Here is a 57,671-nt window from a genome sequence, read left to right on the forward strand (position 1 = left end):
TCCAGGGTCACCCTGAAGCGAGCCCGGGCCCGAACGATGTCGCGCCACTGTTCGACCGCTTCATCAACGAGATGGCCAAGCGACGCTAAGCGTTCGCCTTGAGACTGTAGAGAGAAGCCCCTCGAGGGCGGCCCCGACACCGGTGGCCCCCTCGAGACTTCAGAAATCGATCAAGACGGCTTGCCGACTGACCTGCGGATTTGAGTGACAAACCCATGCCAAAACGTACAGACATTAAAAGCATCCTGATTCTCGGCGCTGGCCCGATCGTTATCGGCCAGGCCTGCGAATTCGACTACTCCGGCGCCCAGGCCTGTAAAGCCCTGCGCGAAGAGGGTTACCGCGTCATCCTGGTGAACTCCAACCCGGCCACCATCATGACCGACCCGGACATGGCCGACGCGACCTACATCGAGCCGATCAAGTGGCAGACCGTTGCCAAGATCATCGAGAAAGAGCGTCCGGACGCGGTACTGCCAACCATGGGCGGCCAGACGGCTCTGAACTGCGCCCTGGACCTGGAGCGCGAAGGCGTTCTGGAGAAGTTCGGCGTAGAAATGATCGGCGCCAACGCCGACACCATCGACAAGGCTGAAGACCGTTCGCGTTTCGACAAGGCGATGAAGTCCATCGGCCTGGCGTGCCCGCGTTCCGGTATCGCCCACAGCATGGAAGAGGCTAACGCGGTTCTCGAAACCCTGGGCTTCCCGTGCATCATCCGTCCGTCCTTCACCATGGGCGGCACCGGTGGCGGTATCGCGTACAATCGTGAAGAGTTCGAAGAAATCTGCGCCCGTGGTCTGGACCTGTCGCCGACCAAAGAGCTGCTGATCGACGAATCGCTGATCGGCTGGAAAGAATATGAGATGGAAGTTGTCCGCGACAAAAAGGACAACTGCATCATCGTCTGCTCGATCGAAAACTTCGACCCGATGGGCGTGCACACCGGTGACTCGATCACCGTGGCTCCAGCGCAAACCCTGACTGACAAGGAATACCAGATCCTGCGTAACGCCTCCCTGGCGGTACTGCGCGAGATCGGCGTCGAGACTGGCGGTTCCAACGTTCAATTCGGTATCTGCCCGAACACTGGCCGCATGGTCGTGATCGAAATGAACCCGCGTGTATCGCGTTCCTCGGCACTGGCCTCGAAAGCCACCGGTTTCCCGATCGCCAAAGTCGCGGCCAAACTGGCTGTGGGCTACACCCTCGACGAACTGTCGAACGACATCACCGGCGGCAAGACCCCGGCGTCCTTCGAACCATCGATCGACTACGTCGTCACCAAGTTGCCACGCTTTGCCTTCGAGAAATTCGCCAAGGCTGACGCACGCCTGACCACTCAGATGAAGTCGGTCGGTGAAGTCATGGCCATCGGCCGTACCTTCCAGGAATCCCTGCAGAAAGCTCTGCGCGGTCTGGAAGTGGGCGTTTGCGGTCTGGACGAGAAGCTCGACCTGAGCAACCCGGAAAGCATGAGCGTGCTCAAGCGCGAACTGACCGTGCCGGGCGCCGAGCGTATCTGGTACGTGGCGGACGCTTTCCGCGCCGGCCTGACAGTCGAAGACATCTTCGGCATGAACATGATCGATCCGTGGTTCCTGGTGCAGATCGAAGATCTGATCAAGGAAGAAGAGAAGGTCAAGACCCTTGGTCTGTCCGCTATCGACCGCGACCTGATGTTCAAGCTCAAGCGCAAAGGCTTCTCCGATCAGCGTCTGGCCAAACTGTTGGGCGTGACCGAGAAAAACCTGCGTACGCACCGTCAGAAGCTGGAAGTGTTCCCGGTCTACAAGCGCGTTGACACCTGCGCCGCCGAGTTCGCCACCGACACCGCATACCTCTACTCGACGTACGAAGAAGAGTGCGAAGCCGCGCCGTCGGGCCGCGACAAGATCATGATTCTGGGTGGCGGTCCGAACCGTATCGGCCAGGGTATCGAGTTCGACTACTGCTGCGTTCACGCCGCCCTCGCTCTGCGCGAAGACGGCTACGAAACCATCATGGTCAACTGCAACCCGGAAACCGTTTCCACCGACTACGACACTTCCGACCGTCTGTACTTCGAGCCGGTAACCCTGGAAGACGTGCTGGAAATCTGCCGTGTCGAGAAGCCGAAAGGTGTGATCGTCCAGTACGGCGGCCAGACTCCGCTGAAACTGGCCCGTGCTCTGGAAGCCGCTGGCGTGCCGATCATCGGCACCAGCCCGGACGCCATCGACCGTGCTGAAGACCGTGAGCGCTTCCAGCAAATGGTTGAGCGTCTGAACCTGCGTCAGCCGCCAAACGCCACCGTGCGCAGCGAAGACGAAGCTGTTCGTGCTGCCGCGAAAATCGGTTATCCGCTGGTAGTGCGCCCGTCCTATGTACTGGGCGGCCGCGCGATGGAGATCGTTTACAAGGAAGACGAACTCAAGCGTTACCTGCGTGACGCGGTGCAAGTGTCCAACGACAGCCCAGTGCTGCTCGACCACTTCCTCAACTGCGCCATCGAAATGGACGTGGATGCGGTCTGCGACGGCAAAGACGTGGTGATCGGCGCGATCATGCAGCACATCGAACAGGCTGGCGTTCACTCCGGTGACTCCGCGTGCTCGCTGCCGCCGTACTCGCTGCCGGCGCACATCCAGGACGAGATGCGCGAACAGGTCAAGAAAATGGCCCTGGAACTGGGCGTTGTCGGCCTGATGAACGTGCAGTTGGCGCTGCAAGGCGAAGACATCTACGTCATCGAAGTCAACCCGCGTGCTTCGCGTACCGTACCGTTCGTGTCGAAGTGCATCGGTGTTTCCCTGGCCATGATCGCTGCCCGCGTGATGGCCGGTAAGACCCTGAAAGAAATCGGCTTCACCAAAGAAATCATCCCGAACTTCTACAGCGTGAAAGAGGCGGTGTTCCCGTTCGCCAAATTCCCTGGCGTTGACCCGATCCTCGGCCCAGAAATGAAGTCGACCGGTGAAGTGATGGGCGTCGGCGACACCTTTGGTGAAGCATTCGCCAAAGCCCAGATGGGCGCCAGCGAAGTGCTGCCAACTGGCGGTACTGCTTTCATCAGCGTGCGTGACGACGACAAGCCGCTGGTTGCAGGCGTTGCCCGTGATCTGATCAACTTGGGCTTCGAAGTGGTTGCTACTGCCGGTACTGCCAAGCTGATCGAAGCCGCAGGCCTGAAAGTGCGCCGTGTGAACAAGGTGACCGAGGGTCGTCCGCACGTGGTCGATATGATCAAGAATGACGAAGTCACCCTGATCATCAACACCACCGAAGGTCGTCAGTCGATCGCTGATTCGTACTCCATTCGTCGTAATGCCTTGCAGCACAAGATCTATTGCACCACCACCATTGCTGCTGGCGAAGCTATCTGTGAAGCGCTGAAGTTCGGTCCGGAAAAGACCGTGCGCCGCTTGCAGGATCTACACGCAGGATTGAAGGCATGATCAAATACCCAATGACCGTCCAGGGCGCTAAAGCCCTGGAAGAAGAACACGCTCACCTGACCAAGGTCGTCCGTCCGAAGCTCAGCCAGGACATCGGTACGGCCCGCGAGTTGGGTGACTTGAAGGAAAACGCTGAATACCATGCCGCCCGCGAACAGCAAGGCATGGTCGAGGCGCGGATTCGTGACATCGAAGGCCGGATTCAGAATCAGGTCATCATCGACGTCACGACCATTCCTCATACCGGCAAGGTGATTTTCGGCACTACCGTCGAAATCGCCAACGTCGAGACCGATGAAAGCGTCACTTACCACATCGTGGGTGAGGATGAGGCTGACTTCAAACTCGGCAAGATTTCGGTCGGCTCGCCTTTGGCCCGTGCCTTGATCGGCAAGGAAGAGGGCGATGTGGTCGCCGTGAAAACGCCGAGCGGCGTGATCGAGTACGAGATTGTCGAAGTCCGCCACATCTGAAAACAGGCGCCCGCTGCATGCGGGCGCCATGCTTTGGCAGCTGACCCAGATGCTTTGGGTCGGCGGTCTATGGCTGATACATCTCGGTTTGCAGCCGGCGCTGGGCAGGATTGGCCTGGCGCCACTGCTGATCGATGAAGTGGCCAGTGCATTTGAAGTGCTGGTGGTGGGATTTTCCGCCGCATGCGTTGCTTTTCAGGCTTTGGTGCTGGTAGAGGCCGAGGGCCTTGGCAGTCTATGGCGGGATTTTCGTGGGCAGGTGCTGTTGATGGCGTTGTATGCGTGTGCGATGTATGTCGCAGTGCGTGTCGGCTGGCCGGATGCGCAGCGCTGGCAGGTGTTCAGTTATCTGGTTCTGGGGTTTTCCGGGCTGGTGCTGGTGATGCAGCCGGTGCCGGGATGGAGTGGCAGGGTGCGCGAAGCACACCCTTGACCCTTTTCATCACTTGAAGCGATGAACGTTCGACAGCTGCTTGTTGACGCTGAAGTTCTTGCGGTAAACCAGTGCCATCTTGCCGATGACCTGTACCAGGTCTGCTTTGCCAACCTTGCACAGCTCTGCGATGTGCGCCAGGCGCGACTCGCGATCGAGGATGTTGAGCTTGATCTTGATCAGCTCGTGATCCGCCAGGGCGCGTTCAAGTTCGGCTAAAACACCTTCAGTCAAACCGTTGTCAGCCACCGTCAAAACCGGCTTCAGGTGGTGGCCAATGGATTTGTACTGTTTCTTCTGCTCTGGAGTGAGCGGCATAATCTGACCCTTTCGTCTGGATTCTGTAAAATGGCGGCCATTTTACCCGAGGGTTCGTGGATCCGCCCAATTAATCACGACCCTTATCATCGAGGTGCCCAATGGCGCGTTCCAAGACAAGCCTTGGTTGGCTGAAACGACATGTCAACGATCCCTATGTGAAGCAAGCGCAGAAGGATGGCTACCGCTCGCGTGCGAGTTACAAGCTTCTGGAAGTCCAGGAGAAATACAAGCTGATCCGTCCTGGCATGAGCGTTGTCGACCTGGGTGCTGCGCCCGGTGGCTGGTCGCAGGTGACTAGCCGGCTGATCGGTGGTCAGGGGCGCTTGATCGCTTCGGACATCCTTGAAATGGACAGCATCCCTGACGTCACCTTCATCCAGGGCGACTTCACCGAGGACGCGGTGCTCGCGCAGATCCTGGAAGCCGTCGGTAATTCGCAGGTAGACCTTGTGATTTCCGATATGGCCCCCAATATGAGTGGTACGCCTGAAGTGGATATGCCGAAAGCCATGTTCCTTTGCGAGCTGGCACTTGATCTGGCAGAGCGGATCCTCAAGCCGGGTGGCAATTTCGTGATCAAGATTTTTCAGGGCGAAGGCTTTGATGTTTATCTGAAGGATGCCCGCAAGAAGTTCGACAAGATCCAGATGATCAAGCCGGACTCCTCTCGTGGCAGCTCTCGCGAGCAATACATGCTGGCTTGGGGTTATCGCGGGCGTAGTGAGTAAAACGAGGTTTTTGTGCGGGGTGATAGGTTTTTAGTATTTCGCCCGGCTAGCATTAACGAATATTGTGTAGAAAGTGTTTCACAAAGGGTTACAGACGGCGCCTGCCAGAGTCGTAGGTAATGTAGTAAGTTAGGCCGGTGAATATCATGCGAAGCGCGCGCCAGTAGCGGAGCTTGCTTCAGAGGGTAGTTAATTGAACGATATGGCAAAGAATCTGATCCTGTGGTTGATCATCGCGGCTGTCCTGGTGACGGTGATGAACAACTTCTCCAGCCCTAACGAGCCGCAGACCCTCAACTATTCCGACTTCATCCAGCAGGTCAAGGATGGCAAGGTCGAGCGCGTAGCGGTTGATGGCTATGTAATCACCGGCAAGCGCAACGATGGCGACAGCTTCAAGACCATTCGTCCGGCAATCCAGGACAATGGCCTGATTGGCGATCTGGTCGACAACCACGTTGTGGTTGAAGGCAAGCAGCCTGAACAGCAAAGCATCTGGACCCAGCTTCTGGTGGCCAGTTTCCCGATCCTGGTGATCATCGCGGTGTTCATGTTCTTCATGCGCCAGATGCAGGGCGGTGCCGGTGGCAAGGGCGGGCCGATGAGCTTTGGCAAGAGCAAGGCACGCCTGCTCTCCGAAGATCAGGTGAAAACCACATTGGCTGACGTTGCCGGTTGCGACGAAGCCAAGGAAGAAGTGGGCGAGTTGGTTGAATTCCTCCGTGATCCGGGCAAATTCCAGCGCCTGGGCGGTCGTATTCCTCGCGGTGTGCTGATGGTCGGTCCTCCGGGTACCGGTAAAACCTTGCTGGCCAAGGCGATTGCCGGCGAAGCCAAGGTGCCTTTCTTCACTATTTCCGGTTCTGACTTCGTCGAAATGTTCGTCGGTGTCGGTGCCAGCCGTGTTCGCGACATGTTCGAGCAGGCGAAGAAGCACGCGCCGTGCATTATCTTCATTGACGAAATCGACGCCGTCGGTCGCCATCGTGGCGCCGGCATGGGTGGCGGTCACGATGAGCGTGAGCAGACTCTCAACCAGTTGCTGGTTGAGATGGACGGCTTCGAAATGAACGACGGCATCATTGTTATCGCTGCAACCAACCGTCCAGACGTACTCGACCCAGCGCTGCTGCGTCCGGGCCGTTTCGACCGTCAGGTTGTCGTCGGTCTGCCGGATATCCGTGGTCGCGAGCAGATTCTCAAGGTTCACATGCGTAAAGTGCCAATGGGTGACGACGTCGCTCCGGCCGTTATCGCGCGTGGTACTCCAGGCTTCTCCGGTGCTGACCTGGCTAACCTGGTCAACGAAGCGTCGCTGTTCGCTGCGCGCAGCGGCAAGCGCATCGTTGAAATGAAAGAATTCGAACTGGCCAAAGACAAGATCATGATGGGCGCCGAGCGCAAATCGATGGTCATGTCCGAAAAAGAGAAGCAGAACACCGCTTATCACGAAGCAGGCCACGCCATCGTTGGCCGCGTCGTGCCTGAGCATGATCCGGTGTACAAGGTGTCGATCATTCCGCGCGGTCGTGCGCTGGGTGTGACCATGTTCCTGCCGGAAGAAGATCGTTACAGTCTGTCCAAGCGTGCACTGATCAGTCAGATATGCTCGCTGTACGGTGGCCGTATTGCGGAAGAAATGACTCTGGGCTTCGACGGTGTGACTACCGGCGCCTCTAACGACATCATGCGTGCCAGCCAGATTGCGCGGAACATGGTGACCAAGTGGGGCCTGTCGGAAAAACTCGGTCCGTTGATGTATGCCGAAGAAGAGGGTGAAGTATTCCTCGGTCGCGGCGGTGGCGGTCAGGCTGCCAGCTTCTCTGGTGAGACAGCCAAGCTGATCGACTCCGAAGTACGCAGCATCATTGACCAGTGCTACGGCACGGCCAAGCAGATCCTCACGGATAACCGTGACAAGCTCGATGCGATGGCTGACGCTCTGATGAAGTACGAGACGATCGATGCCGAGCAAATCGACGACATCATGGCAGGTCGCACGCCTCGCGAACCTCGCGACTGGTCGGGCGGCACTGGTACGCCACCGCCTCCTGTCGTTCGTGATGAGCGTCCGGAAACACCGATTGGCGGTCCGGCTGCTGACGTTTAAGGTTTGAAATGACTTCTGTACAGTCCCTGACCCGGTTGCCTTGCGGCAACCGGGTTCTTGATTTGGCCCAGACGCATGTCATGGGTATTCTCAATGTAACTCCTGATTCTTTCTCCGATGGCGGCCAATACAGCCAGCTCGACGCGGCCTTGCGCCACGCTGCAGCCATGGTGGCAGCCGGTGCGACGCTGATCGATGTTGGCGGTGAGTCCACTCGACCCGGTGCGCGGGCGGTATCGCCGCTGGAAGAGCTGGAGCGTGTAGCGCCCATCGTGGAGCTGATCAATCGCGAGCTCGATGTCATTATTTCGGTCGATACCTCCACGCCAGCCGTGATGCGCGAAACTGCGCGGCTGGGGGCTGGCTTGATCAATGATGTGCGATCGTTGCAACGTGATGGCGCGCTGGATGCTGCTGCGGCGACGGGTTTGCCGGTGTGTTTGATGCATATGCTGGGTGAGCCAGGTGATATGCAGGATAATCCGCAGTATCAGGATGTCACTCTTGAGGTGGGCGAGTTTCTCACCGAGCGGATGTCGGTGTGTGCTTCGGCGGGTATTCCTGCCGAGCGAATCATTCTCGACCCTGGCTTCGGCTTCGCCAAAACCCTGCAGCACAATCTAAGCTTGTTCAAGCATATGGAAGCCCTGCATGCGTTGGGTCGACCGTTGTTGGTCGGTGTTTCGCGAAAAAGCATGATTGGACACGCCTTGAATCGTCCGGTAGGCGAGCGCCTTTTTGGTGGGCTGGCCCTGGCAGCGCTGGCGTCGGTAAAGGGTGCGCGTATATTGCGCGTCCATGATGTAGCGGAAACGGTAGATGTTGTGCGGATGATCGCGGCCGTGGAATCAGCCGAATAAGAATGATGGAGCGCTTATGAGCAAGAAATATTTTGGTACTGACGGCATTCGTGGTCGCGTCGGTGAATACCCGATTACTCCTGACTTCATGCTCAAGCTCGGCTGGGCTGCCGGCATGGCGTTCCGCAAGATGGGCGCCTGCAAGGTGCTGGTCGGCAAGGACACGCGAATTTCCGGTTATATGTTCGAGTCGGCTCTTGAAGCCGGTCTGACATCGGCTGGTGCTGATGTAATGCTGCTTGGTCCGATGCCAACGCCGGCCATCGCTTATCTGGCGCGCACGTTTCAGGCTGAGGCCGGTATTGTGATTAGTGCGTCGCACAATCCGCATGATGATAACGGCATCAAATTCTTCTCCGGCAAAGGCACCAAGCTGCCCGATGAACTGGAGTTGATGATCGAAGAGTTGCTCGATGCTCCAATGACCGTGGTCGAGTCGAGCAAGATCGGCAAAGTTTCACGAATCAACGATGCATCTGGTCGCTACATTGAGTTCTGCAAGAGCAGTGTGCCCACCGGCACCAACTTCTCTGGTCTCAAGATTGTCATCGATTGTGCCCATGGCGCGACCTATAAAGTTGCCCCAAGTGTTTTCCGCGAGCTCGGTGCCGAGGTTGTCGTGCTGTCGGCCCAGCCCAATGGTCTGAATATCAACGAAAACTGCGGCTCGACCCATATGGACCAGTTGCAGGCAGCGGTACTGGCTGAGCACGCCGATCTGGGGATCGCTTTTGACGGCGATGGTGATCGGGTCTTGATGGTCGATCACACGGGGGCCATCGTTGATGGTGATGAACTGCTGTTCATCATTGCCCGCGATCTGCATGAACGTGGCAAATTACAGGGTGGGGTGGTGGGTACTCTGATGAGTAACCTCGGTCTGGAGTTGGCCCTTGCCGATCTTTCGATCCCATTCATTCGTGCCAATGTTGGCGACCGCTATGTGATCGCTGAACTGCTGGAGCGCAATTGGCTGGTCGGTGGTGAAAACTCGGGGCATATCGTTTGCTTCAATCACACCACCACCGGCGACGCGATCATCGCAGCGTTGCAAGTGCTGATGGCGCTCAAGGCGCGCAATGAAGGTCTCGCACAGACCCGGCAGGCCTTGCGCAAGTGCCCTCAGGTTCTGATCAATGTGCGTTTTGGTGGTGGCGAAAGCCCGCTGGAACACCCGGCTGTCAAGGAGGCCAGTGCGCGTGTTACTCAGGCAATGGCTGGCCGCGGTCGCGTGCTTTTGCGCAAGTCCGGGACAGAGCCTCTGGTGCGCGTAATGGTCGAAGGCGAGGATGAAACCCTGGTTCGCAACTACGCCGAAGAGCTGGCAAAACTGGTAACTGAAGTTTCTGCCTGATACGGCTTGCAAGCCATGATTGTGTTGGGTAACATCTGCGCCCACTTTGACCGACGAGGTACAGCATGCGTCGCCCTATGGTAGCTGGTAACTGGAAGATGCACGGTACCCGCGCCAGCGTCGCTGAGCTGATCAACGGCCTTCGTCATCTGGCCTTGCCAAGCGGTGTTGACGTCGCGGTATTCCCGCCTTGCTTGTATATCAATCAAGTGATTGATGGCTTGAAAGGCAAGTCGATTTCGGTCGGCGCGCAGAACTCTGCGGTGGAATCCATGCAAGGTGCATTGACCGGTGAAATTGCTCCGAGTCAGTTGGTGGATGCAGGTTGTTCCCTGGTACTTGTCGGGCACTCCGAACGCCGTCAGATAATGGGCGAGCGAGACGGAATGCTGAATCGCAAGTTCGCAGCGGCACAGGCATGTGGCTTGACTCCGGTGTTGTGTATAGGGGAAACCCTTGAGCAGCGCGAAGCCGGAAAAACTCTTGAGGTTGTCGGGCGTCAGCTGGGCAGCATCATCGAGGAGCTGGGTGTCGGTGCCTTTGCCAAGGCAGTCATTGCTTACGAGCCGGTCTGGGCTATTGGTACCGGACTGACTGCAACGCCGCAGCAAGCTCAGGATGTGCATAAAGCCATTCGCGAGCAGCTGGCGGCAGAGAATTCTGAAGTCGCACGAGGTGTGCGGCTTCTATACGGCGGCAGCGTGAAGGCGGCCAATGCGGTCGAACTGTTCGGCATGCCGGATATCGATGGGGGGCTCATTGGTGGAGCTTCCCTGAATGCAGATGAGTTCGGTGCGATTTGTCGCGCCGCGGGAAACTGAAAAAATGCTGGAAACAGTCGTAGTCGTTTTTCATCTGCTGGGTGCATTGGGCGTAGTTGCTCTGGTTTTGCTGCAGCAGGGTAAGGGTGCGGACGCTGGCGCGTCTTTCGGAGCAGGTGCTTCAAATACTGTGTTCGGAAGCCAAGGTTCCTCTACCTTTCTTAGTAAGTTTACTGCTATACTTGCCGCCGGTTTCTTCATAACCAGCTTGGGGTTAGGTTACTTTGCTAAAGAGAAGGCTCATCAGCTGACTCAAGCAGGTTTACCAGATCCAGCAGTGTTGGAAGTGCCTAAGCAACAACAACCGGCTTCTGATGATGTTCCGGTGCTTCAAGAGCAAAAGTCGGCTACTCCAGCGACTGACGTACCTCCAGCTCAAGAGCAGAAGTAAGAAGAGTTTCAAACGTAGTTTTGCCGAGGTGGTGGAATTGGTAGACACGCAACCTTGAGGTGGTTGTGCCCATAGGGTGTAGGGGTTCGAGTCCCCTTCTCGGTACCAATTAGTCAGGAAAGCCCGCTGTTGCGGGCTTTCTTGCAGGTGGAAGGTTACATTGACCCAATAAGGGATCGGTCGTATACTTCCGCCCCAGCTTTGTCGCGGGGTGGAGCAGTCTGGTAGCTCGTCGGGCTCATAACCCGAAGGTCGTCGGTTCAAATCCGGCCCCCGCAACCAGTTTAAGGAGCCCCTTTTAAGGGGCTTTTTGTTAGCTGGACACTTTCAACGCCGCTGTTCGACGGCGTTTCAAGGATGGGCGTTAAGCCCATTTTTTTATTTTGCAAAGCATGCACATATCATGCACTAGGGGGTTCAGGTGTCGAGCAAGCTAGAAGAGTTGCAGGCCTTGCTGGCCCCGGTGGTCGTGGCCCTGGGCTATGAATGCTGGGGTATCGAGTTTTCGGCTCAGGGTCGTCACTCGATGTTGCGCGTTTATATCGATAAAGAGGGCGGCGTGCTGGTGGACGATTGCGCCATTGTCAGCCGTCAGATCAGCGGTGTGCTGGATGTTGAAGATCCAATCTCCGTTGAATACACCCTCGAAGTTTCCTCGCCTGGCATGGAGCGCCCACTGTTCACTCTTGAGCAGTTTGCAAAGTTTGCCGGTGAACAAGTGAAGATCAAGCTGCGTTCGCCTTTTGAAGGGCGCCGCAACTTTCAGGGCCTTCTGCGCGGTGTAGAAGAGCAGGATGTCGTGGTGCAGGTAGACGACCATGAGTTCCTGTTGCCGATCGATATGATCGACAAGGCCAACATTATTCCCAGTTTTGACTGAGACGCGGATCCCGCGGATCCAATGGCTTGCGAAAGGCGAGGCGTACGATGAGCAAAGAAGTACTGCTGGTTGTTGAGTCGGTATCCAATGAAAAGGGCGTACCGGCAAGCGTAATTTTTGAAGCGCTGGAGCTGGCTTTGGCCACTGCTACCAAAAAGCGTTTTGAGGACGAAGTTGACCTGCGTGTGGAAATTAACCGCCACACCGGGGCATACGAAACTTTCCGTCGCTGGACGGTCGTCGAAGAGAACGATCTTGACGATCCGGCTATCGAAACCTGGCCAAGCAAGGTTGCCGAAACGCATCCAGGTGCTCAGGTAGGTGACGTCGTCGAAGAGAAGATCGAATCCATCGAGTTCGGGCGTATTGCTGCACAGACTGCCAAGCAAGTCATCGTGCAAAAAGTACGTGAAGCCGAGCGCGCTCAAGTGGTTGACGCTTATCGCGAGCGCCTTGGTGAGATCATCTCCGGCACCGTGAAAAAAGTCACTCGCGACAACGTGATCGTCGATCTGGGTAACAACGCTGAAGCGTTGCTGGCTCGTGAAGACATCATTTCTCGCGAAACCTTCCGTGTCGGCGTGCGTCTGCGCGCGCTGCTCAAGGAAATCCGCACCGAGAACCGCGGCCCGCAGCTGATCCTGTCGCGTACCGCGCCGGAAATGCTGATCGAGCTGTTCCGCATCGAAGTGCCGGAAATTGCCGAAGGCCTGATCGAAGTAATGGCAGCGTCCCGTGATCCGGGTTCGCGCGCCAAGATCGCCGTCCGCTCCAAGGACAAACGCATCGACCCGCAGGGCGCTTGCATTGGTATGCGCGGTTCGCGCGTCCAGGCAGTGTCGGGCGAGTTGGGTGGTGAGCGTGTGGATATCGTCCTGTGGGACGACAACCCGGCCCAGTTCGTGATCAACGCCATGTCCCCGGCCGAGGTTGCGGCAATTATCGTTGACGAGGATGCCCACGCAATGGACATCGCCGTTGGCGCAGACAATCTGGCTCAGGCCATCGGTCGTGGTGGTCAGAACGTGCGTCTGGCGAGCCAGTTGACTGGCTGGACCCTGAACGTGATGACCGAATCGGACATCCAGGCTAAGCAGCAAGCAGAAACCGGCGACATCCTGCGCAACTTCATCGACGAGCTGGAAGTCGACGAAGAACTGGCTCAGGTGCTGGTAGATGAAGGCTTCACCAGCCTGGAAGAGATTGCCTACGTACCGTTGGAAGAAATGCTCAACATCGACGGCTTTGACGAGGACATCGTCAACGAGCTTCGCGCTCGTGCCAAGGATCGTTTGTTGACCAAAGCCATCGCTACTGAGGAAAAGCTGGCAGACGCCCATCCGGCCGAAGACCTGCTCTCGCTTGAGGGTATGGACAAGGATTTGGCGATGGAACTGGCGGTGCGCGGCGTAATTACCCGCGAAGACCTGGCCGAGCAGTCTATTGACGACCTGCTCGACATCGACGGCATTGACGATGATCGTGCCGGCAAGTTGATCATGGCCGCCCGAGCCCACTGGTTCGAGTAATTAGGCGCGGCCTGAGGAGAGAAGTGCATGACGCAAGTCACGGTGAAACAACTGGCCGATGAGGTCAAAACACCGGTAGAGCGCCTGTTGCAGCAGATGCGTGAGGCAGGTCTGCCGCACACCGCCGCCGAAGAAAATGTGACTGACAGTGAGAAGCAGTCCCTGCTGACTCACTTGAAAAGCAGCCACAAGGCGAAAGTGGAAGAACCACGCAAGATCACGCTGCAGCGTAAAACCACCAGCACCCTGCGTGTGGCTGGTAGCAAGAGCATCAGCGTAGAAGTTCGCAAAAAGAAAGTTTTCGTACAGCGTAGCCCGGAAGAAATCGAAGCCGAGCGCAAGCGTGAACTGGATGAGCGTCGCGCAGTAGAAAATGCTGCCCGTCAGAAGGCTGAAGAAGAAGCCAAGCAACGCGCCGAAGTAGAAGCGCGTAATCAGCCTGCTGCTGCGCAGAACGCTACCAGCGACGCCGTTGCGGCGCCGGCTGCAGCTGCCGAACCTGTTCGCGAAAGCGCGCCGGTGGTTGCCGCTGCTCCAGCTCCGTCTGCTGACGTTCGCAACAAGCAGAACGAACAGCGCCGTCCGGACAAACCACGTGCTGACGATAACAATCGTCGCAGCGGTGGTGGTGATGGCGAGCGCAAAAACGCTCCGCATCGCGCCTCGGTCAAAGAAAAAGCGCCGGCTCCACGTGTGGCGCCACGCACTACCGACGAAGAAAGCGATGGCTTCCGTCGTGGTGGTCGCGGCAAGGCCAAGCTGAAGAAGCGCAACGCCCACGGTTTCCAGAGCCCAACCGGCCCTGTCGTGCGTGATGTGCAGATCGGCGAGACCATCACTGTTGGCGATCTCGCCAATCAGATGTCGGTCAAAGCTGCTGAAATCATCAAGTTCATGTTCAAACTGGGTACTCCAGCGACCATCAACCAGGTGCTTGATCAGGAAACTGCTCAGCTGGTAGCCGAAGAACTGGGCCACAAAGTGACCCTGGTCAGCGACACCGCCCTGGAAGATTCCCTGGCCGAGTCCCTGAAGTTTGAAGGTGAGTCGTTCTCCCGTGCTCCAGTCGTGACCGTAATGGGCCACGTTGACCACGGTAAAACGTCCCTGCTCGACTACATCCGTCGTGCCAAGGTAGCTGCTGGCGAAGCCGGTGGTATCACCCAGCACATCGGTGCATACCACGTTGAAACCGAACGCGGCATGGTCACCTTCCTCGATACCCCGGGTCACGCCGCGTTTACCGCAATGCGTGCTCGTGGCGCCAAGGCGACCGACATCGTGATCCTGGTGGTTGCAGCGGACGACGGCGTGATGCCGCAGACCATTGAAGCTGTTCAGCACGCAGTAGCGGCTGGCGTTCCACTGGTTGTTGCAGTGAACAAAATCGACAAGCCGGGCGCCGATCTTGATCGCATCCGTAGCGAGCTGTCGGTTCACGGCGTGACTTCCGAAGAGTGGGGCGGTGATACGCCGTTCGTTCCGGTTTCGGCGAAAGTCGGTACTGGCGTGGACGAGCTGCTCGAAGCCGTTCTGCTGCAAGCTGAAGTTCTCGAACTGAAAGCAACTCCATCGGCTCCTGGCCGTGGTGTTGTGGTTGAATCGCGTCTCGACAAAGGTCGTGGCCCGGTGGCAACCGTTCTGGTTCAAGACGGTACCCTGCGCCAAGGCGACATGGTCCTGGTCGGTTCGAACTATGGTCGCGTTCGCGCCATGCTCGACGAGAACGGCAAGCCAATCAAAGAAGCCGGTCCTTCCATCCCTGTCGAGATCCTCGGCCTGGACGGTACCCCGGACGCTGGCGACGAGATGAGCGTGGTTGCTGACGAGAAGAAAGCCCGTGAAGTGGCTCTGTTCCGTCAAGGCAAGTTCCGCGAAGTCAAACTGGCTCGCGCTCACGCCGGCAAGCTGGAAAACATCTTCGAAAACATGGGTCAGGCCGAGAAGAAGACGCTCAACATCGTCCTCAAATCCGACGTCCGTGGTTCGCTGGAAGCGTTGAACGGTGCCTTGAATGGCCTGGGCAACGACGAAGTTCAAGTGCGCGTAGTCGGCGGCGGTGTCGGCGGTATCACCGAATCCGATGCTAACCTGGCACTGGCTTCCAACGCTGTACTGTTCGGTTTCAACGTGCGTGCCGATGCTGGCGCACGGAAGATCGTCGAGCAGGAAGGTCTGGACATGCGTTACTACAACGTGATCTACGACATCATCGAAGACGTCAAGAAAGCCCTGACCGGCATGCTCGGCAGCGATGTTCGCGAGAACATCCTGGGTGTGGCCGAAGTGCGTGACGTGTTCCGTTCGCCGAAGTTTGGCGCGATCGCTGGCTGCATGGTGATCGAAGGTGTTGTGCACCGTAACCGTCCGATCCGCGTACTGCGTGAAGACATCGTTATCTTCGAAGGCGAGCTGGAATCCCTGCGCCGCTTCAAGGATGACGCTTCCGAAGTACGTGCCGGCATGGAATGCGGTATCGGCGTGAAGAGCTACAACGACGTCAAAGTCGGCGACAAGATCGAAGTCTTCGAGAAGGTTCAGGTTGCTCGCAGCCTCTAACTCGCGCACTTCAGGAGCCGTGATGGCCGGCCGCACTCAACAGTGTGGCGCATCACCCGGACTCTAAACGCAACGCCCGGTCTGGCTTTTGTCAGGCCGGGCGTTTGCCGCTTTCAGACCTTGCGGGTTTCACCGCAGGGCAGTAACAGGTAACAAATCATGGCAAAAGAATACAGCCGTACCCAACGTATCGGCGATCAGATGCAGCGCGAGCTGGCCCAGCTGATCCGTCGTGAAGTCAAGGATCCACGCGTGGGTCTGGTCACCATTACTGCAGTGGAAGTCAGCCGTGACGTCGGTCACGCGAAGATTTTCATCACCGTGATGGGCCAGGACAACGCTGAAGACATCGCACAAAGCATCAAGGTGCTCAATTCCGCCGCAGGTTTCCTGCGCATGCAATTGGCCCGTGAAATGAAGCTGCGCAGCGTGCCGCAACTGCACTTCCACTACGACGAATCCGTCGTGCGTGGTGCGCACCTGTCGGCCCTGATCGAGCGTGCCGTGGCTGAAGACAATCAGCATCCGGTCGCTGCTGAACCTGAAGACACCAAGGAGTAATTCGGTGGCTCAGGTCAAACGTATCCGTCGTAACGTCAGCGGCATCATCCTGCTCGACAAGCCGTTGGGGTTCACCTCCAACGCCGCGTTGCAGAAGGTTCGCTGGCTGCTCAATGCCGAGAAGGCCGGTCACACCGGCAGCCTCGATCCATTGGCCACCGGTGTATTGCCGCTGTGCTTTGGTGAGGCCACCAAGTTCTCGCAATACCTGCTCGATTCTGACAAGGGTTACGAAACCCTGGCGCAGTTGGGCAAGACCACCACCACGGCAGATGCCGAAGGTGAGGTTTTGCAGGAGCGCCCGGTGACCGTTGGTCGCGCCGATGTCGAAGCGGCTCTGCCGAAATTTCGCGGGCAAATCAGTCAGATACCGCCGATGTACTCGGCGCTCAAGCGTGATGGCCAGCCGCTGTACAAGTTGGCTCGTGCAGGCGAAGTAGTGGAGCGCGAACCGCGTTCTGTTACTATTGCGCGCTTGGAATTACTGGCCTTCGAAGGCGATACTGCGCGTCTTGCGGTGGACTGCAGCAAAGGCACTTATATTCGTACCCTGGTGGAGGATATCGGTGAGCAACTCGGTTGTGGTGCATACGTCGCTGAATTGCGCCGTACCCAGGCCGGGCCTTTCACCCTGGCGCAGACGGTTACCCTCGAAGAGCTGGAAGCGGTACATGCCGAAGGCGGCAACGAAGCGGTCGATCGCTTCCTGATGCCATCGGACAGCGGCTTGCTGGATTGGCCGTTGCTGCACTTCTCCGAAGCGAGTGCGTTCTACTGGCTCAATGGCCAGCCGGTACGTGCCCCGGATGCTCCGAAGTTCGGCATGGTACGGGTACAGGATCACAATGGTCGCTTCATCGGTATTGGTGAAGTGAGCGAAGACGGGCGTATCGCGCCACGTCGTTTGATTCGGTCAGAATGACCGGAACCGGCCTGTGTAACAGCAGGTCGGCGAGTGTGGCTGTTAACAGGCACGGTCACGACTCATTTATAGATACAGGGATTTGTCCCTGGCCTGTTGAAGCTGTTTCCCTGAAACAGTTTCCTGATAAAAGGATTGCCTCATGGCTCTCGACGTTCAAGAAAAAGCTCAAATCGTTGCTGACTACCAGCAAGCTGTTGGTGACACTGGTTCGCCAGAAGTGCAAGTTGCACTGCTGACCCACAACATCAACAAACTGCAAGGTCACTTCAAGGCCAACGGTAAAGATCACCACTCCCGTCGTGGTCTGATCCGCATGGTAAACCAGCGTCGCAAGCTGCTGGACTACCTGAAAGGCAAGGACGTGAGCCGTTACAGCGCTCTGATCGCTCGCCTGGGTCTGCGTCGCTAATCAGCGATTGCGCTATGAGGTTGGTGGTCTGTCGGACGTCAGCGGTTTACCGCCGGCGTCTTGCAGGCTCCCAGCCTCAAGTTTTATCTGGATACACGTTTTACCCCGGACAACGGTTGGGCCGATTCCCGACATTGCCCAAGAATTCGCAAGAAACCAGTTCCCCCAAGAGCCACAAAGAAGGTAGGACACCGTGAACCCGGTAATCAAAAAATTCCAGTTCGGTCAATCGACCGTTACCCTCGAGACTGGCCGTATCGCCCGTCAGGCCTCCGGCGCAGTATTGGTCACCGTTGACGACGACGTCAGCGTATTGGTGACTGTAGTCGGTGCAAAACAAGCCGATCCGGGCAAGGGCTTCTTCCCTCTGTCCGTTCACTACCAGGAAAAGACTTACGCTGCCGGTAAGATCCCTGGCGGTTTCTTCAAGCGCGAAGGCCGTCCTTCCGAGAAAGAAACCCTGACTTCCCGACTGATCGACCGTCCGATCCGTCCGCTGTTCCCAGAAGGCTTCATGAACGAAGTGCAGGTAGTCTGCACCGTCGTTTCCACCAGCAAGAAGACCGATCCGGACATCGCTGCGATGATCGGTACCTCGGCTGCCCTGGCCATCTCGGGTATCCCGTTTGACGGCCCGATCGGCGCCGCTCGCGTTGCTTTCCACGAAAGCACCGGCTACCTGCTGAACCCGACTTACGAGCAGCAAGCGGCTTCGAGCCTGGACATGGTTGTTGCCGGTACTTCCGACGCCGTACTGATGGTTGAATCGGAAGCCAAAGAGCTGACTGAAGACCAGATGCTGGGCGCGGTACTGTTTGCTCACGACGAGTTCCAGGTTGTGATCAACGCTGTTAAAGAACTGGCCGCTGAAGCTGCCAAGCCAACCTGGACCTGGGCTCCGGCGCCAGAAGCCACCGAACTGCTGGGTGCTATCCGTGCCGAGTTCGGCGAAGCGATCTCCCAGGCTTACACCATCACCGTCAAGGCCGACCGTTATGCGCGTCTGGGCGAGCTGAAGGATCAGGTTGTTGCCAAGCTGTCCGGTGAAGAAGGCCAGCCTTCGTCCAGCGAAGTCAAAGCCGCTTTCGGCGAAATCGAATACCGCACCGTTCGCGAAAACATCGTAAACGGCAAGCCACGTATCGACGGCCGCGACACCAAAACCGTACGTCCGCTGAACATCGAAGTCGGCGTTCTGCCGAAGACTCACGGTTCGGCGCTGTTCACCCGTGGTGAAACCCAGGCTCTGGTAGTCGCGACTCTGGGCACCGCCCGTGACGCACAGCTGCTGGACACCCTGGAAGGCGAGAAAAAAGACCCGTTCATGCTGCACTACAACTTCCCTCCGTTCTCGGTGGGCGAGTGTGGTCGCATGGGTGGCGCTGGTCGTCGTGAAATCGGTCACGGCCGTCTGGCCCGTCGTTCGGTTTCGGCCATGCTGCCAGCCGCTGACGTGTTCCCGTACACCATCCGTGTGGTTTCGGAAATCACCGAATCCAACGGTTCGAGCTCGATGGCTTCCGTTTGCGGCGCTTCCCTGGCCCTGATGGACGCTGGTGTGCCGATGAAGGCGCCGGTTGCCGGTATCGCCATGGGTCTGGTTAAAGAAGGCGAGAAATTCGCCGTCCTGACCGACATCCTCGGTGACGAAGATCACCTGGGCGACATGGACTTCAAAGTAGCCGGTACCGCCAAAGGCGTTACTGCGCTGCAGATGGACATCAAGATCAAAGGCATCACCGAAGAGATCATGGAAATCGCTCTGGGCCAAGCCCTGGAAGCGCGTCTGAACATCCTCGGTCAGATGAATCAGATCATCGGCCAGTCGCGTACCGAACTGTCGGCCAACGCTCCGACCATGATCGCGATGAAAATCGACACCGACAAGATCCGTGACGTTATCGGTAAAGGTGGCGCGACCATCCGTGCGATCTGCGAAGAAACCAAGGCTTCGATCGACATCGAAGACGACGGTTCGATCAAGATCTTCGGCGAAACCAAGGAAGCTGCTGAAGCTGCACGTCAGCGCGTTCTGGGCATCACCGCTGAAGCCGAGATCGGCAAGATCTACGTCGGCAAGGTTGAGCGCATCGTCGACTTCGGCGCATTCGTCAACATCCTGCCGGGCAAGGACGGTCTGGTGCACATCTCGATGCTGAGCGACGCTCGCGTAGAGAAAGTGACCGACATCCTGAAAGAAGGCCAGGAAGTGGAAGTGCTGGTACTGGACGTGGACAACCGCGGCCGTATCAAGCTGTCCATCAAAGACGTGGCTGCTGCCAAGGCTTCGGGCGTTTAATCACCCCAAAGCGTTAGCGCAATAAAAATGCCCCGCCGTGAAAACGGCGGGGCATTTTTTTGTCTGCGAAATATCGAGACATTCTGCGAAGTTGCCGGACTTCAGAACCGGTGCTAGGTTTAGCCCACCGCCCGTGTAGCTCAGCCGGTAGAGCAGCGCACTCGTAACGCGAAGGTCGCAGGTTCGATTCCTGTCTCGGGCACCATCCTCGCTTATTTCACCTTGCGGCTCAGATCCTCGACGGTACGTTTGAGCTGATCCATGGCTCGATCCTGATCGTTGATCTTCTGTTTCAGATTCGAAATCTCGCTGCTGTTCGAGTTGGAACTGGAGCCACTGTTACGCTTGAGGTCTTCGACCTGACGACCGAGCGTGTCCAGTTCACGGTCCTGGTCTTTGACCTTGTTTCTCAGATCATCGATTTCCTTGCCGCTGGAGCTTGAACTCGAACCGCTGCTGCGTTTCAGTTCTTCGATCTGGCGCGATTGCTCGCTGATGGTATCGCGCATTTTTCTCAGGTCATCGATGCTGACATCGCTTCTGATCACCACGTCTTTGCCGTAGTCGTTGTGAATCAGCGAAATCTTGTCGCCGTAGGAAGCGCTGCTGTTACTCAATTCAACAGCCATTGCACTGGCCGGCAGAACCAAAGCGGCGATCAGAGCGGTGGCAGACACAACAGAAGAAATTTTCGAAAAGCTGCGCATCACTGGGTTTCCTTGTGAACAGCGAAGAAGTGCCGAAGTGGCACATCGCTATGACTCGAAAATCGTATTTATGTTCCGCAGGTCAGCTTTTTGTGGGAGAGATGTAAAGAGCCGTGTAATTCGTCATGCAAACGTCCTATATTCGGTGCCTGCATGAGCATCGCCCAGCAGTTTTCAGATGATCCCGAATGGTTCCGAAGGCCGGACAAATCCGCGTCAGAGAGATCCTTGATGATCCAGATCCATCCTCCATTCCTAAGATCAGCGAGAACGCCATGACCGAATTAACTCAAGAGCAACGTCACGAACAAGCGCTGGAAAAGTACATTCTGGACGTACCGGACCTGAAAGAAGAGATCAAGGACCTGAGTCCTGATGATCAGAAGGATCAGATCCAGTGGGCCTTCGAAGACGAAGCCGAAGCCCAGGGCTTGCAGCCGTGGGAACTGACGCTCAAGTACACGAGCACGCCGGAGGAGTTCGAGGCGCAGCGCCTCGTTCTGCACAAAGAGGCGGCGGAAGTGCTGGGTGTCGAGTGGGACGAGTACTGCGAGATGAATAATCTCGTCGTTTGACGAGAGCTGCCAGCTCCAAGCCGCAAGCTACAAGTCAAAGCAGAAGCGCTTTGGCTTGCAGCTTGTAGCTCGCATCTTGTCGCTGCTGTTTAAAGGCTGAGACGCATCGACAGATCGACCGCTTTGACATCCTTGGTCATTGCGCCAATCGAAATGTAATCCACCCCGGTTTCGGCGATCGGCAACAGCGTGCTTTCGTTGATGCCGCCGCTGGCTTCCAGCTTCGCCTTGCCGCCGTTCAGGCGCACGGCTTCGCGCATGTCGTCCAGGCTCAGTTCGTCGAGCATGATGATGTCGGCGCCGGCGTCCAGGGCTTCTTTCAGTTCATCCAGACTTTCCACTTCGACTTCCACCGGTTTACCCGGCGCAATCTTGTGCGCGGCGGCAATGGCTTGTGGAATGCCACCGCTGGCGGCGATGTGGTTTTCCTTGATCAGGAACGCGTCGTACAAACCGATGCGATGGTTGTGGCAGCCACCGCAGGTCACCGCGTATTTCTGCGCCAGACGCAGACCCGGCAGAGTCTTGCGGGTGTCGAGCAGTTTGACCTCAGTCTCGGCAACGAAGTCGGCCAAATATTGCGCACGGGTTGCCACACCGGACAGCAATTGCAGAAAATTCAGCGCACTGCGTTCACCGGTCAGCAGCGAACGGGCCGGGCCTTCCAGATGAAATAACGGTTGATTGGGCTTTACCCGCTCGCCATCGACCACTTGCCAATGCACCGCGACCCGCGGATCGAGCTGACGGAACACGGCATCGACCCACGCGGTGCCGCAGATGACAGCCGCGTCGCGCGTAATGATGGTGGCTTTGGCCAGACGTTCGGCCGGGATCAGTTGCGCGGTAATGTCGCCGCTGCCGATGTCTTCGAGCAACGCACGGCGCACGTTGGCTTCGATTTCGGCGGTCAAATCGGCGAGACGTAGATTCGGCATAACGGGCTCCACAAACAAAGTGGTTCGATTATAGGGGCATGGCGCGAGCCAACCCAAGGCGAGAACTTGCGTGCTTGCCTGCATCCGGTCGATTTTCTTTGAGCAAACCCGGCCAGACGTGGTCACTGAAAGGGGCGGTATAGGGGAAACCCTGACGGCTATGGCGCCGGGTGCAAGTTATGAAAGATAATTCGCCTTGCATTTGACGTCATAGCTTTGACGTGCAGAGCGGCCAAAGTTGTTGAGACCTGTGGGAGCGAGCTTGCTCGCGAAAGCGCAGTGTCAGTCACCAACAATGTCACTGACAGATCGCCTTCGCGAGCAAGCTCGCTCCCACAGGAGGCTTATGTTGAAAGTGACCGAACGAATCACCGTTTCAGGAGGCTTGGATGCACAACGACGGGAAAGTAGTGCCTTTGCACAAGGTAGCTACCGATCAGGCGAATCACTCGCCGCTCGCCCGCCTGCCTGTGATTCTGCTTCAGGTTCGCGACAAGGCTGCCCAGCAACTGCGCCACGGCTTGCAGGAGCTGTTCGATAACGCCGACGACACGTTGTTCGAAATGGCCGACCGGGCGCGCAACGACGTCGAGCAGAACATCTTCTTCGAAGCCATGCGCGACTTGCGTCTGAAGCGCAAAAACATCGAGCGCGGCTTTCTCGAGCAGTTTTTCGACGCCTTCGTCGGCCTGACTCAATACGATCCCACGCCCAACGCACTGCCGCACGCCCTCATGTACGACGAGTTCGCTCCGCGTAGCGACGACATGGAACGCAGTGTCGCGGTCGAGACCATGGTCGGTCGCGTACTCAAACGTGACGGCTTCGCCCTCGATCAATTGACAGCGCGGCTTAATGCGCTGCTCGGCAACCCGCTCGACGATCAGCACAACCCGCTCGGTCCGGCCATGCTCTGTGAGTTTTTCCTGCAGGCCGGCCGTAATCTGGGTGTGGAGATCAAGGTCAAGCTGATCCTGCTCAAACTCTTCGAGCGCTATGTCTTGGCCGACACCGAGCAACTTTACGCCGAAGCCAATCAATTGCTGCTCGCCACCGGTGTGCTGCCGGAGTTGAAGCCAGCCCCGGCCCGCCGTGCGATTGATCGTGCGATCGCCAACGTGAACAGTGAGGAAAGCGACGACACGCCGCCCGTCGACGAAAGCGTGCAGGAGGTCTTCGCCGCGCTGCAGCAATTGCTCGCACACGTGCGCGGCAGTGTCGCACCGACGCTGGAGTCCAGCGCTGCGGCGCAGCCGATTTCCACTCGCGATCTGTTGCGCCTGCTCTCGCACCTGCAGCAGTACGTGCCGGCGCTGGCGGCTCAGGATGACTTCGATCTGCGCAATCAGCTCGAACAACTGCTGACCCGGGTCAGCGTCAGAAGCGGCAAATCGCGGATCGTCGGCGATGCGGACGAAGATGTGATCAATCTGATCGCCATGGTCTTCGACTGCATTCTTGAAGACCGCAATGTGCCCGATTCGCTCAAGGCCTTGATCGCGCGGTTGCAGATCCCGATGCTCAAGGTCGCGGTGCTCGACAAGAGTTTCTTCAGCCGCAGCACCCATCCGGCGCGGCGCCTGCTCAACGAAATCGCCGAGGCGGCGATGGGCTGGGGCGACTGCGACGGTGAGGCGCGCGACAGCTTGTACCTGCGCATCGAGCAAGTGGTGCAGCGCCTGCTGACTGACTTTGTCGATGATCCGGCGATTTTTTCCGAGTTGCTGGCTGATTTTCTCGCGTTCACCAGCGATCAGCGCCGCCGCAGCGAGCTGCTTGAACAGCGCCTGCGTGACGCCGAAGAGGGGCGAGCGAAGACCGAACTGGCAAGGCGTCGGGTCGAGCGGGCGCTGAATCAAGCACTGCTGGGCAAAACCCTGCCGCCCTCGGTGGTCACCTTCGTCCAGGACGCCTGGAGCAAAGTACTTCTGCTGACCTGCCTCAAGCATGGCGATCAGTCAGCTGAATGGCAGGCCGATGTGCACACCATGGAGCAATTGATCTGGAGCGTGCAGCGTCATGCAGACACTGAATCCAGTCTGCGCTTGCTGGCACTGGTGCCGGGGTTGCTCAAGTCGCTGCGTGATGGCCTGACCAGTTCGGCGTTCGATCCATTCGCCACCAGCGGATTTTTCAGTGAGCTTGAAGCCCTGCATGTGCGGGTGCTGGAGCGTTCCGTCGAGGCGGATCCGGCCGCGCCGATGATCGAGGTGTCGCAGCAGATCGTGCTGCAAACCGCCGACGAGGGCGGCATGGCGCTGACGTCGGTACGCTTGCCCCACGACGCCGCGGGTCTGCGCCAGGTCGAGCAACTGCGCTTGGGCAGTTGGGTGGCATTTCAGGAAGACGATGAACACAGTCTGCGCTGCAAGCTCGCGGCCATCATCGAAGCCACCGGCAAATATGTGTTTGTCGATCGCACCGGGATGAAGGTGCTGGAGCGCAGTCGCGTTACGCTGGCCTTGGAATTCGAGCGCGGTGCGGTGCGTGCTCTGGACGACACCTTACTGTTCGACCGTGCGCTGGAGTCGGTGCTGGGCAACCTGCGGCGACTCAATCGCGCCAAGTGATCGCGCGCCGGGGGCCGATCACGGCATACTGGGCGCCAACACAGTCGGCGTTGAAGGAATCGGTATGCAGTTGGATCCCGCTAGCGGGTGGTGTCACGGGGTGCAGGTGTGCCCATCGCCCAACTTCAATGAGCGCCCTGCGGGCGAAGTTTCCCTGTTGGTCATCCACAACATCAGTCTGCCGCCGGCGCAGTTCGCCACGGGCAAGGTGCAGGAATTTTTCCAGAATCGTCTGGATGTCACCGAACATCCCTACTTTGCAGGGATCGCTGACCTACGCGTCTCGGCGCATTTTCTGATTGAACGTGACGGCAAGATCACCCAGTTTGTCTCCTGTCTTGAGCGTGCGTGGCATGCCGGCGTGTCGGTCTTCGATGGACGGGAAACCTGTAACGATTTTTCCGTGGGCATCGAGCTCGAAGGCACCGATGATCTGCCGTTCACCGACGCGCAGTATCAGGCGTTGACGGCGCTGACCCGCCAGTTGCAAACAGCATTTCCGGCCATCACCGGCGCCCGCATTTGTGGGCACAGCGACATAGCACCCGGGCGTAAGACCGATCCTGGCCCGGCATTCGACTGGGCACGTTACCGCGCAGCCCTGGCACAAGAGGAAGGACAATGAGTTTTCTGGTGTTACTGCTGGCGCTGTGGATCGAGAAGTTTTCGGCCCTGCGTCATCGGGTTCAACGCGATGGCGGATGGATCCGCGAACTGAACAAACTCGAAGCCAGCGAGCGGCTGGTTAAGCAACCCTGGCTGGTGTTGACGATTCTGGTGGTGTTTCCGCTGGCCTTGCTGGCGCTGTTGCTGGTGGTGCTGGAACCGGTGGCCTATGGCTTGCTGGCGCTGCCGGTGCATTTGCTGGTGGTGATTTACAGTCTGGGGCGCGGCGACTTGCTCGGCGGTCTCGGGCCGTTCCGTGATGCCTGGCGCCGTGAGGATCTGCAAGCGGCGGCGCATGTGGCCAAGCGTGATCTGAATATCTGCGCCGACAGTGGCGAGCAATTGCTCGAGCGGGTGCAGGGGCATTTGTTGTGGGAGGCGTATCAAAGCTTCTTCGCGGTGATTTTCTGGTACTTCCTGCTCGGTCCGGTCGCGGCGCTGGCTTATCGATTGCTGGCGCTGGCCGAAGAGCATGGCAAGACACCGGCACTGGTCGAGCGCGCCGCGCAAATGCGTCATGCCTTTGATTGGGTGCCAGTGCGTCTGCTGGCGGCGAGTCTGGCGCTGGTCGGCAACTTTGTCGCGGTCAGTCGGGTGATGCTGCATGAGTTGCTCAACTGGAACATCAGTGCTGCGCACTTGATCAACCGGGTCGGTTTGGCGGCGGGGGAGATTCCACCTCCCGTGGTCGGGCCAGAAGGCATCAATACCCTCGATTGCCTGTGGGAACTGCTGCTGCGCGCGGCGGTGCTGTGGTATGCCGGTTTTGCCTTGTGGACGGTTCTGCTTCACTGATTTCACTGATTTAAAGAAAAATCAAAAGATCGCAGCCTGCGGCAGCTCCTACACAGGGATTGTGTGTTTCCTGTGGAAGCTGCCGCAGGCTGCGATCTTTTTGTCGTTAACCTTAAGTTACAAAACCTCCCTTCGATTTGAGCTATACAGAGATGGCGCCCGATAGTGGCTATCTGCTGTCGCCCCGCGCCTGCCAATAAAAACAAGAAAAACCAAGGGAGACTTCCAGTGAAGAGCTTGCTCTATCCCGCCGTCTCGCTGATGAACCGTCTGAGCTTCGGCATGAAGTTCAGCCTGATCAGCGTGCTGTTCCTGGTGCCGATGCTGGTGACCAATTTCTATCTGGTGCGCGATTCCTATCGCGAATTCCAGGGCACCCGTGTCGAGCTGCAAAGCCTTGATCTGCTGGGCAGCAGCCTAGCCCTGCGCCGGGATCTGGAAACCCTCAACAATCTGGTGCAGATCAACGTCACCCTCGGGCAGTCCGGCAAGGCCGGGAATGTCGAGGCGCAGATCACCACGCTCGAACAAGCGGTTCTGGCACGCCTGCAAGGACTGACGGCGATGACTGAAGATCCTGAGCAGGTCCAGGTCTTCGACGGCAAACGCGATGAAATGATCGCCGCGTTCAAGGCCCAGCAAGCGGAAAACTCTTTGCAGAGCAAAAGCGCGTTGATCGGCAAACTGCTGGCCAGTGCGCAGATTTTCAGCCAGATCATCAGCAGTCAGGCCGGGCTCAGCCGCGACAACCAGAGCGACATCCGTCAGCTCAGCGAACTGGTCACCCTGATCACGCCGACCGTCACGCAAACTCTCGGCGAAGGCCGGGCGATGGGCTCGTATTCATTGGGTCAGGGTTTTCTCAACAGCTCTTCAAGCACCCGTTTCGACGAGTTGATGGTGCAGATCGAAAAACTCCAGGCCGAATACGGTTTGAAACTGCAGGACGCCCTCGGCTCCAGCAAAGCCGCGCGGGACAACCTCAGCGCGGCGGCCGACAGCAGCAAGGCCTCGCTGAAACAGGCCAGTGAACTGTTCGAAGAACAAGTGGTGATGGCCGACACGCTCGATGCGCCGTGGCAGGCGTTTTACGATCAGGTCACCGGGCTGATCGAGCGGACTTACCAGCTCAACGAAGCCGCGCTGAAATTCCTCGATACTCAATTGCAGCAGCGTCTGGCGCAGAACCGCACGCACATGGTCTTGCAGGCCGTGGCGTTGTCGGTGGTGTTCGTGTTGATTTTCTACCTCTACGGGGGCTTCTACGCCTCGACCCGCACCACGCTTAAACGCCTCGGAGCGATGATGGACAAGGTTGCGGCCGGTGACATGACGGTCAACTTCAAGGCCAGCAGTCGCGATGAATTGGGTGAATTGGGCGAGGTGTTCAACGGCACGGTGAGGAAGATTCACGACTTGATTGAGCGGGTGGGGCAGACCGTCGGCGAGGTCGAGCGTCAGGCCGGACAGGTTGAAAGTGTCTCCGCGCAGAGCAATCAGGCGGTCGCCGGGCAACGTACGCAGATCGAACAAGTGGCGACGGCGATGAATCAGATGTCGGCGACCTCACTGGAGGTGGCGCGTAGTGCTGCCGCAGCGGTCAGCAGTGCCCACAGCGTGAATGACGAGACCATCAGTGGTCGTGGCCTGGTCGAGTCGCAGCAGGGCAGCATTGCCGCGCTGGCCAGCGAAATCGATCAGTCGGTGCTGGTGATCAACCAATTGGCCAGCGATAGCCAGGCGATCAGTCGTGTACTGGAAGTGATCAAGAGCATCGCCGAACAGACCAACCTGCTGGCGCTCAACGCCGCGATCGAAGCGGCGCGTGCCGGCGAGCAGGGACGTGGTTTTGCTGTGGTCGCAGACGAAGTGCGTACCTTGGCCAAACGCACTCAGCAATCAACCGAAGAAATCGAACAGATGATCGCCAAGCTGCATGGCGGCGTTGGGGCGGCGGTGAAAGCCATGGGCGTCAGCCATCAGATGGCCAACGGCACGGTGGGGCAGTCGGAAAAGGTCCAGCAGGCGCTGGAAAACATCCTCGGAGCGGTGGGCATGATCGTCGATCAGAATCAGCAGATCGCCGCTGCGGTTGAACAGCAAACGGCGGTGGCCCATGACATCGATCAGAACATCGTCGAGATCAACCGCGCCGGCGAGCGCACGGCGCAGGGGGCGCACCAGACCGAAGATGCCAGCCGCGCGCTGTCAGCCCAAGTTGTTGAGCTTAAACAACTGATCAGCGCCTTCCGCGTCTGAGCTGTACACGAAAAACTGTGGGAGCGAGCCTGCTCGCGAATGCAATCTGTCAGTGACATCGCTGTCACCTGACTCACCGCTTTCGCGAGCAGGCTCGCTCCCACAAGGATTGTTTTTTACCAGCCGAAGACTTCGCAGCTGTTGGTGGTGCTGGCGGTGGCCAAATGTTCGGGGCTGATCTTCATCAACTCGGCCAGCGCCTCGCAAATCGCCGGCAAGTGCGCCGGGCTGTTGCGCTGACCGGGAAACATCGCAGGCGCCATGTCCGGTGAATCGGTTTCCAGCACGATCGACTCCAGCGGCAGTTCCGCAATCACTCGATGCATGCGTAACGCCTGCGGCCAGGTCGGCGCGCCGCCCAGACCCAGTTTGAAACCGAGTTTGATGTACTCCCGCGCTTCTTCACGGCTGCCGGCGAAGGCGTGGATGATTCCCGCGCGTTTGAGCTTGAAGCGTTTGAGCGTTGAGATCACTGCCGCATGACTACGGCGAACGTGGATTAATGCCGGTAATTCGAAATCCGCGGCCAGTTGCAGCTGCGCCTCGAACAGCGCCTGTTGCCGTTCGCGATCCAGCGTTTCGATGAAGTAATCCAGACCGATTTCGCCCACCGCACACAACTGCCGATGACCACGCAGCCGCGTCAGCCAATCACCGAGCGCTGACACATCCTCAGGTCGATGCTGATCGAGATACACCGGATGCAGACCGAATGCCGCATACAAATCGGCATCGCTCTGCACCAGATCCCAGACCCGTTGCCAATTGCCCTCATAAACCCCCAACACCACCATTCGCCGCACCCCGAGGGCACGGCTTTCGGCGAGCAACGCCGGGCGATCGGCGTCGAAGTCGGGGAAGTCGAGGTGGGTGTGGCTGTCGATCAGCTCCACGGCTCAGTCCCGGTGAATACGCTGCTTGAAGGTCCGCGCGATGGCCTGCACGCCGGGCTTGTACTCCGACTGCTCGACCGCAGCCAGCGCCAGTTCCAGCGCCTTGTCGGCGATCAACTGGTGCTGCTGGGCCATGGCGTTGACCGGCAGCGGCAGGAAATCCAGCAACTGCGTATCGCCGAAGGTGCCGAGGCGCAGTGGCCGCGATTTCAACGGGAAGTCATGCAGCGCATCGAACACACCCTGTAGCAGCACGTAGGAAGTCGTCACCAACGCATCCGGCAAATGCCCCAGACGCTGCAGGAGTTCTTCCATCAATTGCTTGCCGCACTCACGGCTGAAAGATTCAGCATGTTCGACCAGCACTTCGCCTTTGAAGTCGACCAACGCCTCTTTGAAACCGGCGGCACGTTCCTGGCTGATGCTCAGTTCCGGGCGCGCGCCGAGCAGTACGATCTGCTTCGGTTGCGGATCGAGCAGGCTCTGGGTCAGGTGCAGGCTGGCTTCGCGGTCGTCACTGATCACCGAGCAGAAATGCTCGGGTTCCATGACCCGGTCAATGGCGATGATCGGCAGACCTTTGGCCTGCAACTGCCGATAGCTGTCATCGCCGGCCGGCAGGCAACTGGCGACGATCAGCGCATCGCAACGGCGCGCACGGAACAGTTGCAGCAACTGCCGCTCGCTGTCTGGCGCATCGTCGGAACTGGCGATCAGCAATTGATAGCCGCGCGCCCGCGCACCTTGCTCGAGCAGTTTGGCGATCCGCGCGTAACTGGGGTTTTCCAGATCCGGCAGAATAAAGCCCAGCGTGCGCGTGTGCCGACTGCGCAGCCCGGCCGCTTGTGGGTTTGGCGTGAAGCCGTGCAGATCGACCACTGCGCGCACCCGCTCGACGGTGGCGGTGCTGATGCGTTGCTGTTCGGCCTTGCCGTTGATGACGTAGCTGGCGGTGGTCACGGACACTCCGGCCAACCGCGCGATATCACTGAGTTTCAACCCGGGATTTCCTTGTTTTTTCGAGCTTGCCGCGACATTTTCGCCAATCCTACCCGATTAGGGCAGGCGACTATTGTCGCAGCGCATCCGACAAGTTGGACTTCAAGGATGGGACATTATCGAGTAACGTGCCGATCAATCTAGATTAAACGTTTCAGCAAGCGTATTTTCTACGTTTTAGACGTCTTTGGCCGGTTCTGCCGTGAAACCGCCAAAACTGCCGCTGAAAAGCAAAGCGGTAAAGCGCCTAAGCTGCAAACCATCCAAAACAATACCTGGCACTCATGAAGCGCCAAAAAGGAGATCGCATGCTCGAGCTCACTATAGAGCAGATATCCATGGGCCAATCGGCTGTGGATAAACCCGCTGCCTTGCAACTGCTCGCCAATCACCTGGTGGCCGATGGTCTGGTTGCCGACGGTTACCTCGCTGGATTGCAGGCACGGGAAGCCCAGGGCTCGACCTTTCTCGGTCAAGGTATTGCCATTCCCCACGGCACTCCGGAAACCCGCGATCAGGTGTTCGCCACTGGCGTGCGCCTGATGCAGTTCCCGGAAGGCGTGGATTGGGGCGATGGCCAGATCGTTTATCTGGCGATTGGTATCGCTGCCAAATCCGACGAACACCTGCGCCTGCTGCAACTGCTGACCCGTGCCCTCGGCGAGACCGATCTGGGCCAGGCCCTGCGTCGCGCCAGTTCACCTGAGGCGCTGCTGAAACTGCTGCAAGGCGCGCCGCAGGAACTGGCGCTGGACGCGCAGATGATTGGCCTCGGTGTCTCCGCCGATGATTTCGAAGAACTGGTCTGGCGTGGCGCACGTCTGTTGCGGCAGGCCGATTGTGTGAGCAACGGTTTTGCTGGCGTGTTGCAGCAGGTCGAAGCGCTGCCGCTGGGCGATGGTTTGTGGTGGCTGCACAGCGAGCAGACCGTGAAGCGTCCGGGGCTGGCGTTCGTGACGCCGGACAAACCGATGCGCTACCTCGGTCAGCCGCTCAGCGGTCTGTTCTGCCTGGCCAGCCTCGGCGAGGCACATCAGGCGTTGCTTGAACGCCTGTGTGCGTTGCTGATCGAAGGTCGCGGCCATGAACTGGGCCGCGCTACCAGCAGTCGCAAAGTTCTCGAAGTGCTCGGCGGTGAATTGCCCGCCGACTGGCCGAGCGCGCGTATTGCCCTGGCCAACGCCCATGGTCTGCACGCGCGGCCGGCGAAGATCCTCGCGCAACTGGCGAAGAGTTTTGATGGCGAAATTCGCGTGCGCATCGTCGACGGTCAGGACAGCGCTGTGTCGGTGAAGAGTTTGAGCAAACTGCTCAGCCTTGGCGCCCGTCGTGGTCAGGTGCTGGAGTTGATCGCTGAACCGAGCATTGCCGCGGATGCCTTGCCGGCACTCTTGGCCGCCATCGAAGAAGGCCTCGGCGAAGAAGTCGAGCCGCTGCCAGCGGTGAGTCAACAGCGCGAGGTCATTGCCGACATCGCCGAAGTGCTGATCGCTCCGGCGTCCGGCGCTCAGTTGCAGGCGATCCCGGCAGCACCGGGCATTGCTATCGGGCCTGCGCATATTCAAGTTCAGCAAACCATCGATTACCCCTTGCGCGGCGAGTCTGCCGCCGTTGAGCGCGAACGTCTCAAGCAAGCGCTCAGTGATGTGCGCAGTGACATTCAAGGTTTGATCGAACGCAGCAAAGCCAAAGCCATCCGCGAGATCTTCATCACCCATCAGGAAATGCTCGACGACCCGGAACTGACCGACGAAGTCGACACCCGCCTCAAGCAGGGCGAAAGCGCCGAAGCAGCATGGATGGCGGTGATCGAAGCGGCGGCCAAACAGCAGGAATCGTTGCAGGACGCTTTGCTCGCCGAGCGTGCGGCGGATCTGCGTGATATCGGCCGTCGCGTGCTGGCGCAACTGTGTGGCGTGCAAACGGCGAGCGAGCCTGAGCAACCGTACATTCTAGTGATGGACGAGGTCGGCCCGTCCGACGTCGCACGGCTGGACCCGGCGCGTGTGGCGGGGATTCTCACCGCACGCGGCGGCGCCACCGCGCACAGTGCAATCGTTGCGCGAGCGCTCGGGATTCCGGCGCTGGTCGGCGCTGGCGCAGCGGTGTTGTTGCTGGCGCCGGGCACGCCGTTGCTGCTCGACGGTCAACGCGGTCGCCTGCACGTCGACGCTGATGCTGCGACTCTGCAACGCGCCGCCGAAGAGCGCGACACCCGCGAACAACGTCTGAAAATTGCCGCCGAACAACGCCATCAACCGGCACACACCACCGACGGTCACGCCGTTGAAGTGTTCGCCAACATCGGCGAAAGCGCGGGCGTGATCAGTGCGGTGGAGCAGGGCGCCGAAGGCATTGGTCTGCTGCGCACCGAACTGATTTTCATGGCCCATCCGCAAGCGCCGGACGAGGCGACGCAAGAAGCCGAATACCGCCGCGTCCTCGATGGCCTCGCCGGTCGTCCGCTGGTGGTCCGCACCCTTGACGTTGGCGGCGACAAACCGCTGCCGTATTGGCCGATTGCCAAGGAAGAAAACCCGTTCCTCGGTGTGCGCGGCATTCGCCTGACCTTGCAGCGTCCGCAGATCATGGAAGCGCAATTGCGCGCCTTGCTGCGTTCGGCGGATAACCGTCCGCTGCGGATCATGTTCCCGATGGTCGGCAGCGTTGAAGAGTGGCGTCAGGCCCGCGACATGACCGAGCGTCTGCGCCTGGAAATCCCGGTCGCCGATCTGCAACTGGGGATCATGATCGAAGTGCCGTCCGCCGCTCTGCTCGCGCCGGTACTGGCCAAGGAAGTCGACTTCTTCAGTGTTGGCACCAACGACCTCACGCAATACACCCTAGCCATCGACCGTGGTCACCCGACCCTGTCGGCGCAGGCGGATGGATTGCACCCGGCGGTGCTGCAACTGATCGACATCACCGTGCGCGCGGCCCATGCCCACGGCAAGTGGGTTGGTGTTTGCGGTGAGCTGGCGGCGGATCCGCTGGCGGTACCGGTGCTGGTCGGCCTCGGTGTTGATGAGCTCAGTGTCTCCGGGCGCAGCATTGCCGAAGTCAAGGCACGCATCCGCGAACTCAGCCTGACCCAGGCGCAAACCCTTGCTCAACAGGCCCTGGCCGTGGGCAGCGCCAACGAAGTGCGCGCATTAGTGGAGGCCCTGTGATGGCCAAGATTCTTACCCTGACCCTCAACCCGGCGCTCGACCTCACCGTTGAGTTGCCACGGCTGGAGGCCGGTCAGGTCAATCGCAGCGACGAAATGCACACCCACGCCGCCGGCAAAGGCGTGAACGTCGCCCAGGTGCTTGCCGACCTTGGTCATCAATTGACGGTCAGCGGGTTTCTCGGCGAAGACAATCTGCAAGCGTTCGAAACCCTGTTCGCCAAGCGCGGTTTTGTCGACGCGTTTATCCGCGTGCCGGGTGAGACGCGCAGCAACATCAAAGTGGCGGAGCAGAGTGGACGCATCACTGACATCAACGGCCCGGGGCCGGTGGTCGATGCCGCCGCGCAGCAGGCGTTGCTGGATCGTCTGGTGCAGATTGCACCGGGTCACGACGCCGTGGTGGTCGCCGGCAGTTTGCCGCGTGGAGTCACGGCGCAATGGTTGCGTGAGCTGATCGAACGGCTCAATCAACTTGGCCTGAAAGTCGCGCTCGACTCCAGCGGCGAAGCCTTGCGCGCGGCGTTGAAAGCCAGTCCGTGGCTGATCAAACCGAACACTGAAGAACTCGCCGACGCGCTCGGTTGCGAAGTGGTTTCTCACGCGGCGGAAGCGCAAGCAGCGGCGCGTTTGCATGCGCAAGGCATCGAGCACGTGGTGATTTCTCACGGTGCTGATGGCGTGAACTGGTTCAGCGTCGGCTCGGTGCTGCACGCCACGCCACCAAAGGTCAGCGTTGCCAGCACGGTGGGTGCCGGTGATTCGCTGTTGGCCGGCATGCTCCACGGTTTGCTCAGCGCCGACACGCCTGAACAAACCCTGCGCACGGCTACCGCGATTGCGGCGATGGCGGTGAGCCAGATCGGTTTCGGCATCAACGACGCTGCGCAACTGGCGCAGCTCGAACAGGGCGTGCGCGTGCGTCCCCTGACAGAACAATAAGAGGGTTTGTCATGAAATTAGCCATTGTTACGGCTTGCCCGAACGGCATGGTCACCAGTGTGCTGTGCGCGCGTTTGCTTGATGCGGCGGCGCAGCGTCAGGGTTGGAGCACCAGCGTGGAAGTGGTCGATGCGGCGCACCCGGAACGCGAGTTGTCGGCGGCGACCATTGCAGCGGCCGAGTGGGTTTTGCTGGTTGCCACCGGCGCGGTCGACATGACGCGTTTTGTCGGTAAACGTGTTTTCCAGATCGCCCCGGCGCAGGCGTTGCAGGATGTTGAAGCGGTGCTGCGTCGTGGTGCTGAAGAGGCTGAAGTTTACGTCGCCGGCGCTGTTGAACCGGTTGCTGATGCGCCGCGCGCGCCACGCCTCGTCGCCATCACCGCATGCCCGACCGGTGTCGCCCATACCTTCATGGCCGCCGAAGCCTTGCAGCAAACCGCCAAGCGTCTGGGTTACGAACTGCAGGTCGAAACCCAAGGCTCGGTGGGCGCGAAAACCCCGTTGAGCGCAGCGGCGATTGCCGAAGCCGACGTGGTGTTGCTGGCGGCGGATATCGAAGTCGCCACCGAGCGATTCGCCGGCAAGAAAATTTATCGCTGCGGCACTGGCATTGCGTTGAAACAGTCCGAGGCGACGCTGAAAAAAGCGCTGGCCGAAGGTGTTGTGGAAAGTGCTGCGGGTGACGGCAAGGCACCGGCCAAGCAAGAAAAAACCGGCGTCTACAAACACCTGCTGACCGGCGTGTCGTTCATGCTGCCGATGGTGGTGGCCGGCGGTTTGATGATCGCGCTGTCGTTTGTGTTCGGCATCACCGCGTTCAAGGAAGAAGGCACGCTGGCCGCTGCGTTGATGCAGATCGGTGGCGAGACCGCGTTCAAATTGATGGTGCCGCTGTTGGCCGGTTACATCGCTTACTCGATCGCCGACCGTCCGGGCCTGGCGCCGGGGATGATTGGCGGCTTGCTCGCGAGTACGTTGGGTGCTGGTTTTATCGGTGGCATCGTCGCCGGTTTCATCGCCGGTTATGCGGCCAAGGCGATCAGTCGATATGTCGCCTTGCCGCAAAGTCTCGAAGCACTGAAACCGATTCTGATCATCCCGTTGTTCGCCAGTCTGTTTACCGGGCTGGTGATGATTTACGTGGTCGGCAAACCGGTCGCCGGTATGCTCGGGGCGCTCACGCACTTCCTCGACAGCATGGGCACCACCAACGCGATTCTGCTCGGTGTGCTGCTCGGCGGCATGATGTGCGTTGACCTTGGCGGACCGATCAACAAGGCCGCGTACGCATTCTCGGTGGGGCTGCTGGCGTCGCAGAGTTATGCACCGATGGCCGCGACGATGGCGGCGGGCATGGTGCCGCCGATTGGCCTGGGCATCGCCACGTTTATAGCGCGGCGCAAGTTTGCCCAGACTGAGCGCGAGGCCGGCAAAGCGGCGCTGGTGCTGGGGCTGTGCTTTATCTCCGAAGGGGCGATTCCGTTTGCCGCGAAAGACCCGTTGCGGGTGATTCCGGCGAGTATTGCCGGTGGCGCGCTGACCGGTGCGCTGTCGATGTATTTCGGCTGCAAGCTGATGGCGCCGCATGGTGGCTTGTTTGTGCTGGCGATTCCGAATGCGATCAATCATGCGTTGCTGTATCTGCTGGCAATTGTCGCGGGGAGTTTGTTGACTGCTGTGGTCTATGCGACGGTCAAACGCCCGGAAGCGGTCGAGTTGGCGCTGGAACCGGCGAAGGTTTAACTGGCTCCACAAAACCCTGTGGGAGCGAGCTTGCTCGCGAAAGCGGTGTGTCAGCGAATAAGATTTCGACTGATAGGACGCATTCGCGAGCAAGCTCGCTCCCACATTGGTTGTGTGGTGTGTCTGGTGTCATTTCCGGGTCATGTGAGCGTGCTTAAGTTTTCCTTTTTTCAGGGAGAACAGCATGAGCGATTTCAACCCCGGTCGCCGGCGTGTCATGCAAGTCGTCGGCGCCGGTCTGCTGATGCCAAGCCTGGCGCCGGCGGTGATTGCGTCGGTCAAGGATCGTCCGCAGTTGACCGATGGCGTGCAGTCCGGCGACCTGCAAGGCGACCGCGCGATGATCTGGAGCCGCAGCGATCGCCCGGCGCATATGGTGGTCGAGTGGGACACCCGCAGCCAGTTTCGCCATCCACGCCGGCTGGTTTCGGCGCTCGCCGATGCCCGCAGCGACTTCACCGCCCGCGTTGAACTGACCGGGCTGCCCGCCGATCAGGCGATTTTCTATCGCGTGTATTTCAAGGACGCCCGCACCGGCGTCGCCAGCGAACCGTGGCTGGGTCACCTACGCAGCGCTCCGACGGCGCGGCGCAATATTCGTTTCGTCTGGAGCGGCGACACCGTCGGCCAGGGCTTCGGTATCAACCCGGACATCGGCGGCATGCGCATCTACGAAGCCATGCGCCTGCGTTTGCCGGACTTCTTTATCCACAGCGGTGACACCATCTATGCCGACGGCCCGGTGCCCGCTCAACTGACCACCGAAAACGGTCGGGTGTGGCGCAACCTCACCACTGAAGCCAAGAGCAAAGTCGCGCAGACCCTCGACGACTATCGGGGCAACTACCGCTACAACCTGATGGACGAAAACATCCGTCGGTTCAACGCCGAGGTGCCGCAGATCTGGCAGTGGGACGACCATGAAGTGGTCAACAACTGGTCCCCGGGCAAGCAGCTCGACGAGCGTTATCAGGAAAAAGATATCCACACCCTGGTCGGGCGCGCACGCAAGGCGTGGCTGGAATATTCGCCAATGCGTTTGCAGGCTGCCGACGGCGGCGGGCGGATTTATCGCAAGATCAGTTACGGGCCGATGCTCGATGTGTTCGTGCTCGACATGCGCAGTTATCGCGGCGCCAATGACGACAACCTCGGCGCGGCGAAACCCTTTCTCGGGCGTGAGCAACTGGACTGGCTCAAACGAGGTTTGAAGAAGTCCAAAGCCCAGTGGAAGGTCATCGCCGCCGACATGCCGATTGGTCTGGGTGTGCCGGATGGCGAGGTCAGCCCGGGTGTGGCGCGTTGGGAAGCGGTGGCCAACGGTGACCCGGGACCGGCGCAGGGGCGTGAGGTGGAAATCGCCGAGTTGCTCGGTTATCTGCGTAAGCAGCAGGTGCGCAATTTTGTCTTTCTCACGGCCGACGTGCACTACTGCGCGGCGCATCACTATCACCCGGATCGCGCGGCGTTTCAGGATTTCGAACCGTTCTGGGAGTTTGTTGCGGGGCCGTTGAATGCCGGGAGCTTTGGGCCTAATCCGCTGGATAAAACCTTTGGCCCGGAAGTGGTGTTCGAGAAGGCGCCGCCGGCGCAGAACACGTCACCGTTTGCCGGGTTTCAGTTTTTTGGCGAGGTGAATATTGAAGGGGGGAGTGGGGAGATGAGTGTGGTGTTGCGGGATTTGAATGGGGTGGCGGTTTTTGAGAAAAAGTTGCAGCCCGCTTGAAGATCAAAAGCTAACCCTCACCCCAGCCCTCTCCCGGAGGGAGAGGGGGCTGACCGAGGTGTCTTGCGTCATACATCGACCTGAGAGATCGAGTCGATTATGAGATCAGCACAAAGCCTTTCTCGATTATGGATTCGGTAAAGCAGTCGCAGGTCGGCGTACATCTCAAGCATCCCCCAATCAGTCCCCTCTCCCTCCGGGAGAGGGTTAGGGTGAGGGGCTCTTTAATAGACATCACGCCGATATCGACCCTGCTCAATCAACCGCTCCACTTCAGCGGCACCGAGGATGTCGTTGAGTGCCTGATCCACGCCCGAAGCCATGCCTTGCAGGCTGCCGCAGATGTAAATCACCGCTCCGTCCGCCAGCCACTTCTTCAACTCACCCGCCGACTCACGCAAACGATCCTGCACATAAACCTTCTCCGCCTGATCCCGCGAAAACGCCAGATCCAGCCGCTCCAGATCACCATTGATCAACCACTCTTCCAGCTCCGCGCGGCAGAGGAAATCATGTTCGCGATTACGCTCGCCAAACAGCAACCACTGGCGCTGTTGACCATCGGCAATCCGCGCCTTGAGCAAACTGCGCAGCCCGGCCAGACCGGTGCCGTTGCCCAGCAGAATCATCGGTACGGGTTCGTTCGGCAGATGGAAACCACTGTTGCGTCGCACCCGCAAACTGATACTGCCGCCCACTGGCGCGTGTTCAGTCAGCCAGCCAGAACCGATGCCCAGGGTGCCATCGGCATGCTGTTCCTGACGCACGATCAACTCCAGCACGCCGTCGGCGGCAATCGAGGCGATCGAGTATTCGCGCATGGCCAGCGGCACCATCGCATCGACCAGTGATTGCGCATGCAAACCGACTAGATGGGCGCGGTGCTCGGGCAATTGCCGCGACGCCAGCGCGACTTCCAGAGGTTCGTCGAGGCCGTTGATTTTCACTGTGGTCTCGCCACGAATGCCGAGGCCGTCGAGGAAGTGTTCGATGGCCCACGGGCAGTTGCGCGGCAGCACCTCGACCAGGTCGCCGGCCAGCCAACTGCTGGTGTTCGGTGCGCTCAAGCCCAACAGATAGACCGGTGAGCCGCTGCTGTCCGGGTTCATCAGTTCGCGGCGGACCAGCGTCCAGTTGTCGTAACTCGGCGCCTGCCAAGTATCGATGGGGGCTTGCCCGGTGAGCAGGCCGAGTTGGGTTTGCCAGTGACGCAGGGCATACGGATCACCGCTGTCGACTTCCACCGGGGCAAACAATGTCTTGCCGCCGTGCTCAGCCAACCATTGGTGCAGGCGTTTGGCGAAACCACAGAAGTGCTGATACTGACGATCACCGAGACCGAGCACCGAGTAATTCAGGCTGTCGAGCGTTGCCGCCTTGCCGAGCACTTTGCGCTCAAATCCGCGCGCGCTGTCCGGTGCTTCGCCGTCGCCAAACGTGCTCACCACAAACAGCGCGTTGTTCGATTCACGCAGATCCTGCTCGCTGACATTGGCCAGTGGCTGCACCTTCACCGGCAATCCGGCGGCTTGCAATTGCCCGGCGGTCTGCCACGCCAGTTGCTCGGCAAAACCGCTCTGGCTGGCGAAACCGATCAGCCACGCCGAAGCATCGCCGGCCGATTGAGCGAGGCCTTGGCGCGCATCCTTGATCTGCTTTTTCTTGCGCCGACGATCGAGGTACAGCAGCCATCCGGTGATGAAAAACAGCGGCATGCACACCGCTGCGAGCGTGATGATGATCCGCCCGACCAGGCCGAAGTAACTACCGACGTGCAGCGCATAAATGCTGGTCAGCAGTTGCGCCTTGAAGCTCTTGTCGGCGTAGCGGTCGACACGTTTGACGATGCCGGTGGCCGGGTCGAGGGTGATCTGGTTAAGCGCGCGATCGTGCGGCGAAGTTTCCAGCAGATAGAAAACGGTCGCCGGTTGGCCAGCCACCGCCGGCATGCGGATGTTGTAGGCGGCCAGCCCTGGGCCGGCAGCGCTGTAGATGCTGCTCCACATCGCTGCGTAATCGGCAGTCGGCGCCGGACCTTCCGGCGCCGGGCCGCGACCGCCGCGCACGCGCTCGTTTTGCGGCGCGTCGGAGAGCAATTTGGTCAGGCCTTTGTTGTACCACTCATACGACCACGACAACCCGGTCAACGCCAGCAGCAGATAGACCAGCAGGCACCAGGTACCGGCCACCGAATGCAGATCCCAGTTGAAGGCGCGACCTTTTTTCTTCCAGTCCAGCGTCAGCCAGACGCGCCAGCTGTTCCACTGCCGCGGCCAGCGCAGATACAAACCAGAGAGGCAGAAAAACAGCAGGATCAGCGTACAGGCACCGGTGATGTTGCGCCCGGTATCGCCCATGGCAAGGAAGCGGTGCAACTGCAGCATCAGGCCGAAGAAATCCTGGCCAACGGCATCGCCCATGAACTCGCCGGTGTAGGGATCGAAGTAGCGCATCTCGCCACGACGTTCGCCTTTGGGCGGGGTGAAGTAGACGCGTGCCGCGTTGCCGCTGTCGGTTTCAACCCAGAGCATCGAGACTTTTTTGCCGGACGTAGCTTCGATGCGCGCGACCAGTTCCACCGGTGGCAAGACACCGGCGATCTGTTTTTCTACTTGCAGGACGGACGGGTTCAGCGCCCGCAGGATTTCGTCCTGAAACGAATAGGCCGCGCCGGTGATGCCCATCAACGCCAGCACCAGGCCTGCGGTGATGCCAAAAAACCAGTGCAACTGGAACAGGGTTTTCTTCAACACGTCACTCGCCGTCCATTCGGAATTTGTCTTCACGGCGCGCATTATGCCGTGGGTTATCGAGAAGCGTTCTTTCTTACGCACAAAAGCCCCGTTCAATTGAATGAACGGGGCTGAGCCTGTTGATCACATCACCTGTGGGAGCGAGCTTGCTCGCGAATGCAATCTGTCAGTGACATGAAGGCTGACTGACCCACCGCTTTCGCGAGCAAGCTCGCTCCCACAGGTTCCACCGTGTTTAGAAGTGGAAGTTAGTGCTCAACAGTGCCGTACGGCCCGCCGCCTGGTTGGCGAAGTGGGTCGAGAAGGCTTTGTCGTAGTAGGTTTCGTTGGTCAGGTTCTGCACGTTGAGTTGCAGGTCGACGTTCTTGGTCAGCTTGTAAGCCGCCATCGCGTCGTAGCGAACATACGAATCGACCATGGTGGTGTTGGCCACGCTGCCGTACACGTCGTCGACGTAGAACGCACCGCCACCGATGGTCAGCTTCGGCGTGACCTGGTAAGTGGTCCACAGGCTGGCGCTGTTTTTCGGCGTGTTAGGCAGTTCGTTGCCATCGTTGGCCTTGCCCATCGGGCCACCGTCGACTTGTTCGCTGTCCATGAAGGCGTAACCGGCGAACACTTGCCACTTGTCGGTGATCTTGCCGCTGGCCGACAGCTCGACACCTTGCACACGGGTCTTGCCGGCGTTTTCGTACGAGGTGGTGTCGACTTGCACACGAGCGTTTTCTTTCTCGGTGCGGAAGATGTCAGCGGTCAGCGACAGGCGATCATTGAGCAGATCCCACTTGGTACCGATTTCGTAGTTCTTGGTGGTTTCCGGCTCCATGTCGCTGCTCAGCAGGTTGCCGCTGCGATCCGGCGTGCCGCCCAACGGGTTGCCTTCCTGACCTTCGCCCAAGGTGTTGCCCGGCGGCGTGGCCGAGGTGGCGTAGGAGGCGTAGATGCTGCCGTTTTCCGCAGGCTTGTAGACGACGCCGAACTGACCGGTGACGAACTCGCTGGTGTCATCGCCCTTGGACGTGGTGGTGCCAGCGGCGTTGTAGGTCTTGTAGTCGGTATCGAAGTGGTCGTAACGCAGCCCCATGTTCACCAGCCACTGCTCGTTCAGCTCCAGGGTGTCGAACACATACAGTGCGTAGGTGTTGGCCTGGGTGTCGGTGCCGGCGTAGTTGCGCGAGATTGCGCCGTTCCACGGATCGTTTGCGTTTGGATTCGACAGCGAGGTGCAGTTGTAGCCACTCGAAGCGCCGACCATCGACGGGGTGCAGTTAGTGCTGGAGTTGCCCGGTGTGCGCGGCGTGGTGTCGGTGTTGACGTTGTACGAGGACTTCTGGCTTTCCTCACGGGTGTATTCAACGCCGGTGGAAAAGCTGTTCTTGAAGCCGGCGACGTAGAAGTTGCCGAACAGGTCAGTCTGGTTGGTGGTGGTCTCGGTATTGCTCACCCGAGTATTCGCCCGACGCCAGACCGTGCCGTTGTTGACGTTGCCCTTGCTGTCGTCCGGCTGGGTCAGGATGTAATCCTGCATGCTGGTGCCGTGACGCAGGGTGTTCTTGATCGTCAGCGAGTCGCTCAGGTCATGCTCGATGGCGAAGGTCGCGGTGTCGGTGCGGCCCTTGCGGAAGTCGCGATCCAGACCGTAGAAGTTGCTGTGATCACCGCCGGCGTATGGCTTGTCCGGATTGGACTTGGTGCGTGCAGCGGAGCCACCGGCCGGAATGGTGTACGGCACGCCCGAATCCGGGGTGTCGTTGCTTTCGAGATGGTAGTAGTCGAGGTTGACGCGGGTGTCGGTGCCCAGGCCAAACGCCAGAGAAGGCGCGATACCCCAGCGGTCGTAATCGACCTTGTCGCGACCGGCGACATTGCTCTCGTGGCTCATCAGGTTCAGACGGCCAGCAGCGGTGTCGCTGAACTGGTAGTTGCCGTCGAGGGTGTAACGCTGGGTCTGGTCGGAGCCCCAGGTGAAGCCGCCATCGAACGAGTTGCCCAGGTGCGCTTTCTTGCTCACCAGGTTGATGCTGCCGCCGGCCGCGCCACGACCGCCGATGGCGGAGTTCGGGCCCTTGCTGACTTCGATGTTTTCCACGGCGAAGATCTCGCGGCTCTGCGAACCGGTGTCGCGCACGCCGTCGAGGTAGGTATCGCCCTGGGCGTCGAAACCACGAATGAACGGACGGTCGCCCTGTGGGTTGCCGCCTTCACCGGCGCCGAAGGTGATGCCCGGCACGGTGCGCAGCGCGTCCTGCATGTTCAGGGCGCCGGTGTCTTTGAGGACTTGTTGCGGAATCACGGTGACCGAGCGCGGCGTGTCGACCAGCGGCGCGGTGTACTTGGGCGAGGAGGCTTTTTCGACCTGGTAGGACGTTGAGTCCTGCGCTTCGCCGGTGATGGCGGTGGCGTCCAGGGCGATGGCATTGCCGGTGGCTTTGCTGTCGGTTTTTTCCGCGGCGAAGACCATCTGGCCAGCGGAGCCGGCGGTGATTGCCACACCGATTGCAGAGGCGAGCAGACGTGGTGAACTGACCGGTAATTGTGCGTGTTGACGTGCCATTTTTATTCCCCTCCCCAAGGATTTGAGGCGGCGGAATATAGGTTAAACAAGTATTCGTATCAATTGCGAAACATTGTTATTCGCACTGAATTTACATTCTTTACAATTTAACCTTACGGTTTTTGCCAGTTCATTCGTCTCTCGGGTTTTACACAGTCAATAAGAATCAATACCATTGCCGCCTCTTTGCCATCAGGTGACATCGCCATGCTGCTGCACATCCCCGGATTGTTCGCGAAAGACGAAGTGCAGCGCATTCGTGAGGCACTGGAGCAGGCCGATTGGGCCGATGGCAAGATCACCGCCGGCTTTCAATCGGCCAAGGCAAAGCACAATCTGCAACTGCCAGAAGGTCATCCGCTGGCCAAGGAAATCGGCGCGGCGATGCTTGAACGGCTGTGGAAAAACCCGCTGTTCATGTCCGCCGCGCTGCCGCACAAAGTCTTCCCGCCGTTAGTGAACTGTTACACGGCCGGTGGCAGCTTCGATTTCCACATCGACAACGCGGTGCGCCAGCCCAAGGGCAGTATCGAACGGGTGCGTACCGATATGTCGGCGACGCTGTTCTTCAGCGAGCCTGAGGATTACGACGGCGGCGAACTGGAAATCCAGGACACCTACGGCACCCAGCAGGTGAAACTGCCGGCCGGCGATATGGTGTTGTACCCCGGCACCAGCCTGCACAAGGTCAACGCGGTCACTCGCGGTGCGCGTTATGCGTCGTTTTTCTGGACGCAAAGTCTGGTGCGCGAAGACAGCCAGCGCGCGTTGCTGTTCGAGATGGACGGGGCGATTCAACAGCTCACGCAGGACATGCCTGATCACCCTTCGCTGATCCGCCTCACCGGCACCTATCACAACCTGCTGCGGCGCTGGGTCGAGGTATGAGTTTCCAATTGCGTCGCGAGGAAGTCCTCGACGGCGAACAACTCAGCGCCATGCTCGCCGAAAGCCCGGCGCGTGCCGCGCAAGCGATTTTGCTGGCGGCGGGTGAGGGCGAAGTCGAAGCGCAGGCCTTGCTTGGGCAGATTCTTCTCGATGGCCAGGGCATCGCCCAGGATCAAGCGCTGGCGCTGCGCTGGTTTGGCATCGCCGCCGGGCGTGGGCATCTGATGGCGCGCAACATGCTCGGGCGTTGTCATGAGCATGGTTGGGGCGTTGCTGCGGATACGTCGGTTGCTGCGCAGCATTACCGGATCGCAGCGAATGCCGGGCTGGATTGGGCGATGTACAACCTCGCCAATCTGCTGGCGACCGGGCGGGGTGTGGCGGTGGATCACCTGCAGGCGCTGGCGCTGTATCGGCGTGCGGCTGAATTGGGCCATGCGAAGTCGATGAATCTGTTTGGGCGGTATCTGGAGGAAGGGCAGGTGTGCCCGGCGGATCCTTTGGCGGCGCGTGAGTGGTATCGGCGTTCGGCCGAGGGTGGGGATTTTCGTGGGCAGTTCAGTTTCGCTGCAGTTTTAGCGGATGAGGGGCGGATTGATGAGGCGGTCGATTGGCTTGAGAAAGCATTGGCCGGCGGCAATCTGAATTTTCTGCGGGTGGCGAGTCAGACGCTGTCAGGTGCGACAGATCCCAGGATTCAGGGGATGGCTGCTCGGTTCGCGCTTCGATGCACAGACTTGCAGTGCGTCTGAATTCGCAAGCCCTCACCCTAACCCTCTCCCGGAGGGAGAGGGGACCGATTGGGGGATGCTTGAGAGGTGCGCCGACCTGAAAGTGCTTTGCCGAATCCATAATCGACGCGGTATTTCCGGTCGGTGAATGACGCTTTACACCTCGGTCGGCTCCCTCTCCTTTGGGAGAGGGCTGGGGTGAGGGCCCTCGGTCTCAAGTACCCCGCAAAACTTCAAGCTGAACGCACAGACACAAAAAAGCCCATGACACGTCATGGGCTTTTCACTTGCAGCTAGCAGCTTGAAACTCGCAGCTGCTCTTACACGTAAAACGATTTCAACGGCGGAAAACCATTGAACTCAACCGCGCTGTAACTGGTGGTGTAAGCACCGGTCGACAACCAGTACAGACGATCACCAATCGCCAGGTTCAGCGGCAGGCCGTACTTGTAGTTCTCGTACATGATGTCGGCGCTATCGCAAGTCGGTCCAGCGATGACGACTTCTTCCATCTCGCCTTTCTTCTCGGTCCAGATCGGGAACTTGATCGCTTCGTCCATGGTTTCGATCAGGCCGGAGAACTTGCCCACATCGGTATACACCCAGCGCTCGACCGCAGTGCGCGACTTGCGTGCAACCAGCACCACTTCGCTGACCAGAATACCGGCGTTGGCGATCAGCGAACGGCCCGGCTCAAGAATGATTTCCGGCAGGTCATCACCGAAATCTTCTTTCAGGAAGCGGATGATTTCTTCGGCGTAGGTTTCCAGGCTGTTGGTGCGGGTGATGTAGTTGGCCGGGAAGCCACCGCCCATGTTGATCAGCTTCAGGTGAATGCCGTCTTCTTCTTTCAAGCGCTCGAAGATCACTTTGACCTTGGCGATCGCTGCGTCCCAGACGCTGATGTCGCGTTGCTGCGAGCCGACGTGGAACGAGATGCCGTAAGGCACCAAGCCGAGGTCGCGAGCAAGGATCAGCAGATCCATGGCCATGTCGGTCTGGCAGCCGAATTTGCGCGACAGTGGCCAGTCAGCCGTGGTCGAGCCTTCGGTGAGAATACGTACATAAACTTTCGAACCCGGTGCAGCCTTGGCGATGTTGCGCAGGTCGGCTTCGGAGTCGGTGGAGAACAGGCGCACGCCCTTCTCGTAGAAGTAGCGGATGTCCTTGGATTTCTTGATGGTGTTGCCGTAGCTGATACGGTCGGCGCTGACGCCGCGATCCATCACCTTGTCCAGCTCGTAGATCGAGGCGATGTCGAAGCTCGAACCTTTCTCTTTGAGCAGGTCGATGATCTCGACGGCCGGGTTGGCCTTGACCGCGTAGTAGACCTTGGCGAATTCGAAACCGGCGCGCAGGTCATCGTAGGCCTGGCTGATCATCGCGGTGTCGATCACCACGAACGGGGTTTCCTGTTTGTCGGCGAACGCCTTCATTTTGTCGAATGTAGCGCGCGCGAAATAGTCTTCGACCTGGATCGACATACTTGGGACTCCTAGTGGCAAACGTCGTTAATCAATGGGTGCAAATGAACGTCCTCCGTATCCCCACTTTGGTTCGCCTACTTCCCAAGGCATGTCGCCGAAAGCAAAAAGGCCATGGGATGTGCAGCTTTCCCTTGGCCTTGCTGTCTCGTCGTCAGTACTTGAGCCGGATGGATCGTTTCCAGCATGGACGTTCGGCGCGAACTTTAGGGCGTGAGGGGCGTGAGATCAACTAAAAATGTCGCGTTTTTGCACGCTTCTGACGTGCGTCGCGTTCATCACTCTTTGTAGCCGACCGAGATGACGGGCAGATGTTCCCCGAGAATTTTCTAGTGTTAAAAATACCTGCACGTTCGCGGATTATGTCGGCGAAGTCGTGGATAAGTGTGATGGCTGCAACATCGGCGACGTTGGCGGCGAGAGAGGGGTGTGAGATGGATTTTGGCTGTTTCGCAGGTCGCTTTAGATAGGCTTTGAGCTTATTCGGTGTTGAGATTCTTTTCCGCCTGATGAGTGAAGAAAAAATCACCCGGATCCTGTGGGAGCGAGCTTGCTCGCGAAGGCTTTTTCACAGTCGACATCGTTGTTGACTGATATTTCGCTTTCGCGAGCAAGCTCGCTCCCACAGGGTTTTGTGTTTTTACCGGTTAATCAGGCGACCACTGCTTCAGCCGGCGAGACGATACTGGTCTTCATCCCGCGCGAGCGACCCGAACTCAGATAAGCCGCAATCGACTCCTGCGTCACCTCGCCGAGGAATACCCGCTCGGCATCCATCACCGGCAGCCACGAACGGTTGAACTCGTACATGCGCGACAGCAGGATGCGCAAATGCTCGTCGTACGCCGCCGTGGCATTGAACTCACGGAGGAACTGCGCGCAAGTGCCAGTCTGACGATGCAGATCACGACGACGCACATAGCCCAGTGCCTTGTTCTCGGCACAGGTGACCACCACATAGCGACGGTCATGCTCATCCATCAATTCCAGCGCATCGGCCACCGGCGTTTCCGGGCTCACCGACGGCGCGTTGTCCGCCGCATCTTCGGCTTTCACCAGCAGCAGACGCTTGAGCGTGCTGTCCTGGCCGACGAAGCTGCTGACAAAGTCGTCTGCCGGGTGCGCGAGCAGCGTGTCCGGATGGTCGATCTGCAGCAGCTTGCCAGCGCGGAAGATTGCGATCTTGTCGCCGAGCTTGATCGCTTCGTCGATGTCGTGGCTGACCATGATCACGGTCTTGTTCAGCGCGCGTTGCATCTCGAAGAACTCGTTCTGGATCATCTCGCGGTTGATCGGGTCGACCGCACCGAACGGTTCGTCCATCAGCAACAACGGTGCATCAGCGGCCAGTGCGCGGATCACGCCGATGCGCTGTTGCTGGCCGCCGGACAGTTCGCGCGGATAGCGATGCAGATACTGCTTGGGCTCCAGCTTGATCATGCTCATCAATTCGCGAGCGCGGTCGTGGCATCTCTGTTTGTCCCAGCCGAGCAGTTTCGGCACGACGACGATGTTCTCTTCGATGGTCATGTTCGGGAACAGACCGATCTGCTGGATCACGTAGCCGATGTTGCGACGCAGGGTCACTTCGTCGAGATCGGTGGTGTCTTCGCCATTGATGAGGATCTTGCCCGAGGTCGGTTTGATCAGGCGGTTGATCATTTTCAGCGTGGTGCTTTTGCCGCAACCCGATGGCCCGAGGAACACACAGATTTCGCCTTCATTGACGGTCAGGCTTACCGAGTCCACGGCTTTGACATCTTTGCCGTTGCTTTGGAAAGTTTTGCTGAGGTTTTGAAGTTCGATCATTTGAGCAGTCCTTTTGGAGTCAACGAGCGTTGCAGCCATTGGAGAAACAGGTCAGCGAAAATGGCCAGAAGACTGACCAGCAGCGCGCCGACGATGAGCATCGACATGTCACTGCGGCTGATGGAGGCGAGGATCAACACACCGAGGCCGCCGGCGCCGATGGTCGCGGCGATGGTCATCACGCCGATGTTCATCACCACGGCGGTGCGCACGCCAGCGAGGATCACCGGCACGGCGATCGGCAGCTCGACCATGCGCAGGCGCTGGCCGAAGGTCATGCCGATGCCGCGCGCGGCTTCACGGATACCCGGTTCCACGCCAGTGAGGGCGAGGTAGGTGTTGCGCATGATCGGCAGCAATGAATAAAGAAACACGGCGGTGATCGCCGGCATCGGCCCGAGGCCCTGGCCGAACTTGGAGTAGAACGGCAGCAGCAGGCCGAACAGGGCAATCGACGGCACGGTCAGCAGCACCGTGGCGCTGGCCTGCAAAGGGCCGGCGAGGGTCGGAAAGCGTGTCATCAGAATGCCCAGCGGCACGCCAACGACAATCGCCAGGGTCACGGCGATGCCGACGAGGGTGATGTGCTGCCAGGTCAGGTGCATCACCTGCTGCCAGTCGAGGTGGGAAAAGGCGTTCAGAAATTCCATGACTTTTCCTCCTTAGTTAAGTGGGTGCTGGCGCAGGAAATCGGCGGCCACTTTCGAAGGGCTTTCGTGATCGACGTCGACCCGCGCGTTGAGCTGGCGCATGGTTTCGTCATCGAACAGTTCGGCCAGCGGCTTGAGTTGCTCGGCCAGTTGCGGGTGCTTATCGAGATAAGCCTGACGCACCACCGGTGCGGCGGTGTAGTCGGGGAAGTAGTGCTTGTCGTCTTCCAGCAGTTTCAGGCCGAAGGCGTTGAGACGACCGTCGGTGGTGTAGACCAGACCGGCAAACACCTGGCCGTTGCGCAACGCGGTGTAAACCAGGCCCGCGTCCATCTGGCGGATGTTCTTGCGGGTCAGGTTCATGCCGTAAAGATCGACCATGCCGATCAGACCGTCGGAGCGGTTGGCGAATTCGGTGTCCAACGCCACCAGATGATTGGTCTTGGCCTCGGCGCGCAGCACTTCGTTCAACTGGCTGATGTTGTTGATCTGCGGATATTCCTCAGCGACCTTTTTCGGCAGCGCGAGGGCGTAGGTGTTGCTGAATTTCGACGGGGTCAGCCAGACCAGGCCTTTTTTCGCGTCGAGTTCTTTCACCCGGGCGTAGGACTGGGCGCTGTCGAGTTTTTCAGTGACATGGTTGTAGGCCACCAGCGATACACCGGTGTATTCCCAGAGCATGTCCAGCTGCCCGCTTTCGTGGGCGCTGCGGGCGAGGTTGCTGCCCAGACCGCCGGTGATCTGCGCGTCGTAACCCTTGCTGCGCAGGTACTGCGCGGTGATTTCCGCGAGCAGGGTCTGCTCGGTAAACACCCGGGCGCCGAGGCGGATAACCGGTTTTTCAGCGGCTTGGGCGACGCCTGCGAACAGCAGGATGCAGCCCAGAATCAAACTAAATCGTTTCATAGGTATTCCTTCGCAAAAGCCTTAAGACGGGCGCAAACCGCGTTCCAGCCAGAGACGGCTGGCGAGGGTGACGACGCCATCGAGCAGCAAGGCCAGCAGCGCGGTGCACGCGGCGCCGAGCAGCAGTTGCGGCTGATTGTTCAGGGCGATGCCAGGGAAGATCAGGCTGCCGAGGCTGTTGGCGCCGATCAGGAACGCTAGCGGCGCGGTGCCGACGTTGATTGCCAAAGCCACGCGCACACCACCGACAATGATCGGCACAGCGTTGGGCAATTCGACTTTCCACAGCACCTGACGTGGGGTCATACCGATGCCGACGGCTGCTTCTTTCAGCGAACCCTGGACGTTTTTCAGGCCTTCGTAGGTGTTGCGCACAATTGGCAACAAGGAGGCGAGGAACAAAGCGAAGATCGCCGGGCCACTGCCGATGCCGAGGACGCCCAGGGCAATCGCGAGCACGGCCAGCGGAGGCACGGTGTTGCCGATATTGAAGATCTGCATGAAGCGTTCAGCGCGGCCGACCATGGTCGGGCGACTGAGGAAGATGCCGGCGGGGATGCCCACGACAAGGGCGGCCAGCATTGAAGCGAGGACGAGAATCAGATGAGCTTGCAGGTAAAACAACAAATCGTCGCGGTAGTGTTCGATCGTGTTGATGCCGATCCAGTGGACCAGCAGGGCCAGGAGCGCGATCACCACCGCACCTCCCATCAGCCCTTTGCCATAGCGGATAGCCACAGGCGGACTCCTTTTTTTGTAGTCGGCGAACGCCCTCCCGTGTGGCATGCCATACATGGCTGCCGGGAATAAACGTTCGCGAGAAGCAGCTCCCTCAGCACCGGCAAAAAGCGGTCTGAAAGCGAGCCATGAGCGCAGCCTCGTCAGGCTAACTTGCTGATTTTTCAGCCCCTGACGAAAATTCGTAACAGGGGATGGACGTCTCCGTGCTTTAAAAGGTTCCCATCTGCGGCAGCATTTGGCCACCCTTAATGTGCTCAACGGTTCGGTTATTGCATCGAGTTGGGCTATAATCGCGGCCCTTTTTTGAATCACCGCCAGGCGATTTCCCATGACCAACCAGGCCGCCGAAGTCGCGAAACGCCGCACTTTCGCCATTATTTCCCACCCCGATGCCGGTAAAACCACGATCACCGAAAAGCTCCTGTTGATGGGCAAGGCGATTGCAGTGGCCGGTACGGTGAAATCCCGTAAATCCGATCGCCATGCGACATCCGACTGGATGGAGATGGAGAAGCAACGGGGTATTTCCATTACCACGTCGGTCATGCAATTCCCGTATCGCGACCACATGATCAACCTGCTCGACACCCCGGGCCACGAAGACTTCTCCGAAGACACCTACCGTACCCTGACGGCGGTCGACTCGGCATTGATGGTTCTCGACGGCGGTAAAGGTGTTGAGCCACGGACCATTGCGCTGATGGACGTCTGCCGTCTGCGTGATACGCCGATCGTCAGCTTCATCAACAAACTCGACCGTGACATCCGCGACCCGATCGAACTGCTCGACGAGATCGAAGCCGTGCTGAAGATCAAGGCTGCGCCGATCACCTGGCCGATCGGTTGCTACCGCGACTTCAAGGGCGTGTACCACCTGGCTGACGACTACATCATTGTCTACACCGCCGGTCACGGTCACGAACGCACCGAAACCAAGATCATCGAGAAACTCGATTCCGACGAAGCCCGCGCGCATTTGGGCGACGAGTACGAGCGCTTCATCGAGCAGTTGGAACTGGTGCAGGGCGCTTGCCACGAATTCAACCAGCAGGAATTCCTCGACGGTCAACTGACTCCGGTGTTCTTCGGTACTGCACTGGGCAACTTCGGTGTTGACCATGTACTCGACGCCGTCGTTGATTGGGCGCCGCGTCCGCTGGCCCGTGTGGCCAACGAGCGTACCGTCGAGCCGGTGGAAGAGAAGTTCTCAGGCTTCATCTTCAAGATCCAGGCGAACATGGACCCGAAGCACCGCGACCGCATCGCCTTCATGCGTATCTGCTCCGGCAAGTACGAGAAAGGCATGAAGATGCGCCACGTGCGCACCGGTAAGGACGTGCGCATCGGCGATGCCCTGACGTTCTTCTCCTCCGAGCGTGAGCAGCTTGAAGAAGCCTTTGCCGGCGACATCATCGGTCTGCACAACCACGGCACGATCCAGATCGGCGACACCTTCAGTGAAGGTGAATCCCTGGGCTTTACCGGTATTCCGCACTTTGCGCCGGAGCTGTTCCGTCGTGTGCGTCTGCGTGATCCGCTGAAGTCCAAGCAGTTGCGTCAGGGTCTGCAGCAACTGGCTGAAGAGGGCGCGACGCAGGTGTTTTTCCCGGAGCGCAGCAACGACATCATTCTTGGCGCCGTGGGTGTGCTGCAGTTTGATGTGGTCGCCAGCCGTTTGAAGGAGGAATACAAGGTTGAGTGCTCGTATGAGCCGATCACTGTGTATTCCGCGCGCTGGATCGAGTGCAGTGACAAGAAGAAGCTTGAGGAGTTTTCCAACAAGGCTGTGGAGAACCTGGCGGTCGATGGCGGGGGGCACCTGACTTACCTTGCGCCGACGCGGGTTAATCTGGCGTTGATGGAAGAGCGTTGGCCGGATGTGAAATTCCGGGCGACGCGTGAGCATCACTAAGCTTTTAGTTGGTTTGTTCGAAGCCCCCTAGGTGTATGCCTAGGGGGCTTTTTTTGTTTGGTTGGTTTTGGGGGGTATATCCGTTTTTTGGGTGATGGCGGCTTAGGGTTCCGCCCTTACGGCGGGTTACTTTTTCCAGACGCCGAAAAAGTAACCAAAAAGGCTTGCTCCTACGTGCGGCCCGCTCGCTGGGGCTCGGGGTTCCTTCGCTCCGGGATCGATCCGGGCGCAGCGTCTCCGGTTTGCTTCGCTGCACCTACTCCCGCTGTGTTTGGCTGCGCCAAACGGTCGCTGCGCTCCCACGCCCGGATCAATCCCTCCACTCAGCCTTCCGACGTCGCCTTACAGATCAAAAGCCGCAGCCGAGCTAACGCTCATCCTGTTGAGTGGTGAGGGGCACAGCTTGGTCGGCTTTGGATTTGTGGTGGATTCGCCCCTCACCCCAGCCCTCTCCCCAAGGAGAGGGAGCCGATTTGTGGGCCTTTCAAAACCTGAGTTCGGCTCGGTATTTCACGTCGGCGTACATCTCCCAAACACCTCGATTAGTCCCCTCTCCCTCCGGGAGAGGGTTAGGGTGAGGGGCTTTTGATCTCAAGTCGGTTTCTGGTTCCGTCAGCGCAATGGCTGTAGGACGACTCCGTTTTTCGTGATCTCGATGCACTTGAGCGCGACAACCCGCCTGCTGACCGTTAGTGTTCCAGCTCCACGCAAGTCGCTCTGAGAGGTCAATGGAATGACGAGTCGACTGACTCAACTGCTGCGGCTCAAAGGCTATTTCGGCGTGATGGCCTGGGTGCTCGCAGCGCTTTTGTTCATCAATCGTCTGAGCAGCATGGTCAAGCTGTTCATGGCGTTGTACTTGCGTCAGGAATTGGGGCTGGCGATCGAGACGGTTGGCTGGTTGTTGTCGGCGTACGGCGCGGGGTTGCTGGTCGGTTCGATGCTCGGTGGCTGGCTCAGTGATCATGTGCGCACGGCGCGGCTGACGGCGGCGTTGTTCTTTATTTCAGTGTGGGTGCTGATTCTGCTGGGGCTGGTCACGCAGGTGCCGTTGCTCGCTGCATTGCTGTTGCTCAGCGGAACCATCGATGGGGCTATTCGCACGCTGCATCAGCGGCTGATCATGGAATATTGCGAAGTCGCGCAGCGCTCGCGTGCGCAGGCGTTGAGTCGGGTTGCGCGCAACCTTGGGATGGCCGCCGCCGGTGTGGCGGGCGGGGTTTTGGCGCAGGCGGATTTTCGCTGGGTATTTTTCGGCAGTGCGGCGATGACGTTGTTGGCGCTGCTCTGGTTTGTTCGCACCACGTGGCAGCGACCGGTGCTGATCAATTACGAAAAGCCCACGGATGACGCAGGTTCCGGGGTGCCCTATCGCGACAAACCATTCCTCTGGTTGCTGGCGGCGACGGCCGTGCTTGGCATCGCGTTCGACACGGTCTACAGCACGCTGGGCAACTACCTGCGTGATTACTATCAGTTGAGCACCGAGGCCATTGGCTGGCAATTCGGGCTCAATGCGTTGCTGGTGATTGCCCTGCAGATTCCGCTGTCGCACTGGGGCGAGCGCTGGGGCATGCGTCGACAAATGCTGCTCGGCAGTGTGTTGCTGGCCTGCGGGCTCGGCATGTTGCCGTTCGGTTCCGGGCTGTTTTACGTCTGCCTGTCGACGCTGATCTGGACCTTGGGCGAGGCGTTTTTCATGCCGCCGCTGAATGTGCTGGCCATGCGCTTTGCCCAAGGCGGCAAAAGCGGTCAGTACTTCGGCCTGTTCTTTATGAGCTGGAGTGCCAGCGCATTGTTGTCGCCGGTGCTCAGCGGTCAGTTGTACGGCAATTTCGGTGGCCACAGTGTGTGGCTGGCGAGTGCGCTGATGGTGTTGATTTCCATCCCGCTGACTTGGCAGGCCACGCGCGTGCGCCCGGTCGCTTAGCTGATCCAGCTATTGGCATTATTCGAAAGCAATCTGTCTGTCGAGGGCATTTCTGCGCGCTCCTTAGCGTCCTATCTGGTGAACCCGATGGATCGGAACTAGATTTCACACAGCGCCAGTCAGGCACGAATGTCTCACCTGAAAATGGATGGAGTCGGCTATGAAAAGCAGGTTGCTACGGGTTTTATTGCTGTTGAAAATGATGGTCATGCTGTCCCTCGGCACCGCGACGGCCTGGGCCGAGTGCGAGGATCACGATTCTCAGGCGTTCAACGGCCAGGTCGGGCACAGCGACTTGATGCTGGCCAAATCCGAATCCGAGCCGGGCGATCAGGGGCAGGGTGGCAGCGCCGATGATGACGACTCGACCACTGATGAGCCGGACTCTGATGATCCGGACGCCGAAGGCGACAGCCAGACGTAAATCGCAGGCAAAAGAAAACCCCTTCAGCCTCGACTGATGCGCAATCGAGGAGGGAGGGGTTTGCTCAACACGTCACTCTGTTTGAAATGCGATCCCTGTAGGAGTGAGCCTGCTCGCGATAGCGGTGGATCAGTCGATGAGGATGTTGACTGAAATAACGCAATCGCGAGCAGGCTCACTCCTACAGTTTCTTTGTAGCCTCCAGATTTGCTTACGCCGCGCCGTCGAGGAATTGCTCGGCGTAGTGGCAAGCCACCTGCCGGCTGTCGAGCTGGCGCAACGCCGGCTCTTCCGTGCTGCAACGCTCGGTTGCATACGGGCAGCGCTTGTGGAAAGCACAGCCCGGTGGCGGGTTCAGCGGGTTAGGCAGTTCGCCGACGATCTTGATTTTCGGCTTGTTCGGGTCCGGGTGAATGGTCGGGGTCGCCGACAGCAGCGCCTGGGTGTACGGGTGCAACGGACGCTCGTAGATGTCGTTCTTCGGCCCCAGTTCCACCGGGCGACCGAGGTACATCACCATCACGTCATCGGCCACGTGTTGCACCACCGCAAGGTTGTGCGAGATGAACACGTAAGCGGTGTTGAACTCCTGCTGCAGATCCATGAACAGGTTCAGCACCTGCGCCTGAATCGACACGTCCAGTGCCGAGGTCGGCTCATCCGCCACCAGCACTTTCGGTTGCAGCATCATGGCGCGAGCTAGGGCGATACGCTGACGCTGACCGCCGGAGAACATGTGCGGATAACGCTGATAGTGCTCAGGACGCAAGCCGACCTGCTTCATCATCGCCTGGACTTTCTCGCGACGTTCGGCGGCGGAGAGGTTGGTGTTGATCAGCAGCGGCTCTCCGAGCTGGTCACCGACTTTCTGCCGTGGGTTCAACGACGCGTACGGGCTTTGGAAGACCATCTGCACGTCTTTGCGCAGTTGCTTGCGCTGGGCCTTGTCGGCACCGGCGACTTCCTGGCCGGCGATTTTCAAGGATCCGGAAGACGGGTCTTCAATCAGCGTCAACGCGCGGGCGAGGGTGGATTTACCGCAGCCCGATTCGCCTACAACAGCGAGAGTCTTGCCGGCTTCCAGTTCGAACGACACGCCGTTGAGTGCGCGTACGGTCGCATGGCCCTTGAACAGGCCACGGGACACTTCGTAGTGACGGGTCAGGTCGCGGGCGGTAAGTACGACGGCCATTACGCCACCTCCTGGTTCAGCGGGAAGAAGCAGCGGGCGAGGCTGTGGCTTTTCGGATCAAGGCCTGGACGCTGCGCGCGGCAGCTGTCCTGCACGTACGGGCAGCGTGGCGACAGCAGGCAACCCTGCGGACGGTCGTAGCGGCCCGGGACGATGCCCGGCAGGGTCGAAAGACGTGCGGCGCCGAGGCTGTGCTCGGGAATCGCCTTGAGCAACGCTTCGCTGTACGGGTGCGCCGGGACGTCGAACAGTTGCGGTACCTGACCGACTTCAACGGCTTGCCCTGCGTACATCACGCAGACGCGCTGGGCGGTTTCAGCCACGACTGCGAGGTCGTGGGTGATCAGCACCAGGCCCATGTTCTGTTCTTTCTGCAACGCCAGCAGCAGATCCATGATCTGCGCCTGAATCGTCACGTCCAGCGCAGTGGTCGGTTCGTCGGCGATCAGCAGTTTCGGCTCGCCGGCAATTGCCATGGCGATCGCAACACGCTGGCTCATACCGCCGGACAGTTGGTGCGGGTAGGCGTCCATGCGGCTGGCGGCGCCCGGAATTTCAACTTTTTCCAGCAGTTCGATCGCGCGTTTGCGCGCTTGCTTGCCGGACATTTTCAGGTGCAGGCGCAGCACTTCTTCGATCTGGAAGCCGACGGTGTAGCTCGGATTCAGCGCAGTCATCGGATCCTGAAAAACCATCGACAGGTCTTTGCCGACGATCTGCCGACGCTGACGGTTGCTCAGCTTGAGCATGTCTTTGCCGTCAAAGCTGAGCGCGTCGGCGGTGACGATGCCGGGATGCTCGATCAGGCCCATCAGCGCCATCATGGTCACGGATTTACCCGAGCCCGATTCGCCAACGATGGCGAGTACTTCGCCCTTGTCGACTTTCAGGTCGAGGCCATCGACCACCGGCGTCGCGGTCTTGTCGCCGAAGCGAACGTTGAGATTCTTGATTTCTAGCAGTGACATGGGAATCTCCTCAGGCGGCGTTCTTGAGTTTCGGGTCCAGCGCATCGCGCAGACCGTCGCCCATCAAGTTGATTGCCAGCACGCTGAGCAAAATGGTCAAACCAGGCAGACTTACCACCCACCAGGCGCGTTCGATGTAGTCGCGGGCCGAGGCCAGCATGGTGCCCCACTCAGGAGTTGGCGGTTGTACGCCAAGGCCGAGGAAGCCCAGTGCGGCGGCATCGAGAATCGCCGAGGAGAAGCTCAGAGTCGCCTGAACGATCAGCGGCGCCATGCAGTTCGGCAACACGGTGATGAACATCAGACGCGGCAGACCGGCACCGGCGAGGCGAGCGGCGGTCACGTAGTCGCGGTTCAGTTCGCCCATCACCGCAGCGCGGGTCAGACGCACGTAGGACGGCAAGGACACCACAGCAATGGCGATCACGGTGTTGATCAGGCCAGGGCCGAGGATGGCGACGATCGCCACAGCCAGCAGCAGCGATGGCAGGGCCAGCATGATGTCCATCAGACGCATGATGGTCGGGCCGATCATCTTCGGAAAGAAGCCGGCGAACAGACCCAGCAGGATCCCCGGAATCAGCGACATCACCACCGACGACAAACCGATCAGCAGCGACAGGCGCGAACCCTGGATCAGGCGCGACAGCAGGTC

Annotated in this window: 46 protein-coding genes and 3 tRNA genes (2 of these 49 cut by a window edge); 34 read left to right on the forward strand and 15 right to left on the reverse strand. The window is 59.2% G+C overall.

Translation table 11 applies throughout. The annotated features are described in order from the left end of the window. The 4 genes from carA to ACW9IR_RS03970 all read left to right on the forward strand — a co-directional run. Nucleotides 1-89, forward strand: partial view of a glutamine-hydrolyzing carbamoyl-phosphate synthase small subunit gene (carA, locus tag ACW9IR_RS03955; RefSeq protein ID WP_007953761.1) — the end only. Its footprint begins 1,048 nt before the window's first position; the window shows 89 of its 1,137 coding nt (coding positions 1,049-1,137); its start codon lies beyond the left edge, outside the window; the stop codon is at nt 87-89. A gap of 126 nt (nt 90-215) precedes the next feature. Then, nucleotides 216-3,437: a carbamoyl-phosphate synthase large subunit gene (carB, locus tag ACW9IR_RS03960; RefSeq protein ID WP_110718999.1), complete on the forward strand. Its 3,222-nt coding sequence runs from the start codon at nt 216-218 to the stop codon at nt 3,435-3,437. Beyond that, on the forward strand, nt 3,434-3,910 hold the full coding sequence (gene greA, locus ACW9IR_RS03965) for a transcription elongation factor GreA (RefSeq protein ID WP_003221530.1): 477 nt from the start codon (nt 3,434-3,436) through the stop codon (nt 3,908-3,910). Before carB ends, greA begins: the two co-directional genes overlap by 4 nt. Before the next feature lie 28 nt (nt 3,911-3,938). Continuing rightward, nucleotides 3,939-4,343: an MFS transporter gene (locus ACW9IR_RS03970; RefSeq protein WP_457461773.1), complete on the forward strand. Its 405-nt coding sequence runs from the start codon at nt 3,939-3,941 to the stop codon at nt 4,341-4,343. 9 nt (nt 4,344-4,352) lie between these two features. Here the strand turns inward: ACW9IR_RS03970 and ACW9IR_RS03975 are convergent, their stop codons facing one another. After that, the gene (locus ACW9IR_RS03975; protein ID WP_003221534.1) at nt 4,353-4,661 is read right to left on the reverse strand and encodes a YhbY family RNA-binding protein; all 309 of its coding nucleotides are present in this window, start codon (nt 4,659-4,661) and stop codon (nt 4,353-4,355) included. A 101-nt stretch (nt 4,662-4,762) separates the two neighbouring features. On the opposite strand from ACW9IR_RS03975, the gene rlmE reads away from it, so the two are divergent. The 16 genes from rlmE to ACW9IR_RS04055 all read left to right on the forward strand — a co-directional run bounded on the left by rlmE (nt 4,763) and on the right by ACW9IR_RS04055 (nt 20,295). Next, nucleotides 4,763-5,392, forward strand: coding sequence for a 23S rRNA (uridine(2552)-2'-O)-methyltransferase RlmE (gene rlmE / locus ACW9IR_RS03980; protein ID WP_008088328.1), 630 nt, complete (start codon nt 4,763-4,765; stop codon nt 5,390-5,392). Between the two features lie 202 nt (nt 5,393-5,594). After that, nucleotides 5,595-7,502, forward strand: coding sequence for an ATP-dependent zinc metalloprotease FtsH (gene ftsH / locus ACW9IR_RS03985; RefSeq protein WP_016986501.1), 1,908 nt, complete (start codon nt 5,595-5,597; stop codon nt 7,500-7,502). Nucleotides 7,503-7,510: 8 nt separating this feature from the next. Further along, nucleotides 7,511-8,362 (forward strand): dihydropteroate synthase, encoded by an 852-nt coding sequence (folP, locus tag ACW9IR_RS03990; RefSeq protein ID WP_457461776.1) that lies wholly within the window; start codon nt 7,511-7,513, stop codon nt 8,360-8,362. 16 nt (nt 8,363-8,378) lie between these two features. Then, nucleotides 8,379-9,716: a phosphoglucosamine mutase gene (gene glmM / locus ACW9IR_RS03995; protein ID WP_095119529.1), complete on the forward strand. Its 1,338-nt coding sequence runs from the start codon at nt 8,379-8,381 to the stop codon at nt 9,714-9,716. Nucleotides 9,717-9,781: 65 nt separating this feature from the next. Beyond that, on the forward strand, nt 9,782-10,537 hold the full coding sequence (gene tpiA, locus ACW9IR_RS04000) for a triose-phosphate isomerase (protein WP_457461778.1): 756 nt from the start codon (nt 9,782-9,784) through the stop codon (nt 10,535-10,537). 4 nt (nt 10,538-10,541) lie between these two features. Continuing rightward, nucleotides 10,542-10,928 carry a preprotein translocase subunit SecG gene (gene secG, locus ACW9IR_RS04005; protein WP_027610782.1) on the forward strand — a complete coding sequence of 129 codons (387 nt, stop codon included), beginning with the start codon at nt 10,542-10,544 and terminating at the stop codon, nt 10,926-10,928. Nucleotides 10,929-10,950: 22 nt separating this feature from the next. Continuing rightward, nucleotides 10,951-11,036: transfer RNA gene (locus tag ACW9IR_RS04010), tRNA-Leu, on the forward strand. A gap of 97 nt (nt 11,037-11,133) precedes the next feature. After that, nucleotides 11,134-11,210: transfer RNA gene (locus tag ACW9IR_RS04015), tRNA-Met, on the forward strand. A 139-nt stretch (nt 11,211-11,349) separates the two neighbouring features. After that, on the forward strand, nt 11,350-11,808 hold the full coding sequence (gene rimP / locus ACW9IR_RS04020; RefSeq protein ID WP_007915250.1) for a ribosome maturation factor RimP: 459 nt from the start codon (nt 11,350-11,352) through the stop codon (nt 11,806-11,808). A 47-nt stretch (nt 11,809-11,855) separates the two neighbouring features. Further along, entirely contained in the window at nt 11,856-13,337 is a 1,482-nt protein-coding gene (gene nusA, locus ACW9IR_RS04025) for a transcription termination factor NusA (protein WP_095119527.1), read from the forward strand. Nucleotides 13,338-13,364: 27 nt separating this feature from the next. Next, nucleotides 13,365-15,896, forward strand: coding sequence for a translation initiation factor IF-2 (infB, locus tag ACW9IR_RS04030; protein ID WP_110719002.1), 2,532 nt, complete (start codon nt 13,365-13,367; stop codon nt 15,894-15,896). Nucleotides 15,897-16,055: 159 nt separating this feature from the next. Then, nucleotides 16,056-16,457, forward strand: coding sequence for a 30S ribosome-binding factor RbfA (rbfA, locus tag ACW9IR_RS04035; protein WP_008088344.1), 402 nt, complete (start codon nt 16,056-16,058; stop codon nt 16,455-16,457). 4 nt (nt 16,458-16,461) lie between these two features. Further along, nucleotides 16,462-17,379, forward strand: a complete 918-nt coding sequence (gene truB / locus ACW9IR_RS04040; RefSeq protein ID WP_034154423.1) for a tRNA pseudouridine(55) synthase TruB — start codon at nt 16,462-16,464, stop codon at nt 17,377-17,379. A 142-nt stretch (nt 17,380-17,521) separates the two neighbouring features. Then, a complete protein-coding gene (rpsO, locus tag ACW9IR_RS04045; protein WP_003197723.1) occupies nt 17,522-17,791 on the forward strand; it encodes a 30S ribosomal protein S15 in 270 nt (89 codons plus the stop codon). A gap of 193 nt (nt 17,792-17,984) precedes the next feature. Next, a complete protein-coding gene (gene pnp / locus ACW9IR_RS04050) occupies nt 17,985-20,090 on the forward strand; it encodes a polyribonucleotide nucleotidyltransferase (protein ID WP_007915263.1) in 2,106 nt (701 codons plus the stop codon). A 129-nt stretch (nt 20,091-20,219) separates the two neighbouring features. Continuing rightward, a tRNA-Thr gene (locus ACW9IR_RS04055) sits at nt 20,220-20,295 on the forward strand. Nucleotides 20,296-20,302: 7 nt separating this feature from the next. Here ACW9IR_RS04055 and ACW9IR_RS04060 read toward each other — a convergent pair. Then, complete coding sequence (locus ACW9IR_RS04060; protein ID WP_457461782.1) at nt 20,303-20,797, reverse strand: hypothetical protein; 495 nt, start codon at nt 20,795-20,797, stop codon at nt 20,303-20,305. Nucleotides 20,798-21,072: 275 nt separating this feature from the next. Between ACW9IR_RS04060 and ACW9IR_RS04065 the strand changes: the two genes are divergently transcribed. Further along, nucleotides 21,073-21,372: a DUF6388 family protein gene (locus ACW9IR_RS04065; protein ID WP_034154593.1), complete on the forward strand. Its 300-nt coding sequence runs from the start codon at nt 21,073-21,075 to the stop codon at nt 21,370-21,372. 89 nt (nt 21,373-21,461) lie between these two features. On the opposite strand, the gene nadC is transcribed toward ACW9IR_RS04065, so the two are convergent. Continuing rightward, on the reverse strand, nt 21,462-22,310 hold the full coding sequence (gene nadC, locus ACW9IR_RS04070) for a carboxylating nicotinate-nucleotide diphosphorylase (protein ID WP_457461785.1): 849 nt from the start codon (nt 22,308-22,310) through the stop codon (nt 21,462-21,464). A 389-nt stretch (nt 22,311-22,699) separates the two neighbouring features. On the opposite strand from nadC, the gene ACW9IR_RS04075 reads away from it, so the two are divergent. The 4 genes from ACW9IR_RS04075 to ACW9IR_RS04090 all read left to right on the forward strand — a co-directional run bounded on the left by ACW9IR_RS04075 (nt 22,700) and on the right by ACW9IR_RS04090 (nt 28,600). After that, nucleotides 22,700-24,880: a DUF1631 domain-containing protein gene (locus tag ACW9IR_RS04075; protein WP_457461787.1), complete on the forward strand. Its 2,181-nt coding sequence runs from the start codon at nt 22,700-22,702 to the stop codon at nt 24,878-24,880. Nucleotides 24,881-24,944: 64 nt separating this feature from the next. Further along, nucleotides 24,945-25,505, forward strand: a complete 561-nt coding sequence (gene ampD, locus ACW9IR_RS04080; protein WP_102900723.1) for a 1,6-anhydro-N-acetylmuramyl-L-alanine amidase AmpD — start codon at nt 24,945-24,947, stop codon at nt 25,503-25,505. Then, nucleotides 25,502-26,341, forward strand: coding sequence for a regulatory signaling modulator protein AmpE (gene ampE / locus ACW9IR_RS04085; RefSeq protein ID WP_457461789.1), 840 nt, complete (start codon nt 25,502-25,504; stop codon nt 26,339-26,341). Before ampD ends, ampE begins: the two co-directional genes overlap by 4 nt. 228 nt (nt 26,342-26,569) lie before the next feature. Continuing rightward, a complete protein-coding gene (locus tag ACW9IR_RS04090) occupies nt 26,570-28,600 on the forward strand; it encodes a methyl-accepting chemotaxis protein (protein WP_457461791.1) in 2,031 nt (676 codons plus the stop codon). A 116-nt stretch (nt 28,601-28,716) separates the two neighbouring features. Here the strand turns inward: ACW9IR_RS04090 and ACW9IR_RS04095 are convergent, their stop codons facing one another. Both ACW9IR_RS04095 and cra read right to left on the reverse strand, forming a co-directional pair. Further along, on the reverse strand, nt 28,717-29,493 hold the full coding sequence (locus ACW9IR_RS04095; protein WP_457461793.1) for a TatD family hydrolase: 777 nt from the start codon (nt 29,491-29,493) through the stop codon (nt 28,717-28,719). Nucleotides 29,494-29,496: 3 nt separating this feature from the next. Continuing rightward, nucleotides 29,497-30,492, reverse strand: a complete 996-nt coding sequence (cra, locus tag ACW9IR_RS04100; protein WP_034154432.1) for a catabolite repressor/activator — start codon at nt 30,490-30,492, stop codon at nt 29,497-29,499. 308 nt (nt 30,493-30,800) lie between these two features. Here cra and ptsP point away from each other — a divergent pair, with 308 nt between their 5' ends. The 4 genes from ptsP to ACW9IR_RS04120 all read left to right on the forward strand — a co-directional run bounded on the left by ptsP (nt 30,801) and on the right by ACW9IR_RS04120 (nt 38,074). Then, nucleotides 30,801-33,662 (forward strand): phosphoenolpyruvate--protein phosphotransferase, encoded by a 2,862-nt coding sequence (ptsP, locus tag ACW9IR_RS04105; protein ID WP_150705917.1) that lies wholly within the window; start codon nt 30,801-30,803, stop codon nt 33,660-33,662. Beyond that, the gene (gene pfkB, locus ACW9IR_RS04110) at nt 33,662-34,603 is read left to right on the forward strand and encodes a 1-phosphofructokinase (RefSeq protein WP_457461795.1); all 942 of its coding nucleotides are present in this window, start codon (nt 33,662-33,664) and stop codon (nt 34,601-34,603) included. The genes ptsP and pfkB overlap by 1 nt, the downstream gene beginning before the upstream one ends. 11 nt (nt 34,604-34,614) lie before the next feature. Then, nucleotides 34,615-36,348 (forward strand): PTS fructose-like transporter subunit IIB, encoded by a 1,734-nt coding sequence (locus tag ACW9IR_RS04115; protein WP_457461797.1) that lies wholly within the window; start codon nt 34,615-34,617, stop codon nt 36,346-36,348. A 184-nt stretch (nt 36,349-36,532) separates the two neighbouring features. Further along, entirely contained in the window at nt 36,533-38,074 is a 1,542-nt protein-coding gene (locus ACW9IR_RS04120) for an alkaline phosphatase D family protein (protein ID WP_457461799.1), read from the forward strand. A 224-nt stretch (nt 38,075-38,298) separates the two neighbouring features. Here the strand turns inward: ACW9IR_RS04120 and ACW9IR_RS04125 are convergent, their stop codons facing one another. Together ACW9IR_RS04125 and ACW9IR_RS04130 are read right to left on the reverse strand one after the other, a co-directional pair. Beyond that, nucleotides 38,299-40,827 carry a PepSY domain-containing protein gene (locus ACW9IR_RS04125; RefSeq protein WP_457461825.1) on the reverse strand — a complete coding sequence of 843 codons (2,529 nt, stop codon included), beginning with the start codon at nt 40,825-40,827 and terminating at the stop codon, nt 38,299-38,301. A 235-nt stretch (nt 40,828-41,062) separates the two neighbouring features. Next, nucleotides 41,063-43,381, reverse strand: a complete 2,319-nt coding sequence (locus ACW9IR_RS04130) for a TonB-dependent receptor (RefSeq protein ID WP_457461801.1) — start codon at nt 43,379-43,381, stop codon at nt 41,063-41,065. Nucleotides 43,382-43,588: 207 nt separating this feature from the next. On the opposite strand from ACW9IR_RS04130, the gene ACW9IR_RS04135 reads away from it, so the two are divergent. Beyond that, nucleotides 43,589-44,269, forward strand: a complete 681-nt coding sequence (locus ACW9IR_RS04135) for a Fe2+-dependent dioxygenase (RefSeq protein ID WP_102900713.1) — start codon at nt 43,589-43,591, stop codon at nt 44,267-44,269. Then, nucleotides 44,266-45,021 (forward strand): tetratricopeptide repeat protein, encoded by a 756-nt coding sequence (locus ACW9IR_RS04140; RefSeq protein ID WP_457461804.1) that lies wholly within the window; start codon nt 44,266-44,268, stop codon nt 45,019-45,021. Before ACW9IR_RS04135 ends, ACW9IR_RS04140 begins: the two co-directional genes overlap by 4 nt. Before the next feature lie 299 nt (nt 45,022-45,320). On the opposite strand, the gene ACW9IR_RS04145 is transcribed toward ACW9IR_RS04140, so the two are convergent. From ACW9IR_RS04145 to ACW9IR_RS04165, 5 genes are all read right to left on the reverse strand, one after another. Then, on the reverse strand, nt 45,321-46,484 hold the full coding sequence (locus ACW9IR_RS04145) for a type III PLP-dependent enzyme (protein WP_016986476.1): 1,164 nt from the start codon (nt 46,482-46,484) through the stop codon (nt 45,321-45,323). 651 nt (nt 46,485-47,135) lie between these two features. Next, the gene (locus ACW9IR_RS04150; protein WP_095125383.1) at nt 47,136-48,293 is read right to left on the reverse strand and encodes an osmoprotectant ABC transporter ATP-binding protein OsmV; all 1,158 of its coding nucleotides are present in this window, start codon (nt 48,291-48,293) and stop codon (nt 47,136-47,138) included. Further along, the gene (locus ACW9IR_RS04155) at nt 48,290-48,943 is read right to left on the reverse strand and encodes an ABC transporter permease (RefSeq protein ID WP_007915307.1); all 654 of its coding nucleotides are present in this window, start codon (nt 48,941-48,943) and stop codon (nt 48,290-48,292) included. The genes ACW9IR_RS04150 and ACW9IR_RS04155 overlap by 4 nt, the downstream gene beginning before the upstream one ends. 12 nt (nt 48,944-48,955) lie before the next feature. Next, nucleotides 48,956-49,849, reverse strand: coding sequence for a glycine betaine ABC transporter substrate-binding protein (locus ACW9IR_RS04160; RefSeq protein ID WP_457461807.1), 894 nt, complete (start codon nt 49,847-49,849; stop codon nt 48,956-48,958). 21 nt (nt 49,850-49,870) lie between these two features. After that, nucleotides 49,871-50,560 carry an ABC transporter permease gene (locus ACW9IR_RS04165; protein ID WP_169844036.1) on the reverse strand — a complete coding sequence of 230 codons (690 nt, stop codon included), beginning with the start codon at nt 50,558-50,560 and terminating at the stop codon, nt 49,871-49,873. Between the two features lie 358 nt (nt 50,561-50,918). Between ACW9IR_RS04165 and ACW9IR_RS04170 the strand changes: the two genes are divergently transcribed. The 3 genes from ACW9IR_RS04170 (at nt 50,919) to ACW9IR_RS04180 (ending at nt 54,856) form a co-directional block, all read left to right on the forward strand. Continuing rightward, on the forward strand, nt 50,919-52,502 hold the full coding sequence (locus tag ACW9IR_RS04170) for a peptide chain release factor 3 (protein ID WP_457461809.1): 1,584 nt from the start codon (nt 50,919-50,921) through the stop codon (nt 52,500-52,502). A 733-nt stretch (nt 52,503-53,235) separates the two neighbouring features. Further along, complete coding sequence (locus tag ACW9IR_RS04175) at nt 53,236-54,432, forward strand: MFS transporter (RefSeq protein ID WP_457461811.1); 1,197 nt, start codon at nt 53,236-53,238, stop codon at nt 54,430-54,432. Between the two features lie 160 nt (nt 54,433-54,592). After that, complete coding sequence (locus tag ACW9IR_RS04180; RefSeq protein WP_457461813.1) at nt 54,593-54,856, forward strand: hypothetical protein; 264 nt, start codon at nt 54,593-54,595, stop codon at nt 54,854-54,856. A gap of 211 nt (nt 54,857-55,067) precedes the next feature. Here the strand turns inward: ACW9IR_RS04180 and ACW9IR_RS04185 are convergent, their stop codons facing one another. The 3 genes in view from ACW9IR_RS04185 to ACW9IR_RS04195 are tightly spaced (at most 10 nt apart) and all read right to left on the reverse strand, a layout consistent with a single transcriptional unit that may run on beyond the window. Continuing rightward, on the reverse strand, nt 55,068-56,048 hold the full coding sequence (locus tag ACW9IR_RS04185) for a peptide ABC transporter ATP-binding protein (protein ID WP_007917625.1): 981 nt from the start codon (nt 56,046-56,048) through the stop codon (nt 55,068-55,070). Continuing rightward, complete coding sequence (locus ACW9IR_RS04190) at nt 56,048-57,016, reverse strand: ABC transporter ATP-binding protein (protein WP_457461815.1); 969 nt, start codon at nt 57,014-57,016, stop codon at nt 56,048-56,050. Before ACW9IR_RS04190 ends, ACW9IR_RS04185 begins: the two co-directional genes overlap by 1 nt. A 10-nt stretch (nt 57,017-57,026) precedes the next feature. Next, nucleotides 57,027-57,671, reverse strand: partial view of an ABC transporter permease subunit gene (locus ACW9IR_RS04195; protein WP_102900706.1) — the 3' portion only. The gene runs 282 nt beyond the window's last position; the window shows 645 of its 927 coding nt (coding positions 283-927); its start codon lies off the right edge, out of view; it ends in the stop codon at nt 57,027-57,029.

Source organism: Pseudomonas sp. SDT291_1_S447 (genome assembly GCF_054070155.1).

Excerpts from the sequence above, each read along its gene's own strand:
- carB (WP_110718999.1), top strand. The coding sequence starts at position 216 with ATGCCAAAACGTACAGACATTAAAAGCATCCTGATTCTCGGCGCTGGC.
- greA (WP_003221530.1), top strand. The coding sequence starts at position 3,434 with ATGATCAAATACCCAATGACCGTCCAGGGCGCTAAAGCCCTGGAAGAA.
- ACW9IR_RS03970 (WP_457461773.1), top strand. The coding sequence starts at position 3,939 with ATGCTTTGGCAGCTGACCCAGATGCTTTGGGTCGGCGGTCTATGGCTG.
- ACW9IR_RS03975 (WP_003221534.1), bottom strand. The coding sequence starts at position 4,661 with ATGCCGCTCACTCCAGAGCAGAAGAAACAGTACAAATCCATTGGCCAC.
- rlmE (WP_008088328.1), top strand. The coding sequence starts at position 4,763 with ATGGCGCGTTCCAAGACAAGCCTTGGTTGGCTGAAACGACATGTCAAC.
- ftsH (WP_016986501.1), top strand. The coding sequence starts at position 5,595 with ATGGCAAAGAATCTGATCCTGTGGTTGATCATCGCGGCTGTCCTGGTG.
- folP (WP_457461776.1), top strand. The coding sequence starts at position 7,511 with ATGACTTCTGTACAGTCCCTGACCCGGTTGCCTTGCGGCAACCGGGTT.
- glmM (WP_095119529.1), top strand. The coding sequence starts at position 8,379 with ATGAGCAAGAAATATTTTGGTACTGACGGCATTCGTGGTCGCGTCGGT.
- tpiA (WP_457461778.1), top strand. The coding sequence starts at position 9,782 with ATGCGTCGCCCTATGGTAGCTGGTAACTGGAAGATGCACGGTACCCGC.
- secG (WP_027610782.1), top strand. The coding sequence starts at position 10,542 with ATGCTGGAAACAGTCGTAGTCGTTTTTCATCTGCTGGGTGCATTGGGC.
- nusA (WP_095119527.1), top strand. The coding sequence starts at position 11,856 with ATGAGCAAAGAAGTACTGCTGGTTGTTGAGTCGGTATCCAATGAAAAG.
- infB (WP_110719002.1), top strand. The coding sequence starts at position 13,365 with ATGACGCAAGTCACGGTGAAACAACTGGCCGATGAGGTCAAAACACCG.
- rbfA (WP_008088344.1), top strand. The coding sequence starts at position 16,056 with ATGGCAAAAGAATACAGCCGTACCCAACGTATCGGCGATCAGATGCAG.
- rpsO (WP_003197723.1), top strand. The coding sequence starts at position 17,522 with ATGGCTCTCGACGTTCAAGAAAAAGCTCAAATCGTTGCTGACTACCAG.
- ACW9IR_RS04060 (WP_457461782.1), bottom strand. The coding sequence starts at position 20,797 with ATGCGCAGCTTTTCGAAAATTTCTTCTGTTGTGTCTGCCACCGCTCTG.
- ACW9IR_RS04065 (WP_034154593.1), top strand. The coding sequence starts at position 21,073 with ATGACCGAATTAACTCAAGAGCAACGTCACGAACAAGCGCTGGAAAAG.
- nadC (WP_457461785.1), bottom strand. The coding sequence starts at position 22,310 with ATGCCGAATCTACGTCTCGCCGATTTGACCGCCGAAATCGAAGCCAAC.
- ACW9IR_RS04075 (WP_457461787.1), top strand. The coding sequence starts at position 22,700 with ATGCACAACGACGGGAAAGTAGTGCCTTTGCACAAGGTAGCTACCGAT.
- ampD (WP_102900723.1), top strand. The coding sequence starts at position 24,945 with ATGCAGTTGGATCCCGCTAGCGGGTGGTGTCACGGGGTGCAGGTGTGC.
- ampE (WP_457461789.1), top strand. The coding sequence starts at position 25,502 with ATGAGTTTTCTGGTGTTACTGCTGGCGCTGTGGATCGAGAAGTTTTCG.
- ptsP (WP_150705917.1), top strand. The coding sequence starts at position 30,801 with ATGCTCGAGCTCACTATAGAGCAGATATCCATGGGCCAATCGGCTGTG.
- pfkB (WP_457461795.1), top strand. The coding sequence starts at position 33,662 with ATGGCCAAGATTCTTACCCTGACCCTCAACCCGGCGCTCGACCTCACC.
- ACW9IR_RS04115 (WP_457461797.1), top strand. The coding sequence starts at position 34,615 with ATGAAATTAGCCATTGTTACGGCTTGCCCGAACGGCATGGTCACCAGT.
- ACW9IR_RS04120 (WP_457461799.1), top strand. The coding sequence starts at position 36,533 with ATGAGCGATTTCAACCCCGGTCGCCGGCGTGTCATGCAAGTCGTCGGC.
- ACW9IR_RS04130 (WP_457461801.1), bottom strand. The coding sequence starts at position 43,381 with ATGGCACGTCAACACGCACAATTACCGGTCAGTTCACCACGTCTGCTC.
- ACW9IR_RS04135 (WP_102900713.1), top strand. The coding sequence starts at position 43,589 with ATGCTGCTGCACATCCCCGGATTGTTCGCGAAAGACGAAGTGCAGCGC.
- ACW9IR_RS04140 (WP_457461804.1), top strand. The coding sequence starts at position 44,266 with ATGAGTTTCCAATTGCGTCGCGAGGAAGTCCTCGACGGCGAACAACTC.
- ACW9IR_RS04145 (WP_016986476.1), bottom strand. The coding sequence starts at position 46,484 with ATGTCGATCCAGGTCGAAGACTATTTCGCGCGCGCTACATTCGACAAA.
- ACW9IR_RS04150 (WP_095125383.1), bottom strand. The coding sequence starts at position 48,293 with ATGATCGAACTTCAAAACCTCAGCAAAACTTTCCAAAGCAACGGCAAA.
- ACW9IR_RS04155 (WP_007915307.1), bottom strand. The coding sequence starts at position 48,943 with ATGGAATTTCTGAACGCCTTTTCCCACCTCGACTGGCAGCAGGTGATG.
- ACW9IR_RS04160 (WP_457461807.1), bottom strand. The coding sequence starts at position 49,849 with ATGAAACGATTTAGTTTGATTCTGGGCTGCATCCTGCTGTTCGCAGGC.
- ACW9IR_RS04165 (WP_169844036.1), bottom strand. The coding sequence starts at position 50,560 with ATGGGAGGTGCGGTGGTGATCGCGCTCCTGGCCCTGCTGGTCCACTGG.
- ACW9IR_RS04170 (WP_457461809.1), top strand. The coding sequence starts at position 50,919 with ATGACCAACCAGGCCGCCGAAGTCGCGAAACGCCGCACTTTCGCCATT.
- ACW9IR_RS04175 (WP_457461811.1), top strand. The coding sequence starts at position 53,236 with ATGACGAGTCGACTGACTCAACTGCTGCGGCTCAAAGGCTATTTCGGC.
- ACW9IR_RS04180 (WP_457461813.1), top strand. The coding sequence starts at position 54,593 with ATGAAAAGCAGGTTGCTACGGGTTTTATTGCTGTTGAAAATGATGGTC.
- ACW9IR_RS04185 (WP_007917625.1), bottom strand. The coding sequence starts at position 56,048 with ATGGCCGTCGTACTTACCGCCCGCGACCTGACCCGTCACTACGAAGTG.
- ACW9IR_RS04190 (WP_457461815.1), bottom strand. The coding sequence starts at position 57,016 with ATGTCACTGCTAGAAATCAAGAATCTCAACGTTCGCTTCGGCGACAAG.